Raw genomic sequence first — 55,547 nt, 5'->3', positions numbered from 1 at the left:
CGCCCGACTTCTTCGCGACCGCGTAGTCGACGAAGTAGCCGATGTGCTCGTCCCAGAGCGCCTGGAACGCGGCGCCCTGCTCCTCGCCCGCGAGCGAGCCCACGGCGGCGGCCAGGTCGGCGGTGTTCGCGTCGAGGGTCGCCTTCGCGGCGGTGAACTCGGCGGAGTCGGCGCCCGCGGTGTAGGCCGTGGCGACGCCGATGCCGGTCAGGTAGACGTGCTCCTGCAGCAGGGCCGTCAGGTTCGCGCGCAGGGTGGCGGCGTCGGAGTCGACCTCGCCCGCGGTGTCCGTGGCGGCGGCCAGGCCGGTCGCCAGGGTGAGGGCGGTCTCCGGCATGTGCTGCGCGGCCGTGCGGGCGTCGGCGAACGGGTCGCCGGTGCTGATGGGCTCGACCGCGGCGGTCGAGTCGCCGCCCATGTCCATGTCCATCGTGGCGGACATCGAGGGTGCCGAGCCGGAGGTGTCGTCGCTGCTGCACGCGGTCAGGGTCAGACCCAGCGTGAGGCCGGTGGCCATGATCGCTACTGCGTAGGTGCTTCGGGTGCGTCGCATCATCGCTTCTCTCGCCCGTCGGGATCGGTGTACGCCCAGAGTTCGGAGCGGCAGGAGGGGCGGATGGGTGAAGTGCGCCCACCCACGCAGGACCGAGGTCCCGCAAAGTGCGTAGGCACAGGTCAGAAGAGTCCTGCGCGGGAATCTCCCACCCGTGCCGACGGCGGCGCGGGAACCCGCTCACGGAAGCGCAGGACATGAAGACGCACATCACGACACGCCGGACCCGTGCTGCTCTCGCGAGCGTCGCGGCCGTCGCGATCTCCGGCGTCGGGCTCGCGCCCGCTGCCGTCGCCACCGTCCCGGACGACCACGAGGCTCTCGTCATCACCGCGGTCGACGACTGCGAGGAGGGCGAGGACTGCGACGGCGAGGTCGACCCTGGCGACCCGACGGACCCGGTCGACCCTGAGGCTGACCCGACGGACCCGGTCGACCCGACGGACCCGGTCGACCCGGAGACGGAGCCGGTCGACCCGGAGACGGACCCGACGGACCCGGTCGACCCGGAGACCGACCCGGTCGATCCGACGGAGCCGGAGGTGGACCCGGCGGACCCGGTCGACCCGACGGAGCCGGAGGTGGACCCGGCGGACCCGGTCGACCCGACGGAGCCGGAGGTGGACCCGACGGACCCGGTCGACCCGACGGAGCCGAAGGTGGACCCGACCGATCCGGTCGACCCGACGGGCCCCGAGGTGGACCCGACCGACCCGGTCGACCCGACGGGCCCCGAGGTGGACCCGACCGATCCGGTCGACCCGACGGGCCCCGAGGTGGACCCGACCGACCCGGTCGACCCGACGGACCCCGAGGTGGACCCGACGGAGCCGACGGACCCGGTGGTCGTCGCCCCCGACATCTCCATCGCCGAGGACCCGTCCTGGACGGCGTTCTTCTCGCAGGTCACCTTCCGCTTCGCGGCGGACCAGGATGCCGTCGCCTGGTCGTACCAGCTCGACGGCGTCGACCTCGAGGGCGAGTCCGGCGCCTCGGTGACGCTGCGTGACCTCACGACCGGCGAGCACACGCTGCTGGTGACGGCCGGGAACGAGGCGGGCTCCACGACGCGGCAGGTGACGTTCGAGGTGCACACCCTCGAGGACGTGCTCGCTGCCCTGCCGTCGCTGGCCGTGCGTCCTGGTGACACCGTCCGGATGTACAACAAGGAGACCGGGGCCCTCGGCGCCGGATCGACGGTCCGCGCCTTCGTCCAGGTCGACGGCGCCGAGCGGCTCCTCACCTCGGGGACCGCGGACAGCGCCGGCGACGCGATGCTCGACGTCATGGTGCCCGAGCTCGCCACGGGCGCGTACATGGTCGAGCTCCGCTCCGAGAACGGGACCAGCCTGTTCGCGCGCTGGGACGTGAGCGCGGCGAACCCCGCCCCGGACGGGATCCAGGACCTCGGTGCGGTCGACGGTGACGCCGCTGCCCGCGCCGCCGCCGGTGGGAGTGGTTCGGGTGCGGGCGGTGACCTGGCCCAGACCGGTGCCAACCCCTGGCTGATCGGTAGCGGCGCGCTGGGCGCGCTCGTCGCTGGCGGCGGCCTGCTGTGGGTGCGTCGCGTGCGTGGTGCGCAGATCTCGCCGGCGGACGTGCCGCTGGTCTGACACCCGACGAGAAGCCTCGCCGCTCGGGATCGTCCGGGCGGCGAGGCTTTCTCGTGCGTCCGGCGCCGCGGGGACGTCGCGCGCGTGCCGGTTCGCGCCCGGCCGCCGAGCGAGTACCGGAGGCACCGGCCGACGAGGTCGCGGGCGGTGCGGGATCCGGTGGCGTCAGGCCGCGCTGTGGGCGGCGGCGGCGAGCGCGGCCGCATCCGGACGGAGGACGTGCACGGGTGCGGGTCCCCCGACGAAGCAGCGGCAGGGGCCGTCGCGGTGCTCGAGCCCGGAGTGCGGGCGGGCGACGCACGGCTGCGGGCCGACGACGGCGCTGAGCTCCGCGGCAGGGTCGGCGGTGGTCGTGGTGGTCATGCTCGGCGCCTCCTCGGGGCGGCCGTGGGGCGACCGCCCGGTGCGGCACCGCTCTGGGGGCAGACCGGTGTCGCGGTGGGCCACGTGGCGCGTTCACGCCGACGTGGTCTCGTGTCCATCGGACGGTCGCACACGAACCTGCGGAATCCGCCACCCGGGAGCGGGTGAAATCCGTCCGTGTGGTCGGTATCACGCGCTCCCGGTCGGGCTCACGACGCCAGCCGCACCGACCGCCGGGCCGCCTGCGCGGCCGGGTCGGGCACGGGCGCGGCGTTCAGCAGCCGACGCGTGTAGTCGTGCTCGGGGGCGCCGAGGACGCGGCTGCGCTCCCCGACCTCGACGAGCCGGCCCCGGTGCATGACGGCGACCCGGTCGGCGAGCTCGTCCACCACGGCGAGGTCGTGGCTGATGAACAGGCACGCGAACCGCAGGCGCTGCTGCACGGACCGGAACAGCTCCAGCACCGTGGCCTGGACGGAGACGTCGAGCGCGGACGTCGGCTCGTCGGCGATCAGCAGGTCGGGGTCGAGCGAGACGGCACGGGCGATGGAGACACGCTGCCGCTGCCCGCCGGACAGCTCGTGCGGGTACCGGGACGCCCACGCGGCGGGCAGCTCGACGGCGTCCAGCAGCTCGGCGACGCGGGTCCGCAGGGCGTCGCCGCGCAGGCCGGCGTGCACGCGCAGCGGCTCGGCCACGGACTCGCCGATGGTGTAGCGGGGGTTGAGCGACGCGGCGGGGTTCTGGAACACGACCCCGATGCGGGTGCGGGCGGCCCGCACGGCGCGCGGGGTGTCCCGGCCGAGGCGGGTGCCGACGACCTCGACGGTGCCGGAGGTGAGCGGGGCGAGGCCGAGGGCGCAGCGGCCGAGCGTGGACTTGCCGGAGCCGGACTCCCCGACCAGGGCGACCATCTCGCCGGGCTGGACGCGCAGGGTGACGTCGTCCACGGCCCGCACGACGCGGCCGCGGCGGTCCTTGTACTCGACCACCAGGTGCTCGACGTTGAGGGCCGGGCGCTCGCGGGTGTCGGCAGCCGAGGGCCGCTCCGGGGTGCCGATGCGCGGGACCGCGGCGAGCAGGGTGCGGGTGTACTCCGCGGCGGGCGCCGCGAACAGGTCGTGCACCGGCGCGGTCTCGACCACCTCGCCGTGCCGCATGACGACGACGCGGTCCGCGAGGTCCGCGACCACGCCCATGTCGTGCGTGATGAGGACGACGGCCGCGGACGTGCGCTCACGCAGGCGGCGCAACACGTCCAGCACCTCCTGCTGCACGGTGACGTCGAGGGCGGTGGTGGGCTCGTCGGCGACCAGCACCTCGGGGTCGCAGGCCAGGGCCATGGCGATCATGACGCGCTGCGCCTGCCCGCCGGAGAGCTGGTGCGGGAAGAACTTCAGGCGCTGCTCCGGGTCGGGCAGCTCGACCATGCGCAGCAGCTCGACCGCCCGCTCCCGGGCCTCGGCGCGGGACAGCCCGGGCAGGTGCCGGCGCAGCGTCTCGCGCAGCTGGTAGCCGATGGTGAACACCGGGTCCAGGGCGTTGGAGGGGTCCTGGAAGATCATCGCGACGCGGCGGCCGCGGACGTCCGACAGCGCGCGGTCGTCGAGGCCGATCAGCTCGAGGTCGCCGAGCCGGGCGCTGCCGGTGACGGTCGCGGTCCCGGGCAGCAGCCCCAGCAGGGCCATGGTGGACACGCTCTTGCCGGACCCGGACTCCCCGACGACGGCCAGCACCTCCCCGGCGGCGAGGTCGAAGGAGAGCCCGCGGACGGCGGGCACGTCGGGAGCCCGCCCGCCGTCGACGCGGAAGGTGACGGCCAGGTCGCGCACACGCAGGACGGGCGCGGGGGTGGTGTCGGTGGTCACGGTTCTCCTGTCGTCGCCCCCGCGTCGCGGTAGGCCTCCCAGTCGGTGAGCATCTTGCGGTGGTACCCCGCGAGCCACTCCATGTAGTTGCGGGCGTTGCGCAGCCGGCGGTGCGGCCCCTGCGTGGGGTCGCCCGAGGCGGCCAGACCCTCGTCCAGCACCCGCTGCAGCCGGGGCAGGTAGGCCCGCTCGCTCTCCAGCCAGCGGCCCCAGATGTCGTCCTCGACGCGGAAGTAGTGGTTCCGGTCGCCCGGCACCGGGTGCCGCTGGATGAACCCGACCTCGACGAGACGCCGGGTGGCGGAGGACACGGCGCCCGCGCTCGCGCTCAGCAGCGCGGCGATCTGCTGGGAGGACAGGAACGGCCGGTCGACGATCATCAGCAGCCCGACCACGCGACCCTCCATGCGCGGGCTGTGCGAGCCCTCCCAGGTCAGCGCGAACTGCTCGATCCAGTGCAGCTGGTCGGGGCTCAGCGCCAGGTCGGTCGCGGGGGCGTCGTCGCTCATGCCGGTCAGCCTAGGGACGACGGGACCGGTGCACCGGCCTCCCGGCGCCGCGTCATCCCGCTGCGCCGGCGCCGGAACTCCGCGAGCGGCCACGAGGTCATGCCGTGGCGCACGGCGGCGATCGCGTCGTCGGCGTCGCGCTCGACGAGCACGTCCTCGCCGGCGGACCCGAACCCGGGCTCGCGGGTCGTGCCGAGCCGGTCGCGGCCGAGGACGTGCAGCTCGTCGTAGGCGGCGGTCGGGTCGGGGGCGGCGGGGTGCAGCAGCAGCAGGCGGCCGCCGAGCTCGGCGATGTCGGTCAGCCCCCACAGCGCGCCGAACCGGCCGGTGTACCCGGCGAGCGGGCGGGCGTCCGCGGCGGGCGCGGGCACGTCGGCGGGCGGGTTCAGGGCGAGGTCGATGAGCTTGATCAGCCCGACCGCGATCGGGTCGGCGGGTCCGTCGATCGCGTTGGTGAGGACGCTGACCACCAGGCGGGCCCGCGGGTCGATGTAGGTGCGCGTGATGTGGCCGGGGTAGCCGCCGGAGTGCCCGACGATCTCGCGGTCACCGATGGTGTGCAGGTCGAGGCCGATGCCGTAGCGGCCGACCTCCTTGCCGTGCACGGTGACCACGGACTCCTGGCGGTGCAGCAGCCGCTTGCCCGCGTCGGACAGCAGCGTCTCGTCGCCGTGGAAGTGCGCGGCGCCGAACGTGGTCATGTCGCGGGCGGTGGAGTAGAAGCCGGTGGCTGCGGCCAGCGCCCGGGTGTCGACGTGCTCGATGGTCTCGCGGGAGTCGTCGGCGTCGAGCAGGGCGGTGTGGCCCCCGGCGTACCGGTCGGCGAGAGCCGGGTCGTACTCGGCGCCGGTGTCGGCCATGCCCAGCGGGTCGAGGACGGCCGCGCGCAGGTGGTCGGCGAACGACTGCCCGGTCACCGACTCCACGACCAGGCCGAGGATGCCGTAGCCGTAGTTCGAGTACTTGAAGTGCTCGTTGGCGCCGTAGACCTCGCCGGCGTCGCGGAGCTCGGCGAGCAGGGTCGGCTCGTCGGGGAACGGGCCGTCCAGCTGCCAGAAGTCGCCCCGCTCGCCGTCGCGGATGACGCCGGCCTGGTGGCCGAGCAGCTCGCGGACGGTGCGGGACCCGAGCGCGGTGCCCGCGAGCCCGGCGACGTGCGTGCCCACGGTGTCGTCGAGGCGCAGCCGACCCGCCTCGACCAGGCGCATCACGGCGGTCGCGGTGAACGACTTGGAGTGCGAGGCGATCCGGAACAGGTGGTCCGTCCGCAGCGGCTCGCCGGTGGTCACGTCGGCGGTGCCCCACGCGTGCTCCAGGACCACCTCGTCGCCGGAGCGGATCGCCACCTGGATGCCGACCGCCCGCCGGAACGCGCCCTGGAGGTCGATCCAGGAGGCGAGGTAGGGCGCTGCGGCGCGGATCGTGGCGGCGGTGGTGCTGTCGGACATGCGGCGGGCCTCTCGGGACGGGGTGCGGTGCGGGTGCGGGGCGCGGCTCAGCCGCGGCCCTTGGGGTCGAGGACGTCGCGCAGGACGTCGCCGAGCGTGATCATCGCCAGGACGGTGATCGTCAGGAAGATCGAGGGGAACAGCAGCATGTGCGGGGACGTCTGGAAGTACGTCTGCGCGCTGGACAGCTGCAGGCCCCACGAGATCGACGGGGCGCGCAGGCCCAGGCCGAGGAACGTCAGGGTGGACTCGGACACGATGACCCCGCCGACCATGGTGGTCGCCACCGCCAGGACGGGGCCGATGGAGTTCGGCAGCACGTAGCGGGCGATGATCCGCCGGTCGCGCAGGCCCATCGCGCGGGCGGCCTCGACGTACGGGGCGTCCCGCACGGCGCGCACCGACCCGCGGACCAGCCGCGCCATCGTGGGCCAGGAGAACAGGGCGAGCACCAGGGCGACGGTCACGGCGGACCGGCTGCCGATCGAGGTGAGCACGACCACCGCGCCGAGCAGGAACGGGAAGCCGAGGAACACGTCGGTGAGCCGCGCGATCAACCGGTCGGCGACCCCGCCGTAGAACCCGGCGAGGGTCCCGACGACCAGGGCGACGGCCAGCGCGACGGCGGTCGCCAGCACCCCGACGGTCAGCGACGCGCGGGCGCCGTGGATGACGTTCGCGTAGACGTCGCAGCCCTGGACGTCGGTGCCGAAGACGTGCGCACCGCCGGGCGGCTGCGCGCTGTCCGCGAGGTCGCAGGCCCGTGGGTCGGGCTGCCCGAACCAGCCGGCGAACGCCGACGGCACGAGGGCGACGAGCAGCAGCAGGCCCAGGACCGTCGCGCACACCCAGAACAGCGGGCGGCGGCGGAGCGTGCGCCAGAGGCCGCGGGGTGCGGCGGGTGCGGCGCCGTCGACCTCGGACACGGCGGTGGCGGCGAGGGTGTCACTCATGGCGGATCCTCGGGTCGAGCACCGACGACAGCAGGTCCACGACCAGGTTCGTCAGCAGGAAGATGATGATCAGGGCGGTGGAGACGCCGACGACCGTCGGCCCCTCGTGCGCGCGGATCGCCTGGAACAGCAGCTGGCCGACCCCGGGCAGGTTGAAGACGCCCTCGACCACGACCGTGCCGCCGAGCAGGAAGCCGAGGTCGATCGCCAGGAACGTCAGGACGGGGATCGCCGAGTTGCGCAGCACGTGCACGCCGACGACCTGCCGCTGCCGCAGGCCCTTGGCCCGCAGGGTGCGCACGAAGTCGGACTGCAGCGTGTCGACGACGGAGCCGCGCATGAGGCGGGTGACCGAGGCGAGGCCGAACACCGCGATGACGGTGGCGGGCAGCAGGTAGGACGTGGGCCAGCCCTCGGACGTCCCGGCGACCGGGAACCAGCCGAGGCGGACGCCGAGCACGAGCTGGGCGGTGACCGCGACCACGAACACCGGGATGCTCGTGGCGAGGATCGTCCCCGCCAGGACGAGGCGGTCGCCGGCACGACCGCGGCGCAGGCCCGCGAACAGGCCCAGCAGCACGCCGAGGACGACCTCGATGCCCCACGCCGTGAGCGCGAGCGTGATGGTCACGGGCCAGCGGGACTCCATGCGCGACGCCACGGACTGGCCGCTGAAGTTGGTCCCGAGGTCGCCGGTGAACAGCCCGCCGAGGTACCGCAGGTACTGCTGCAGCACGGGCTCGTCCAGGTGGTAGCGGGCGCGCAGCTCGGCGACCACGTTGTCCGGCAGCGGGCGGTCCCCGCCCAGCGACCGGATGGGGTCGCCGGGCAGGGCGAACACCATGAGGTAGATGACCAGGGTGACGCCGAGGAAGACGACGACGAGCTCGACGGCCCGGCGCACCGCGTACCGGGTCATGCGGCGCCGCCCGGCGCCCGCTGCGCGAGCACGCGGGACATCGCGAGCGTGGCGCCGTACTGCACGCCGACCAGCCGCTCGACCGGCAGCACGGTGAGGCCCGTCAGACCGTCCGCCTCCGCGGCCCAGCCGTCGTAGACCTCGCGCGCCCGGTCGGCGACCCGCCGGACCCGGGCGGTGGCGATGCCGGCCCGCACCTCGGCGTCCAGGGCACGCAGGAGCATGCCGCCGAACCGCAGCCGGAAGCACCGGACCACGTCCTCGTTGCTGAACACCTCGGCCGCGGTGGCGGGCCGGTGCAGCTCGGGTCGGTCGGCGCGCAGCAGCTCGGACCGCCCGCCCTCGCCCATCATCGGCACGAACGCCTCGGAGGCGCGCAGGAACGGCGTGCGCACCGTGAGGTCGTCCCGGGCCTCGTCGAGCAGCCCGGTGAGGGTGCTGCCCAGGGCCACGAGCTGCTCGCCCTTGGTGCGCACGACATCGGCGTAGTCCGCCGTGGTGGGGGTCGTGTCGTCGGCGAGCGGGTGCGACCAGTACGGCAGCTCCGCGACGAGGGAGACGGTGCCGTGCCGGGCGGCGTACGCGCTCGACGAGTCGCCGCCGACCATCGACGCCGCGTCCATGCCGAGCGAGGCGAGGTAGTCGTACTCCTCGCGGGTGCTGGACATGTGGAACACCGCGGGCGCGATCGACCGGATCGCCGGGGACTCCGGCTCGCCGACGTCCAGGGGCAGGCCGAGCGTGCGCGGCACGGCGTGCAGCGCCTCGACCGCACCGGGGACGTCCTGCGAGAGGTAGTAGTAGACGCCGCCGAGCTCCGCGTTGTGCAGGCTGACCATGAGCTCCGGGCGCACGTCGTCGATCACGCGCATCAGCGCCTGGGTCTCGGGGATGACGTCGTCGAAGTACGCGTCCTTGTACGCGAACGGGAACGACCACTCGACCTGCTCGGCGGGTGCCGGGCGGTAGAACCGGCGGGAGTAGGCGGTGCGGTCGGACGGGTCGGCGAACCAGGACTCGTTGAGCCGGGTGCCGTCCGGGTCGATGCACGGGACGAGGTGCCACGTCGCCCCGGACCGCGCGAGCAGGTCCGGGTCCGCGACCAGCTCCGACGCGAGGTGCTGCAGGGTGCGGAACCCGATCGGCTCGTTGGGGTGCACGCCGGCGAACAGCAGGTGCGGGCGCGGCCCGGAGCCGATCGTGAACATCGGGATCGGCTCGCCCAGGCGGGAGGTGCCGATCCGGCGCTCCCGCACGAGCGCGGGGTGGTCGGCGGCCAGCGTGCCGAACCACGCCAGCAGCTCGTCGACCGGGGGGAAGCCGGACATCGGGGGGACCCGGCGGGCCCGCTCGAGGACGTCCTCGAGCGAGCCCGCGGGCAGGGTGCCCTGGCTCATGCGCCCTCGGTGAGGACGACCTGGGTGTACGTCGGGTTGCCGACCGCCGAGGTCGGCAGCTCGGCGACGCGCTCGGAGACCACGAAGGAGTAGGTCTCGAAGAACAGCGGCGGGGCCGGGAAGTCCTCGAGGATCCGCTCCTGGACCGCGGCGTACGCCTCGGCCGCGGCGTCCGGGTCGACCTCGGCGTCCGCCGCCGCGATCAGCGACGCGACCTCGGGCTCGTAGTACGGGATGCAGTTGGGGCAGCCGCCGCCGTCGACGTAGAACGCCCGGAGGGTGTTCTGCTGGCTCGGGTACAGGGCACCCCAGCGCGAGAAGAACGGGCCGGAGATGGTGCCCGCCATGCGGTTGTCGGCGAACTCCGCCCAGTCGGTGCTCGGGGACGCGACGGCCTCGACACCCAGGTTCTGCCGGAGGTTGTTGGCGATGGCCGTGTACAGCTCGTCCATGCCGGCGCCGCCGGGGTAGTAGATCTCGATGGTGCCGTCGAACCCGCCGGCCTCGTCGAGCAGGGCCTTCGCGGCCTCGGGGTCGTACTCGCAGAGCTCGCCGCAGATGCCCTCGGGCGTGCCCGCCTCGACAGCGGGGGTCAGGGCGGTCGCCGGGGTGAACAGGCCGCCGTAGATGACCTCGTCGATGGTCTCGCGGTCGATGGCCATCGAGATCGCCTGGCGGACGCGGACGTCCGAGTAGCGCTCGTCCCACAGCGGCAGGCCGAGGTAGGAGATGCCCGCGGCCTCGAAGGAGTAGAGCCGGTCGCCGAAGTCGGCGGCGGCCTGGGTCTGCCGGGCGACCGGCACGCCGGCGACGTCGAGGTTGCCGGCCTGCACGTCGGTGTAGGCGGTGGTGTCGTCGGTGTACGGGACGAAGGTGATCTCGTCGACCGTCGGCTCGAGGCCCGGGTAGTCCTCGTACGCCGTGACGGTCATCTCCTCGTTCTCGGCGTAGTCGGTCGCGACCTCGAACGGCCCGTTGCCCACGGGGTGCGTGTTGTACGCGTCGAAGTCGTCGAACGCGGACTCCGGCATCGGGTAGAACGCGGTCTGCGCCTGCGACAGCTGCATCGGGAACTGGCCGTCGGGCCCGGTGAGGGTGACCGTGAACGTCGTGTCGTCCACGACCTGCAGGCCGGACATCTCGGTGGCGGGCTCGCCCTCGGCGACGTTGAGGTCGGCGTAGCCGACGATGTTGGCGAGCTGGCCCGAGTTCTCCCAGGCGTTCGGCCCGTAGGCCACCGCGTTCCACGCGTCCACGTAGGACTGCGCGGTCACGGGGGTCCCGTCGTGGAAGGTCCAGCCGTCCCGGAGCGTGATCGTCCAGGTGGTGCCGTCCTCGGACTCGACCGACTCGGCCGCGACGTACGACAGCTCGCCGTCGTCGCTGATCCAGGTCAGCGGCGCCCACACGGCCATGTTGAAGTCGAACGCGATAGTCTGGCGGCCGGGGATGAGCTGCACCGGGTCGGTCACGGCGACGCGGATCGCGCCACCGCCGCCGGTCGCGCCGCCGTCGGCGGAGTCGCCGTCACCGCCGCCGCTGCACGCGGTCAGGGCGAGCGCCAGCACGAGGGCGCCGGCGGCCAGCCGGGTCCGGGTCGTTCTCATGGTTCCTCCACTGCGGGGGAGCGGCGGCAGGGGCCGCCGGGGTCGGGGGAGTGCGGAACGGGGTCGGCGTCGCTGCCGTCGGGGGCGCGGTGCCGAGGGTGCGGCGGGCGCTGGGCGCGGGACCGGGTGGGTCCTGCGGGGTGGGCGTCAGTCAACCCCGACCACCAGGTCGGGCGTCAATAGCCGAGATACTGAGAGTTCAGCAGGAAATGAAAGTTTTACGTGCAGGACACAGAGCACGGGTGCCGCCGCCCCACCTCGCGGTGGTTCGATGGGCGGCGTGATCCACACGACCGACTACGTCCTGACCGACGAGGTGCGCGTCCGGGACCTGGTGCGCGAGCACGGCTGGGCCAGCCTGGTCTCGGTCACCGACGACGGGCCCGTGGTCTCGCACCTGCCCGTGCTGCTCGCCGACGACGTCCGCCTGCCCTCCGGCGCCGGACCCGCGGGCCCGGCCGCGGCGCCCCGGCCCGCGCGCGACGCCCGGGGGCTGCCGGACCGCTTCGCGACCCCCGCGGCACCGCTCACCCTGCTCAGCCACCTCGGACGCCCCGACGAGCTGCTGCACCAGGTCGACGGCACCCGCGAGCACCTGCTCGTCGTCGAGGGGCCCTACGGGTACGTCTCACCCGGCTGGTACGGCTACAGCCCCGCCGTCCCCACGTGGAACTACGTCGCCGTGCACCTGTACGGCACCGTCGAGCTGCTCGACGCCGAGGACTCCTACGCCGTCATGGGCGCCACCGTCGACCGGTACGAGGCGCCCATGCCCGAGCCGGTGACGATGCCGGACGTCGAGGGCTACGCCCGGCGCATCGCCCCGGGCGCCGTCGGCATCCGGATGCACGTCACCCGCTACCAGGCCAAGGCGAAGCTCAGTCAGGACAAGCCCCGTGAGGTCGCCGAGCGCGTCGCCGTGGCCCTGGAGCACGACCCGCACTACGCCCACCCCGGCCTGGCCGCCGCGATGCGGGCCGAGCTCGCCCGCCGCCCCACCGACGGCTGACACCCCGCCCCGCACGACCCCGCCGAACGACAAGGACCCGCGACCCGTGAGCACCACCCCCCTCGTCCTGCTCGGCGCGCGCCTGCTCGGCGCGCCCCGCACCGTCGACGTCCTGCTGCGCGACGGTCGGATCCAGGCCGTCGGCCCCGACCTCGCGCGCACCGCCGGGTCCGGGGTCGAGCAGGTCGACGCCGGCGGGCGCACCGTCCTGCCCGGCCTGTGGGACGCCCACACCCACATGACGCAGTGGGCGCTCGCCCGGCAGCGGCTCGACGTGTCCGCCGCGACCTCCGCGGCCCACGCCGTGCGGATCGTGCTCGACCGGCTCGCCGCCGGGCCACTCACCCCGGGGACGGCTCTCGTCGGCTACGGGTTCCGCGACGGGCTGTGGCCCGACGAGCCGACCGCCGCGCTGCTCGACGCCGCCGTCGGCGACACCCCCGTGATCCTCGTGTCCGGGGACCTGCACTGCGCCTGGTTCAGCACCGCCGGTCTGCGGTACGCCGGGGTCGCCGCGCACCCCACCGGCCTGCTGCGCGAGACCGAGTGGCTGCCGCTCGCGTCGGTCGTGGACCACGTGCCCGACGACCTCGCCGACCGGTGGGTCGCCGAGGCCGCCCAGGCCGCCGCCGCGCGGGGCGTCGTCGGCGTGGTCGAGCTCGAGATCACCGAGAACCTCGGGCCCTGGCGGCGACGCATCGCCGCGGGCACCGACACCCTGCGCGTGCGGGCGGGGGTCTGGGAGTCCTACCTCGACAAGGTCCTCGCCGAGGACCTGCGCAGCGGCGACGTCGTCGTCGGCACCGGCGGGCTGCTGGAGCAGGGGCCGCTCAAGGTGGTCACCGACGGCTCGCTGAACACCCGCACCGCCTTCTGCCACGACCCGTACCCCGACCTCACCGGCGACGACCGGTTCGGCATCCTGTCCGTCCCGCCCGAGCACCTGGTGCCCCTGATGGCGCACGCGCACCGCAAGGGCCTCACCTGCGCGATCCACGCCATCGGCGACCACGCCAACACCCTCGCCCTGGACGCGTTCGCCGCGTCCGGCGCCACCGGCTCCGTCGAGCACGCCCAGCTGCTCGTCGCCGAGGACGTCGCCCGGTTCGTGGAGCTCGGCGTCACCGCGTCCGTGCAGCCCGAGCACGCCATGGACGACCGCGACGTCGCCGACCGGCACTGGGCCGGGCGCACCGACCGGGCGTTCGCGCTCGCCTCGCTCGCCGCCGCCGGCGTCCGGCTGGCCATGGGCTCCGACGCGCCCGTGGCCCCGCTCGACCCCTGGCAGGCCGTCGCCGCCGCCGTCGAGCGCACCCGCGACGGGCGGGAGCCCTGGCACCCCGAGCAGCGGCTCGACCTGCTCACCGCGCTGCGGTCCTCGACCGACGGGCAGCCGCTGGAGCTCGCCGTGGGCGCGCCCGCCGACCTCGTGCTGCTCGACGCCGACCCGCTGGTCGCCGGGACGCCGCTGCGGGAGATGCCCGTCGCCGCCACGCTGCTGGGCGGGCGGTGGACGCACCGGACGTTCTGAGACCGGCTACGCCGACGCGACCAGGTCCGCCGTCGCGACGACCCGGGCGAAGCCGCCGCCGTGCAGGTTGACCGCCGTCGCGCGCGCCAGGTCGGCGGCGGCGAGCACGGTCCCGTCCGGGCCCGCGAGGTCGAAGGTGTGGCAGGCGTCGAGCGGCACCAGCACGTCGTAGCCGAGGTTGCCCGCCATGCGCGCCGTCGTCTCGACGCACTGGTTCGTCTGGATCCCGCAGAGCACGACCTGCCGGATGCCGGCGGCGTCGAGCCACGCCCGCAGGTCCGGGGTGCCGTAGAACGCCGAGTTCACGGACTTGCGCACCAGCAGCGCCGGGTCGACGTCGGCGACGACGTCCTGGAACGCGTAGCCGGGGGTGCCGTCGAACAGCGGCGGCGAGCTCCGGGACGCGTGCTGCACCAGCACCACCGGCCGGCCGGAGCCCTGCCACGCGGCGACGAGCGCGGCGACGTTCGCCTCCGCGGCGGGGTTGTCGCGGGGGCCCCAGAAGTCGAGGTCGAGGAAGCCCTGCTGCACGTCGATGACGACCAGGGCGGCGTCGGGGGAGAGGTCCATGGGCGTCATCGTGACGACGCGGGCCGCCCTGCCGCGAGGGCCGTACCTGCCGTCCGGCGTCGACATCCCGCCGGGCGCGCCCGTCCGGGGGGTGGACGGAGCGGTCTCGTCCCCCGAACGGGTGGCGGGGCGTGGAGGCCTGGGTGCTACCACCCCGGCCCCACCTGACGTCCTGCGTACCGGGTCGTAACGTCGGAGAGCCATGCATCCTGACCTGCGCGTCCTCGCCCCCCACGGCTTCGCCGGACGGACCGCCCTCGGCTTCCACCCCCGCGACGGCCGGCCCGTCGCGTGCTGGGTGGTGCACCCCACGTCCGCCGACGCCGGTGCCCTCGCCCGCCTCGACCACTTCTCCGCCGCGCTCGGCCTCGGCCCGCACACGGGGGAGCGGCTGGCCGAGATCTCGGACTACCGGGCGTCGCTGACCGCCGCGGGCGGCTGGGCGACCCTGTGGGTCGGCGACGAGACCGAGCTGGTCGCGGAGCACGACGACGACTGGCTCGACGCGCTGCTCGACCGCGGGTGGGCGATGGTCGTCGTCGGCTACACCGTCGACCTCGCGCGCGCCGACAACCGCACGGTGATGGCCTACCTCACCAGCGGCCAGGACGCGTACGTCGGGGTCGTCCGCGCCGCCTGACGGGCGCGCGCACCGAGCACCCGTCCGCGGTCGGTAGGCTGTGATCCACCCCACCGCCGCGAACCAGGGAGCCAACCCGTGGGACGAGTCGTCGTCGATGTGATGCCCAAGCCGGAGATCCTCGACCCGCAGGGCAAGGCCGTCGCCGGGGCGCTGCCGCGGCTCGGCTTCGGCCAGTTCACCAGCGTCCGCCAGGGCAAGCGGTTCGAGCTCGATGTCGACGGGCCGGTCACCCCCGAGGTGCTGGCCGCCGCCGCGGCCGCCGCCGAGCAGGTGCTGTCCAACCCCGTCATCGAGGACGTCGTCCGCGTCGCCGACGCCGAGGCGGACGCCGCGGCCACGGTCGCCTCCGAGGGCCTCGCCTGATGACGCGCATCGGCGTCGTCACCTTCCCGGGCACCCTGGACGACCGCGACGCCGCGCGCGCCGTGCGCCTCGCCGGTGCCGAGCCCGTCGCCCTGTGGCACGCGGACGCGGACCTGCGCGGCGTCGACGCCGTCGTCCTGCCCGGCGGGTTCTCCTACGGCGACTACCTGCGCGCCGGGGCGATCAGCCGGTTCGCGCCCGTCATGGGCGAGGTCGTCGAGGCCGCCGGCAAGGGGATGCCCGTCCTGGGCATCTGCAACGGCTTCCAGGTCCTCACCGAGGCGCACCTGCTGCCCGGGTCGATGATCAAGAACGACCACCTGCACTTCGTCTGCCGCGAGCAGGTGCTCTCCGTCGAGTCCACCCGCACGGCGTGGACCGGGGACTACCAGCAGGGCGAGCACATCACCATCCCGCTGAAGAACCAGGACGGCCAGTACGTCGCCGACGAGCGCACGCTGGACGAGCTGGAGGGCGAGGGTCGCGTGGTGTTCCGCTACGAGGGCTGGAACCCCAACGGGTCGCGCCGCGGCATCGCCGGGATCACCAACGAGCGGGGCAACGTCGTCGGCCTCATGCCGCACCCCGAGCACGCGGTCGAGGCCGGGTTCGGCCCCGACGGCGGGCAGGGTCCCCGCTCCGGCACCGACGGGCTGCGGTTCTTCACCTCGGTGATGCGCGCGCTGGTCTCCTGACCGTGGGGCAGATGCCCGCCGTCGCGGAGGTCCCCTGGGACGACGCCGCGGCGGCAGCGCTGCGCGCCGCCCAGGAGCGGGAGATCGCGGACCGGTACGGCGACGAGGACACCGAGCCGATCACCGGCGACGGGATGCTCACGACCCTGGTGGTGCACCACGACGGCACGCCGGTCGGGTGCGTCTCGCTGCGGGACGCCGCGCCCGGGCACGGTGCCGGCACCGGGGAGGTCAAGCGGCTCTACGTCGCCCCCGGCGCGCGCGGCCGGGGGCTCGGTCGCGCACTGGTCCTCGCCGTCGAGGCCCGTGCCGCCGCCCTCGGGCTGACCCGGCTGGTGCTGGAGTCCGGCGTGCGGCAGCCGGAGTCCGTCGCGCTCTACCGCTCGCTCGGGTGGGACGCCATCACGCCGTACGGGCCGTGGGCCGACCACCCGGAGACGCTGTGCTTCGGGAAGGCACTGTAGGGCGACACCCTCGCCCGGGATGTGGACACCCCGTGGTGCCGGTCCGGGTCGCGCGGTTAAGGTCCTCGCGTGTTCCTGAGCCGGGTGTGTTGTCGCTGAGCTGACGACCTCGCGCGCCCGCGGCCGGACGGCCCTCGCGTGCACCCCGCCTCACGCCCGAGGACACCCCATGGCTCAGCCCGTGCTGGACCGCGTCGCCGCGTCCGCCGCCCACCCGTCGTCCCTGCTCCCCGCCGCCCGCGCTCGCGCCGCGCTGCGTCGGCACCCCGCACCGCCCACGGACCTCGAGGCCCCGGTCCTGCCGCGCGCCGCTGCGCCGGTCGCCGTCGTCCCGGCCCTGGCTGTGCCCGTGACCGTCGAGGTCGGTGAGCCCGCCTACGGCGTCCGCACCGTCGAGGCGCGGCCCGGCTCCGAGTCCGCCATCGACGTGGCCGCGCGCACCGCGGACGTCATCCGGCTCGCGTTCTCGGTCGCCGTGCCGTCGGTCGGCGCGCTGGCCCGGGTCGTCGCGCTGGTCGAGGACGCCGTCGCCGCCGCTGGCCGGGACCGCGCCGAGGTGCGGGTGCTGCTGGATCTGGACGTCGTGCTCGCGGCCGACGACCGGGTGGCGCGCCGCAAGCGGTCGCAGCTCGAGTACCTGGACGCCCTCGCCGGGCTCACCTGGTCCCCGGCGGACACCCGCGTGGTCACGACCCCGGACCGCCTGCGAGCGGAGGTCGAGGAGCTCGCCCGCCGCGCCAGGGTCGACGGCGTCGTCCTGCACCCGCTGGGGAGCGGTGCGGCCCTCTCCGGGCGCGCGCGGCTTCAGTCCGTGGGCCTCATGCTCCCAGTCGACGCGCCTGCGTGACGTGTCTTGCTCGGCCTCGAACTGCTATGAAGTCAGGTGTCGCGAACGCTGACCAGCACCCACGTCGGCTCCTGCCCGCTGGGTGTCGAGGGCGCGCTGCTGCGGGCGAAGGGCGCAGAGAGGTAGGGAACCTTGCCCGTCCCCGTGCGGTCGGCGATCTCTACCGTGCAGCCGTACCAGTGTCCGATCATCCGGTGGGAGTTCGTCCACAGCTGCGCGGGGAAGTTCTCGCCCAGGCGGAGCTCGCCGGCGGTGTAGAAGACGACTGCTGAGGACTTGCGCACGTCTTCGTAGTTGACATGCGAGAAAGCGCCGCTCTCGAGGTGGATTCCGTTGGCGCCGTTGTCGTCGCAGGTCGCGCCGGGGGCGTCGGGCCAGGGTTCGACCACGTAAAGCGCGCTGAACCCGTCGCTGGGGGCGACGACCTGGGTGCTTCCGCGTTGCGTGAGGCCGGCGATCAGCAGCACCAGGTCGCCCTGCAGGTCGAAGGTGACGTCGCCGTCGAACACCAAGCCTGTGGGGCAGGTTGTACGTGTGTCGATGCGGGTCCCGGTGGTGACCGTGAAGACCAGTTCACCGGACAGCACGCAAGAATCGGAGAGGGTTCCGGACGAAGCCGCCTCCAGAGCAGTGTCCCAGTCCATGTCCTGGAGTTCGTCACCACCTCGGAGGTGGGGTGCGTCGGCGCGCCAACGCATGAGGCTCGGGTCCAGGAGCTCTGCCGGGAACTCAGGCGCGACAGGGCCGGTGGAGAGCGCCGCCTCCTTACCCACCCCAACCGTGAGATCGAACTTGTCGTCGGCTTCGGCTTCCGCCTGCCAGGCGTCCGCCCAGGTCCCCCTCAGCTGCCCGCCGACCACGACAGACAAGCTCGAGTCGCTCGGTATGGCGATTGCCTTGTCCGTATACCGGTCGCGGGACGAGCGCGCATTGACGACGAGATCGCCTCCGACGACGTATCTCACAGAGGTGCTCTCGGTCACCCCGTAGAAATTATCAAGAATGAGGTCGCCGTCGACGATGACGGTACTGCTGAAACCCGTCGAGAGAGCCCGAGGGTGGTTCGCGCGCAGGGAGCCGTCAACCCACACAAGCTTCCGGAAAAGCCGAAATTCGCTGTCCAAGTTGAGGTCGCCCCCGATGCGCATCGCCGAAGCGCTTACCAGGCTGCTGCCGCCGCTTACCGGACCGCATTGGTCCCCGTGTGTGGAGGGTAATTCGTCGACGGTCATGTCGCCCAGGACGTAGGTGTGCGAGTTGCCGTAGGCCCCGGTGGCGCTCGGGTATCCGCAAGTGAAGTCGCCGCCCACCAAGATGCGTGTCTCAAGATCGATCGTCGGGTTAAAGTTCGACTCAGAGTTTGGCATTCTGGTCATGTCCCGCTCGGAGTACACGGAGAACGGGTACCCCTGGTAATCGACCCATCCTGGTGGAGCGGGGTATTGCGCATCCACGACCGCTTGCATGGTGCGGGTGTCGCCCGAGGAGTTCCCGACTCCCGGGGTGCTGGCGTGCCCGGTCGCCACGATGGTCACCGACTCGGTGTAGAGCGCGCCCGAGGTGGTCGGACACGCGGCCGTGGTCGGTTCGGTGAGGGATCCAGCCGCCTTCGGTCGGATCTCGACCTCGTAGGCCAGCGGTTCACCGGTGGGGGTGACCGTCGACGTGAGCGTGCCGCCCGGAGCGCGTGACCAGCAGTCCCCCGAGGCGAGCACGGCCCGGGCCTCGGCGATGCCGGCCTCTGCCGCGGCGCTCGCCTGGATCGCCGCACGCTGTGCGGTCGACCACCCGATGGACATCGTGGTGGCGGCGAGCAGCATCGGCAGGATCAGCAGCAGCACCGACATCATCCCGATCACCGACGCCAGCACGTAGCCGGAATCGCCCCGCGCACTCCTGACCCGCGTTGTGAGGCGATGTCTCCAGGTTGCCACTCAGGGCCTCCGTCAGTCGGGCGCTGCGGCAGCAGCGGGGATCGGCACGAACGAACAACGCCGACGACACCAGCACGCCGTCTGAATGAGTGGGACGTTCGGCCCTGAGTAGGTCCGAGCGCTGCGGGCTGGGACGTGCGTGCTCGCGCTCCATGGCGCCTGCTCCGAGCTCGCGCGCGTTCAGCCGTCGGGACTCGGCACTCGGCGGTCGCGGTCGCGACCTGACGCCTGACGCGGCGCACACCGGCGCCCCGTGATCCGGCCGGGCACCCGGCGAGGTCGAGGGTTTCCCGCCCAGGCTCGGCGTGTCGGCCCGGCGTGTCGCGGGAAACCCTCGACCTCGCGCCCCGGGGCTACGGGGTGAGCGCTGCCAGGGCCTGGGCGAGGTCGTCGCGGAGGTCGCGCACGTCCTCCAGGCCGACCGAGAGGCGGACCGTGGACTCGGCGATGCCGACCGCCGCGCGCCCGGCGGGGCCGAGCTTGCGGTGGGTCGTGGTCGCCGGGTGCGTGACCAGGGACTTCGCGTCGCCGAGGTTGTTCGAGATGTCGACCACGCGCAGCGCGTCCAGCACCCCGAAGGTCGCCTTCTTCGCGACGTCCGGCGTCGCGCTCGCGGGCACCCGCAGGTCGAACGTCACCACGGTGCCGCCGCCGTCCTGCTGCGCGAGCGCCAGCGCGTGCTGCGGGTGCGACGGCAGGTAGGGGTACCGGACCTGCGCGACGGCGGGGTGCTGCTCCAGCCAGGTCGCGAGCGTCAGCGCGGACGCCGTCTGGTGCCGCACCCGCAGGGACAGCGTCTCCAGGCCCTTGAGCAGCACCCACGCGTTGAACGGGCTCAGCGAGGGGCCGGTGTTCCGGATGAGGGTCTGCACGGGCCCGTGCACGAACGCGTCCGAGCCGAGGATCGCTCCGCCGAGCACCCGGCCCTGGCCGTCGATGTGCTTGGTCGCCGAGTACACGACGACGTCCGCGCCGAGCGGCAGCGGCCGGGACAGCACCGGCGTCGCGAACACGTTGTCCACGACGACGACCGCCCCGGCGGCGTGCGCGAGCCGGCTGACGGTCGCGATGTCCACGAGGTCCTGCATCGGGTTGGACGGCGTCTCGAAGAACACGACGTCCGCGGGGGTGGCGAGCGCGGCCTCCCACTGCTCGGGCACGTGGCCGTCGACGTAGTCGGTGCGCACGCCCCAGGACGCGAGGATCTCGTCGAAGATCACGACGGACGACCCGAACAGCGCCCGCGCCGCCACGACCCGCGACCCGGAGCGGACCAGCGCCGCCAGGGCCGTGAACACCGCCGACATGCCGGACGCGGTGGCGTAGCAGGCCTCGGCGCCCTCGAGCAGGCGCAGCCGCTCCTCGAACGACGACACCGTGGGGTTGCCGTACCGGGAGTACAGGAACCGGTCGGCCTCCCCGGCGAACGCCGCCTCGGCGTCCGCGGCGCGCTCGTACACGTAGCCCTGGGTGAGGAACAGGGCCTCGGACGTCTCCTGGAACTCGGAGCGCACCGTCCCGCCGCGGACGGCGAGCGTGTCCGGGCGCAGCGTGGCGCGCGGCAGCCGCCCGTCGCGCCAGTCCGCCGGGCCCGGGGCCCCGGTCACGCCTCCCGCCAGGGCAGGCCCTCGGCGCGCCAGCCCCAGTGGCCGCGCTGCCCGTCCGGGCCGACGTCGCCCTCGAACCCGCTGATCACGTTGTACGCGGGTCCGAGCCCGGCGGCGGTCGCGGTCGTCGCGGCCGCGACCGAGCGCACGCCGGACCGGCAGAGGAACACCACGGGGCGCGGCTCGTCCGCGGTGAGCCCCACCGCCGCGAGGTCGTTGAGGAACGCCGGGTTCGGCCGCCCGAACGCGTCGGTCCACTGCACGAACGCCGTGCGCTCGTCGGCGTCGTCCCCCACGAGGTCCGCGGTGTCGGGCACGCCGATGGTGCGCCACTCGCCGTCGGTGCGGACGTCCACGAGCAGGGCGCGCGGGTCGGTCGCCAGCAGGTCCCACGCCTCGCGCGGGGTCAGGTCGCCCGCGTACGGGGTCGGCAGCGCGGCGCTCACAGCGGCCGCACCGGGGTCGTGCCGGTGGTGCCGGCGGGCAGGACGACGGCCTGCGCGACGATCACGCGCTCCCCGTCGTGGGTCGCGGCGGGGCCGCCGTGCAGCACGTAGCCCTCGTCCAGCGCGGCGCTGACCCGCTCGCAGAACGAGCGGTCGTCGGGTCCCGTCAGCAGCCGGTAGCGCAGGCGGTCGTCGGTCATGGGTGTCCCTCTCCTCCATCGGACCTGGCGGAAGCACCCTCGGCCGGTCCGGGCCCACCGGTGGGGGTGGGGTCCGCGGACCGCGGGTTGCTGCGGCGTCGACGAGCCAGATCTCTCGGCCGCTCTGGATGGTGCGGCGATGCTACGCCATCGTCGGGAGCGGGGTGGGCGCCTGTCCAGCCGGGGTTCACCCCGGCCGCGTGCTGGACACCGGTTGACAGGCCGCGGGCGCCCGACCCATCCTCGAACCAGGTCATGAGCGCCAGCGCGAAGCCCCGGCTCGCTGGCCGGCAACCCTCCCTCCGCGGCGGGGTGCCCCGGGTGACGACCTGGCCGTCCGCCGTCCGGCGTCCGGCAAGCGCGGGGTGACCCGGCCGTACCCGGGCCCCCACCGATCCGTCGGGGGTAGTCCCATGTCCTTCCCGGCCACCACGTCCTGCGCCACCACCGCCGACCGGGCGCTGCTCCCGGTCGTCGGCGCCGACACCCTGGTCCCGCTCGTCGACGGCCGCCAGGTGCCGTACGCGAACCTCGACTACGCGGCGTCCGCGCCCGCGCTGGAGGCGGTCGCCGCCCGCGTCGTGGAGGTGCTGCCGCTGTACGCGTCCGTGCACCGCGGCGCCGGGTACCTGTCGCAGCTGTCCACCGCGCTCTACGAGTCGGCGCGGGCCACGGTCGCCCGGTTCGCCGGGGCTCGAGACGACGACGTCGCCGTCATCACCCGCAACACCACGGACGCGCTCAACCTGCTCGCGGGCTGCGTCCCCGACGGCGGCCGGGTGCTGGTGCTCGACATCGAGCACCACGCGAACCTGCTGCCCTGGGTGCGGTCGGTGCGCGGCTCGGGCCGCACGGCCACCGTGGTGCCGGCCGCGCCGACGGTCGCGGGGACGCTCACGGCGCTGCGCGACGAGCTCGCGCGGCAGCCGTACGCGCTGGTCACGCTCACCGGGGCGTCCAACGTCACCGGCGAGGCCCTGCCGATCACCTCGGTCGTCGCCCTGGCCCAGGAGGCCGGGGCACGGGTCGCCGTCGACGGCGCCCAGCTGCTGCCGCACCGGGCGTTCTCGCTCGCGGACTCGGGTGTCGACTACGTGGCGTTCTCCGGGCACAAGACCTACGCCCCGTTCGGCGCGGGCGCGCTCGTCGGCCGCCGCGACTGGCTCGACGCGGGGACGCCGTACCTCGCGGGCGGCGGCGCCGTGCGCGACGTGCGCACCGACCGGGCCCTGTGGCAGCCCGCACCCGCCCGGCACGAGGGCGGCTCGCCCAACGTGCTCGGCGCCGTCGCGCTCGCCCAGGCCTGCGACACCCTCGCCGCGCTCCCGACCGGGGCGCTCGCCGCGCACGAGGACGCGCTGCGCACGCGACTGCTGGACGGCCTCGCGGACATCCCGGGCGTGCGGGTGCTGCGGCTGTGGTCGGACTCCGCCGACCCGGTGGGCGTCGTGTCGTTCACCGTCGGCGAGCACGACTCCGGCCTCGTCGCCGCGTACCTGTCCGCCGAGCACGGCATCGGCGTCCGGGACGGCCGGTTCTGCGCCCACCCGCTGCTCGCGCGCGTCGGCGTGCCCGGCGGGGCGATCCGCGCGTCCGTCGGCGTCGGGACCACCACCGAGGCCGTGGACCGACTGGTCGCGGGGCTGCGCGCCTACGTCACCGACGGGCCGCGCGCGGCCTACGAGGTCGTGGACGGCTGCTGGGCCGTCGCGGGGGACACCCGGCCGCGGCCGGCCGTGACCGGCATCGACGCGATCGCCGCCACGGCGGCCGCGGCCTGCGGGCCGGCCGTCGAGGACTGACGCCGGTGCCCTGGCGACGCGCAGCCGCACGGGGGCCGCGCAGGGGGTGACCCCCGTGCGGCGACCCGGCAGGATCAGCGCACGACCACCCCGAGCTGGTCCGCCAGCGCGTCCGCCAGGTCCAGCAGCTGCTCGCGGCTGATCACCGCGCCCCGCAGCCCCGCGGTGCCGTCCAGCCCGGACAGGTCGGCCCCGCGCAGGTCGACCTCCCGCAGCTGCGCCCGCGTCACGTCGAGCCGCCCCACCCGGCAGTCCTCCAGCGTGACCCGCAGCGCCCGCGCCCCCGCGAGGTCGAGGTCACCGATCGTGCACCCCACCAGCCGCACGTCCTGCAGGCGCGCGTCCCGGAGGTTCAGGTAGTCGACCTTGCCGCCCTCGACGGTCACCCGGTCCCACGAGCTGCCGTACACCTCCAGCGCGCCGAGGCGGCAGCCCGACAGCGTCACGTCGCGCCACGACCCGGACCGGGCGCGCAGGGTCCCGGCCCGGCACTCGGCCAGCGTCGTGTCCACGACGTGCGCGTGGTCGAGGACCGCGCCGTCCAGGTCGCAGCCCCGCAGCAGGCACTCGATGACCCGGGCGCTCTCCGCGTCCGCCCCCGCCAGGTCCAGGCCCGCGAGCAGCAGCCGGTCGTAGTCGCCCTCGGGGTCGAGCGTGCCGGTGAACGGGTCGAGGACGTCCTCGTGCGGGGTGGCCATGCCCCCAGCGTCGCACCCGGCGGGGACACGCCGGAGCCGCCCTGTTCCACTGAGCGGACGCTACCCCAGCGGCCGCACCCGGGTGCGCAGGTGCAGCCGTCCCCGGCGGGCGTCCCACGCGGTGACGTCCCACCCGTCGTCGGCGGGTGCGACCCGCACGACGGGGGTCGAGGGCAGCAGCACGGGCGCCGCGAAGTCCACGTCCCACGCGTAGGTGTCGCCGCGCCGGGCGCCGACGTCGGCGAGCGCCCGCGCGGCGGTGTACATCCCGTGCGCGATGGCGCGCGGGAACCCGAGGGCGCGCGCGGACAGCGGGTGCAGGTGGATGGGGTTGGCGTCCCCGGACACCGCCGCGTACCGGCGTCCGACCCCGGCGTCGAGCGCCCAGCGCCCGGTCGGTAAGGGTGCCTCGAACCGCTCGCGCGCGGGTCGGGCGGTGTCCCCGGCCTGGTCGCCGAGTCGCACCCCGCGCGCGAGGTACGTGGACACGCCGTGCCATGCCGCCGGCGAGCCGGAAGCGGCGCCGTGCCGGCGCACCTCGGCGACCAGATCGACCTGGGTCCCGGTGGGGTGCGGCCGGAGGTCCTGGGCCCACGCCCGGATGTCGAGGCGGTCGCCGAGCCGTACCGGCTCGCGGAGCTCCACCCGGTTGCTGAGGTGCACCATCCCGAGCGCGGGCAGCGGGAAGTCGGGCCGGACGAGCAGGGCGGTGGTCAGGGGGAACGCGAGGACGTGCAGGTACCCGGCGGGCAGGGCGTCGGCGGCGGGCTCGCCGAGCAGGTGCTGGTAGGCGGTGAGGTGCGCGGGGTCGGGCCGGAGGTCGTCGAGCCGGAGGGTGCGGACGGGCAGGTCCGCCGGCTCGTCGCCGGTGCCGCCGAGCACCCGGCGGACGGGGGCGGTGACGGCGTCGCGCGCGGCGGCGAGCCCGGCGCGGGCGTAGAGCCCGCCGAGCGCGGGCGAGGTGGCGAGCCGCTCCTCGGACCTGGCGGGGTCGGGGGCGCTCACCGGCCGACCATGTTCTGCCCGCAGACGCGCAGCACCTGCCCGACGACGCCCCCGGCGGGCGGGGACGCGAGGAACGCGACGGCCTCGGCGACGTCCACCGGCAGCCCGCCCTGCTGCAGGGAGGACAGCCGCCGGGCGACCTGCCGGGTGAGGGTGGGCATCCGGGCGGTCATGTCCGTCTCGATGAACCCCGGGGCGACGGCGTTCGCCGTGCCGCCGAACGGGGCGAGCAGCGGCGCGGTCGCCTGGACCATGCCGATGACGCCGCCCTTGGAGGCGGCGTAGTTGCTCTGCCCGCGGTTGCCCGCGATGCCGGAGGTGGACGCGAGCGCGACGATGCGCGGGGCGTCGGTGAGGTCCCCCGAGGTGAGCAGGGCCTCGTTGATCCGCAGCTGCGCGGCGATGTTGACCGCGAGGACGGCCTCCCACCGGTCGGGGGTCATGTTGGCGAGCAGCTTGTCGCGGGTGATCCCGGCGTTGTGCACGACCACGTCGAGGCGGCCGTGCCGGGTGAGCGCGTGCTCCAGGAGGCGCGCCCCGGCGTCCTCGGCGGTGACGTCGAGCTGCAGGGCGGTGCCGTGCACGCGGTTGGCGACGGCGGCCAGGGCCTCGCCCGCGGCGGGGACGTCGACCGCGACGACGGTGGCGCCGTCGCGGGCCAGGGTCTCGGCGATGGCGGCTCCGATGCCGCGGGCGGCGCCGGTGACCACGGCGACCCGGCCGTCGAGCGGGCGGTCCCAGTCGGCGGGCAGCGACCCGGCGGCGGAGTCGACGGCGAGCAGCTGGCCGTCGACGTAGGCGGAGCGCGCGGACAGCAGGAACCGCAGGGCGCCGAGCACGCCGGGTGCGGTGACGGGGACGTCGTCGGCGACCACGACGCCGTTGGCGGTGCTGCCCGCGCGCAGCTCCTTCGCGACGGAGCGCACGGTCCCGTCGACGCCCTGCCGGGCGGCGGCGAGCGCGGGCGCGTGGTCGGGGCGCGCGGGCCGGGAGACGCTGACGACCCGCCCGCCCGGGGCGAGCGTCTTCAGCACCGGGCCGAGCGCGAGCAGGGGCGCGGCGAGGTCGCCCGGGTGCTGCACCTCGCTGAGCGCGAGGACGACGGCGGCGAACCGGGTGCCCTCGGCGGCGTGCCGCCGGACGTCCAGGTCCCAGCCCTTGCGGTCGGGCGAGGTCCCGGACAGCAGCTGGGCGAGCGCGTCGGCGTCGGGCCCGTCGCCGAGGACGAGCACGGGGCCGTCGACCAGCGGGGCGCCGGGTCGCCGGTCGGCGGCGCGCCGCAGCCGGGCCGGGCGGGGCAGGCCGAGCTGCTTCGCGATCTTCTGCGTGACGCCGGAGTTGACGAGGTCGAGGTACCGGTCGGTGCTGGTCATCACGCCGCCTCCAGGATCGCGGCGACGCCGAGGCCCCCGGCGGCGCAGACGGACACCAGGGCCCGCACGGGTCGGTCCTCCCCGGCGGCGAGCAGCTCGGCGCGGCGGCGGTGCAGCGCGGTCGCGACGGTGGCGACGATCCGGCCGCCGGTGGCGGCGAACGGGTGCCCGGCCGCGAGCGAGGAGCCGTGCACGTTGAGCCGGTCGCGGTCGACGGTGCCGAGGGCGTCGTCCAGGCCGAGGCGGGTCACGCAGAACTCCTTGTCCTCCCACGCGGCGAGCGTGGTGAGCACGGTGGACGCGAACGCCTCGTGGATCTCGACGTAGTCCAGGTCCTCCAGGGTGAGGCCCTGGCGGGCGAGCAGCCGGGGGACGGCGAACACCGGGGCCATGAGCAGCCCGTCCTCGCCGTGCACGAAGTCCACGGCCGCGGTCTCCGCGTCCACGACGGCGGCGAGCGGCGTGAGGCCGTGCGCCTGCGCCCAGTCGTCGGACGCCAGCAGCACGGTGGACGCCCCGTCGGTGAGCGGCGTCGAGTTGCCCGCCGTCATCGTCGCGGGGGTGTCGAGGCGGGTGCCGAACGCGGGCTTGAGCTTCGCGAGCTTCTCCAGCGACGTGTCCGCGCGCAGGTTCTGGTCCCGGACCAGCCCGCGGTACGGGGTGACGAGGTCGTCGAAGAACCCGGCGTCGTAGGCGGCGGCGAGCCGCTGGTGGCTGGTGAGCGCGATCTCGTCCTGCGCCTCGCGGGTGATGCCCCACTGCGCGGTGGTGAGCGCCTGGTGCTCGCCCATGGACAGCCCGGTGCGGGGCTCGTCGGTGCGGGGCGTGGCGGGCTTGAGGTCGCCGGGGCGCAGCGCGGCTGCGGCCTTGAGGCGCTGCGGCACGGTCTTCGCGCGGGCCAGGGTCAGCAGGGTGCGGCGCAGGCCCTCGCTGACGGCGATCGGGACGTCGGACGCGGAGTCGACGCCCCCGGCGACGCCGGACTCGACCTGGCCGAGCCGGATCTTGTTGGCGACGGACACCACGGCCTCCAGGCCGGTCGCGCACGCCTGCTGCAGGTCGTACGCGGGGGTGCGGGCGGACAGGGGGGAGCCGAGGACGGCCTCCCGGGTCATGTTGAAGTCGCGGCTGTGCTTGAGCACGGCGCCCGCGACGACCTCGCCCAGCACCTCGTCCTGCAGCCCGAACCGGGCCACGAGGCCGTCGAGCGCGGCGGTGAGCATGTCGAGGTTGCTCACCCGGGCGTAGGCCCCGCCGGCGCGGGCGAACGGGATCCGGTTGCCGCCGACGACCACGGCGCGCCGGGTCGTGGGCGTCTCGGGGCCGTGCGGCCCGGAGGTGGTGGGTGCCATGTGGGGGTCCTCCCGCATCGTCGTCGATGTCGTCGGTGGTGCATGGTCGCTCGTGGCGTGGGACCTCGGTCCCTTGTCTCACTGCCCGAAACTCACAGTACCTGATACCGTCGGTTCTGTGACCCCGATCACCCAGGACCCGTCGACGGCGACGGAGGACGGCCGCTCCACGCGGTGGGACGACCACCGCGAGGCCCGCCGCGCCGAGCTGGTGCGCGTCGCCCGCAAGCTCGTGCACCACGGCGGTCCGGGCGCGTCCATGGACGACATCGCCGCGGCGGCGGGGACGTCCAAGTCCATCGTCTACCGGTACTTCACCGACAAGGAGGGGTTGCAGCTCGCCGTCGCGGCCGCGGTCGTCGCCGACATCCGGGCCGCGCTGGACGAGGCCGCGACCGGCGCCGCCACCCCGCGCGACGCGCTGCGCGGGATGGTCGACACCTACCTCGCGATGATCGAGTCCTCGCCCCACGTGTACGCCTTCGTCACGCGGGGCGGCGCCGTCGGGGTGTTCCTCGACTCGGTCACCGAGCTCGTCGCCGACCCGTTCGTCCGCGCGCTCGGTGTGGACGACGACGGACCCGAGGCCGCGTGGGCGCGGCTGTGGGCCGCCGGTGCCGTCGGCTTCGTCCGCGGCGCGGGGGAGCGGTGGCTCGGGGGGGACGACACCACCGCGCGCGAGCCGCGCGCGGACGTCGCCGGGCGGGTGGCCGCCTGGCTGTGGGCCGGGCCGGTCGCCGTCCTGTCCCGCGAGCGCACCAGCACGACCAGCACGGGAACGACCAGCAGCACCTGACCCAGGACCGCGTCGACGAGGACGCACCGACCCCAGGGGAGCACGCATGACCACCACCGACGCCCGCCCCGCCGACGCCCCCACCGGGGCCGAGCGCCCGGCGGCCCCCGACCCCGTCACCGCCGCGAGCCCCGTCGCGACCGTCCGCCCGACCGGCGCCGGCCACGCCCGCGACCGCGCCGCTGATGAGCCGCGGGTCGCCGTGCCCGCGCTCACCGACGTCCTGCTCGGCCGGTACGCCGACCTGCGCCGCGGGGCGCGGGGCGTCGTCGCCGACCCCCGGTTCCAGCGCGTCGAGGGCCTGCCCGTGTCCGAGCACCGGGCGCGGGTGCTCGACCAGCTGCGGACCCTCGCGGCCGAGGGCGACGTGCTGCGGGCGTTCCCGACCCGCCTCGGGGGTGCCGACGACCACGGCGGCAGCCTCGCCCGGTTCGAGGAGCTGGTCGCCGCCGACCCGTCGTTGCAGATCAAGGCGGGCGTGCAGTGGGGGCTGTTCGCCTCGGCGATCCTGCACCTGGGCACCGAGCGGCACCACGACGCCTACCTTCCCGACGCGATGTCGGTGGCCGTCCCCGGCGCGTTCGCGATGACGGAGACCGGACACGGCTCGGACGTCGCGAGCATCGCCACCACCGCCACCTACGACGCGGCGTCGGGCGAGTTCGTCGTGCACACCCCGTACCGGGCGGCGTGGAAGGACTACCTGGGCAACGCGGGCCAGCACGGCACCGCCGCGGTGGTGTTCGCGCAGCTCGTCGCCCAGGGGCCGGACGACCCGCGCCCGGTGAACCACGGCGTGCACGCGTTCTACGTACCGATCCGCGACGCCGCGACGGGGGAGTTCCTGCCCGGCGTCGGCGGCGAGGACGACGGCCTCAAGGGCGGGCTGAACGGCATCGACAACGGCCGGCTGTGGTTCGACCACGTGCGCGTCCCGCGCACCGACCTGCTCGACCGGTACGGCGCGGTGGCCGAGGACGGCACCTACTCCTCCCCGATCGCCAGCCCGGGTCGCCGGTTCTTCACCATGCTCGGCACCCTCGTGCAGGGACGGGTGTCCCTGGACGGCGCCGCCGTGAACGCCGCGAAGCTCGGTCTGGTCATCGCCGTGACGTACGGCAACCAGCGCCGCCAGTTCGCGGGGTCGTCCCCGACCGACGAGGTGGTGCTGCTCGACTACGGCGAGCACCGCCGCCGCCTGCTCCCGCTGCTCGCCGAGACGTACGCGGCGACGTTCGCGCACGAGCACCTGCTCGCCGCCTTCGACGACGTGTTCTCCGGCCGGGACGACACCCCGGACTCCCGCGAGGAGCTCGAGACGCTGGCCGCCGCGCTGAAGCCGACCTCCACGTGGCACGCGCTGCGCACGCTGCAGACCTGCCGGGAGGCGTGCGGCGGCGCCGGGTTCCTCACCGCGAACCGGCTGACGTCCCTGCGCGCCGACCTGGATGTCTACGTGACGTTCGAGGGCGACAACACCGTGCTCTACCAGCTCGTCGGCAAGCGGCTGCTCACCCGGTACGCCCAGCAGGTCGGCGGGGACCCCGCCGACATCGCGCGGCTCGTCGCCGGGCAGGTCGCTGACGCCGCGCTGCACCGGATGCCGCTCGCCCGGGCGGTGCAGACGCTGGTCGACGCCGGGGACGCGCGCCGCTCCGCCGGGCAGCTCCGCGACCCGGAGACCCAGCGCGACCTGCTCGCCGACCGGGTGTCCACGATGGTCGCCGAGCTCGCGCAGGCCTTGCGCCCCGCCCGCAAGGCATCGCCCGAGGTCGCCGCGTCGCTGTTCGACGCCCACCAGCACGAGCTCGTCCAGGCCGCCCGCGCGCACGCCGAGCTGCTGCAGTGGGAGGCGTTCACCCGGGCCCTCGACACCGTCCCGGACGCGGGGACGAAGCAGGTGCTGACCTGGTTGCGCGACCTGTTCGGGCTGACGCTGATCGAGCGGGACCTCGCGTGGTTCCTCGTCAACGGGCGGCTGTCCGCCGGGCGGGCCCGCACGGTCACGTCGTACATCGAGCGCCTGCTGCTCCGGCTGCGCCCGCACGCCCAGGACCTCGTCGACGCGTTCGGCTACGGGCCCGAGCACGTGCGCGCGGAGATCGCCTCCGGGGCCGAGGCGGGCCGGCAGGCGGAGGCGCGCGAGGCCCAGCGGGCCGCCCGGGCGTCGGGGACGGAGCCGGTCCCGGAGCCGAAGCCGCGCCGCTGAGCAGCAGCGTCGACCAGCGGCCCCGTACCGTCGTACCCATGACGACGGCGACGCAGCGGGTGCACGAGCGGGTGGGGCGGGGCGGCGAGGTCGGCGCGGAGGGCGTACCCGCCCCCGTGCTGACGCTCGCGGAGTTCTTCGACGGCAACGACGACACCGGGTCGATCCTGTGCAACGTCGTCCTCACCGGTGCCGGCGAGGACGAGGACGACGCGCCGACGCCGCAGCAGGTGCGCGCGGTGCTGGAGTCCGTCCGCGACCGCCCCGAGGTGGCGGACGTGCGGGTCGTCGTCCTGGAGGCGGAGGACCCGGACTTCTGGCCGTTCTCCGAGGAGGTCGTCGTCGTGACCACCGCGGACCCGGAGACCGTGCGGTCGTGGTTCCCGGAGGACTACGCGCCCGACGACGTCCGGGAGCGCGGCCCGAAGCGCGACCTGGAGCCGTTCGACGTCCCGGACGGGTACGCGGCGCTGCTCTGCTGGTGGGACTGAGGCCCGGTCACCCGACCGGCAGCTGCGGCACCGCCGCGAGCAGCCGCCGCGTGTAGGCGTCCTGCGGGTCGGCGAGCACCGACGCCGTCGGGCCCTCCTCGACCACGCGGCCGTGGTGCAGCACGACGGTGCGCTCGCACAGCCGCCCGACGATGGCGATGTCGTGCGACACCAGCACCAGCGTCAGCCCCTGGGTGGCCGCGAGGCCGTGCAGCAGGTCCACGACCTGCCCCCGCACGGACACGTCGAGCGCGGACACGGGCTCGTCGGCGACCAGCACGGACGGCGACGGCGCGAGGGCCCGCGCGATGGCGATGCGCTGCCGCTGCCCGCCGGAGAACTGCGCGGGGTAGCGGGACGCGACCTCGGGGTCGAGGCCGACGGAGGCCAGCACCTCCACGACCCGGGCGCGGTGGTCCCCGGGGACCTTCAGCGACCGCAGGGGCTCGGCGACGACCGCACCGATCCGCATGCGGGGGTCCAGCGAGGACCGCGGGTCCTGGAACACCGGCTGCACGTCGGCGCGCAGGCGCCGCAGCAGCCCGCGGTCCCGGCGGTCGAGGCGCTGCCCGCGGAACCGGACCTCGCCCGCCGTCGGCGAGTCGAGGGCGAGCAGCTGGCGCAGCAGCGTCGACTTTCCGGAGCCGGACTCGCCGACGATGCCGATGCTGCGGCCGGGCTCGACCCGGACGGAGACGCCGTCGAGCGCCCGGGTGCTGCCGAACGTCCGGGCGACGTCGACGGCCTCCAGCACGGGGGTGCGCGCGGGGGTGGGGGTGCTCATCGGGCGTCCTCCGGGGCGGTGCGGGTCGGCGTCGGGAGGCCGGTGACGGCGCGCGCCGCCGCGACGAGGTCCCGGGTGTAGGCGGCCTCGCCCCCGGCCAGGGCGTCCGCGACGGTGGTGCGCTCGACGACGCGGCCGTCGCGCATGACGACGAGGTCACGGGCGACGCGGGCGACCACCGGCAGGTCGTGCGACACGAACGCGAGCGCGACACCGGTGCGGTCGACCAGGTCGTCCAGCAGGTCCAGCACCTCGGCCTGCACCGTGACGTCGAGGGCGGTCGTCGGCTCGTCGGCGAGCAGCACGCGCGGCTCGCAGGCCAGCGCCATCGCCAGGGCGACGCGCTGGCGCTGCCCGCCGGACAGCTGCCACGGGTAGGACCGCAGGATCCGCTCGGTGTCCGTGAGGTGCACGAGCCGGGCGAGTCGCGCGGCCTCGTCCCGGGCCGCAGACCCGCGCAGCCCGCGGTGCAGCCGCAGCGGGCCGGTGATCTGCCGACCGACGGTCATCAGCGGGTCGAGCGCGGTCAGCGGCTCCTGGAACACCATCGCGACCTGCGCGCCCCGGACGCGGCCGAGCGCCCGCGGCGGCAGGGTCAGCAGGTCGGTGCCGTCGAGCAGCACCCGCCCGGTGGCGCGCATCCCCTCGGGCAGCAGCCCGAGCACCGCCAGGGCGGTCAGCGACTTGCCGGACCCGGACTCGCCGACGATCCCGAGGCGGCCCCCGGCGTCCAGCGACCAGGACACGCCGTCCAGCAGGGTGCGGCCGGTGGACGTCTCGACCCGCAGGTCGTCGACGGAGAGCAGCGCGGTCACCGGTCACCTCGCAGGTTCGGGTCGGTGCGCTCGCGGATCCCGTCGCCCAGCAGGTTCAGGCCGAGGACGGTGACCACGATGGCGACGCCGGGCAGGATCGCGCCCCACGGCTGCACGAGCATCGTGGACTGCGCCTCCTGCAGCAGCCGCCCCCAGGACGCCTGCGGCGGCGGGGCGCCGAGCCCCAGGTAGGACAGGGACGCCTCGGCGAGGACGGCGCCGCCGCCGAGCAGCATGAGCTGCACCAGCAGCGTCGGCCACACGTTCGGGACGACGTGCCGCGTGACGGTGCCCCACCAGCCGGTGCCGGCGGCGTGCGCGGCGGTGACGTAGTCCTCGCGCAGCACGCGGGCGACGTTCACCCGGGTCACCCGGGCGATCACCGCCGACCCGGAGATGCCGATGGCCCACACCGCGGACCACAGCGACGCGCCGCGGACCGTGACGATCAGCATGGCGAGCAGCAGCGTCGGGAACGCGATGAGCAGGTCGACTGCGGACAGCAGGGTGACGTCCACCCACCGGCGGGTCGCACCGGCGAGCACGCCGACGGTCACGCCGAGCACCCCGGCGACGACCATCGACGCGACGGCGACGACCAGCGCGTTCCCGGCGCCGGCCATCAGCTGGCTGAGCAGGTCGCGCCCGAGGCGGTCGGTCCCGCCCCAGTGCGCGGCGCTCGGCCCCGCCAGGCGGGCGCCGTCGCCGGTGTCGTCCAGCGCGTACGGCGTCCAGACCAGCGACACCAGGCCGACCAGCGCGACGAGGCCCACGAGCACGGCCCCGACGACGAGCGACGGGGGCAGCCGGCGGGCGCGTCGGCGCGGCCTCGGCTCCGCGGCACCCGTCGCGGCGGGCACGGCGGTGGTGAGGTCGGTCATGCCGCCACCTCCTTCGACAGGCGCAGGCGCGGGTCGATCGCCCGCTGCGCGAGGTCCACCAGGGCGTTCGTCACCAGCACCACGGCGGTCAGCCCCAGCACGAGCGCCTGGACGACGGGCAGGTCCCGGGCCTTCACGGAGTCGAGCAGCAGCGTGCCCAGGCCGGGCAGCGCGAACACGTTCTCGATGACGACGGCGCCGAGCAGCGAGGTCGCGAGCTCGATGCCGAGGATCGACACCACCGGCACCGCCGCGCCGCGCAGGCCGTGCCGGGCCAGCGCGTGCCAGCGGCCGTAGCCGAGCGACCGGGCGGTGCGCAGGTGGTCCTGGTCCAGCACGTCGAGGGTCGCGGACCGCACGTACCGCACCATGACCGCGGACATGGCGATGGCGACCGTGACCACGGGCAGCACCAGCGACCGCACCGCGGCGGCGGGGTCGTCCCAGCCGGTGCGCGGGAACCCGCCGGCGGGCAGCAGCCGCGCCTGCAGCGCGAGCACCAGCACCAGCAGCACACCGACCCAGAACACCGGGACGGCGACACCCAGCTGCGAGACCGCCGACACCGCCACCCCGACCGGCCCGCGCCGGTGCACCGCGGCGAACACGCCGAGGGGCACCGACACGAGCGCGGCCATGACGAACGCGGCCAGGCTGAGCGGGACCGTGATCGGGAGCTTCTGCGTGATCAGGTCGGCCACGGGGAGGCGCGACACGAAGGACGTGCCGAGGTCCCCGCGGACCACCTGGCCGAGCCACTGCACGTACTGCGTCACCACCGGCTGGTCGGTGCCCAGCTCGGAGCGCAGCTGCTCCAGCTGGTCGGCGGTGGTGCCCACGCCCAGCGAGGTGCCCGCGCTGTCGCCCGGTAGCAGCCGGAGCACGACGAACACGACCACGCTCGCCAGGACGAGGGAGATCAGCAGGGTGCCGATCCGCAGCAGTGCGGCACGCACGGGGTCAGGACCCCCGGACGATGTCGGCGACGTAGAACGACTCGGTCACCTGGTCCACCGGGAAGCCGGAGATGTCGGACCGGGCGACGCGGATCTGCGGGTCCAGGTACAGCCAGGCGGACGCCGCCTCCTCGCCGATCGTCTCGTTGACCTGCGTCAGCAGCTCGACCTGCTCGGCCTCGGTGCTCGCCTGGTCGGCGGCGGTGACCCACTCCTGCACCTGCGGGTTGTCGTAGCCCCAGTAGAAGTCGGGGTTCGCGTACCAGAGCACGTCGCGCGGGTTCACGTGGCCCATCAGCGTCGTGGAGAAGTCGTGGTCCGTGTAGACCTTCTGGTACCAGGTGGCGTCGTCGATCGGGTTCGGCGTGAGGGTCACGCCGACGGCCGCGAGGTCCTTGGTGAGCAGCGCGAGGATCGCGTCGGTCGTGCCGTCCGGGATGTAGTCCACGGAGATCGAGAGGTCGGAGACGCCGGCCTCGGCCAGGAGCGCCTCGGCGGCGTCCGGGTCGTAGCCGTGCACGTCGGCCTGGTCGACGTACCAGGGGTCCGTCGGCGGGACCATCGAGCCGATGACCTGGCCGTAGCCGTCCCACACCGCCGACAGGATCGCCTCGCGGTCGATCGCCTTGTACAGCGCCTGCCGCACGCGCACGTCGCTGAACGGCGCCTCGCGGTCGTTGAACGCCCAGATCTGCTTGGTGGTCGAGGTGCCCTCGGTGATCGTGAAGTCCGGGTTGTCCTCGAACTGCACGAGCTGGTCGGGGGAGTCCTCCGCGATGACCAGGTCGAGGTCACCGGTCAGCAGCGCGTTGTTCAGCGCGGTGGTGTCCTGGAAGAACCGGAACGTCACGCCGCCGTTCTGCGCGGGCTCGCCCCAGTAGCCGTCGTACGGCTCGATGGTGAGGTGGTCGCCCTGCACCCACTCGACGAACCGGTACGGACCGGTGCCGTTGTCGCTGGTCAGCTCGGTGTCGCCGTCGCGGACGACCGTCACCGACGCCAGGTAGAACGTCAGGCCCTGCGACGGGCGCGACAGGTCGAGCTGCACGGTCGCGTCGTCCACGGCCGTGGCCTGCTGGATCACCAGCAGGTCGCTCTTGCGGGCGGACTTCGACTCCGGGCCGATGGCCTCGGTGATGCTCCACACCACGTCGGCCGCGGTCAGCGGGCTGCCGTCGTGGAAGGTCACGTCCGGCTGCAGGTGGAACGTGTACGTCAGGCCGTCCTCGGACACGTCCCAGGACTCGGCCAGCGTCGGGATGACCGTCCCGTCGACGTCCACCGAGGTCAGGCCCTCGTAGACGTTGCGGGTCATGGTCTGCGAGACGCCGGACGACCCGCCGACGTTCCGGACCAGACCGGTCGGCTCGTTGGTCGAGCCGATGACGATCTCGGCGGACGCGTCGGTCGCGCCGGTGCTGCCGGAGCCGTCGGCGGAGGAGGTACCCCCGGTGCCGCAGGCGGCCAGCGCCAGGGCGGCGACGGCGACGAGGGCGGCTCCGAGGGGAGCGCGGGATCGGCGGGAGCTCACGGGGTGGTGTCCTTCCGGGAGGGTGCGCGGCGGCGGGGCCGGGGCGCGGCACGGGGGTGGAGCAGGAGGGTGCGGCCGGTCGACGAGGTCGGCCGTCCCGGTTCCAGGAGGCGGAACCGGACCATGCGGTCGGGAATTCCCGGACCGGGCGGGCACCGGAGGGTGACCGCGAGGGCGGGAGGAGGCCGGGCCGGGGTGCGCGGGACGGGCCGGCAGGTGCCGGGGTCCGCGACCGAGGGTCGGGCGGGGGGACGGTGCTCCCGGGGCGGCGGGTCCCCTCAGGGACCGGACGCGGGCGCCGGGGTCGTCAGCGCGTCAGCGACGCAGCGCGCTCAGCGACGACAACAGCACGCGGCGGTCGACAGGGGTCGACAGGCGCGGGTGCGTGCGGCGGGAGTCGTGTGGCGCATGATGGGTCGACTGTAGCAACAACCATCCGGTTGCCGGGACGCGCGTCCGAGGCGTGGGCGTCCCGGCCCCCTACCGGACCGGTCCGGGCTCCCGTAGGCTGGTCCCGGAGCCAGCCCATCGCGGTGGTGCTGGAAGTGGGCCTCGGGAGATCCCGCCGGATGGTGGGGCCCGGGGCCCGCGTCATGCCGGGACCTCGACCAGGTCCACCCGGTCACGCAGGACGTCGAGGTGCGACGCCGACCCGGTCCGCGCCGCCACGACGGCGCCGCACACGACGTCGGCCACCCAGAGCGCCGGGTCCTGCGGTCTGCCTCGGGTGCTACGACGGGTTGCACCGCGCCGCCAGCGTGTCCAGCAGCCCGACGTCCGGCCGCCACGGCTCCAGGTTCCAGCTCGCCTTGTCCGGCGCCCCGATGACGTGGCAGGTCAGCTGGTCGCGCACCCCCTGCGTCGCGGCCTCCGGCTCCTGCGCGGCCAGCCGCGCCCACAGCAGCTCCTCCGCGGCGAGCGACCCCGTGCGGGCCCACGTCGTCGGCACGACCGCGAGGCTCCGTCCGCCCTCGTCGTCCAGGTCCCGCCACGTCGCGGACCCGAGCGCGCTCGCGGACAGGATCCCGCCGACGGAGGCGGCGGGAACCGGTGCGGCGGCGACGGTGACGCGCCAGGTGACGGCGTCGGCGGCGTCCTGCACGACCTCGACGCGGGCGCCCGCGGTGCGCGCGGCGTCGTCCAGCACAGGCGCGCCGACGCCCGCCACCACCGTCCCGGCACCGTCGCGGACGACGACGGAGTCGTCCCCCAGCACCTCCACCGTGGTGCCCGGGGCGCCGGCGAGGTCGAGCACCGGCACGGCGGTCGCGTCCTCGGCCGCCGGCGTCGTCGCGGACAGCTGCAGGTCCTCGTCCTGCGCGGGGGCGGTCGACGGCGTCCCGCCGAGGTCGCGCACCCACAGGTCGACGTCGCCGAGGCGGACGACGGTGCCCTCGGCCCGGACCTGGTCGCCGCCGGGCGCCGTCGCCGGGGAGGTGGCCTCGGCGGGCGTGCTCGGCGTCGGCGCGGGGTCGCTCGGGCCGGTGCACGCGGCGAGCAGCGACACGGCGACGACGGCCCCCGCGAAGGGTGCGCGGGCGGGGCGGCGGGAGCGGGTCACGGGCACCAGTGTGACCGGACGTCAGCCACCCATCGGGTCCCAGGGGTACCCCGCAGCCCGGAACGCCTCCGCGAGGGCGGCGGCGCCGATGCCGGTCTTCTCCCGGGTCAGCTCGGTGCCGTCGTGCGCGAGGAGCACGAGCCAGCCCCGGTCGCGCAGCGCCTCGCGCACGTCCTGGCGCAGGTAGGTGCGGCGGCTCTTGCCGTGGACGACCACCACGCGGTCGGGGGACACCTCGAACCGCGGCTCCTTGTCGACCTCGGTCGACGCGAGCAGCGCCCCCAGCAGGGCGCCCGCGGCCACCAGCGCGACCGCACCCCAGGCGCCCCAGCCGTCCACGACCCGGTCGACGGTCTCGACCGCCCCGCGCCACGGCAGGAAGTCCAGGTCGAGCAGCCGGTCGCGCAGCAGGTGCAGCACGAGGCCGAGTGTCGCCCCGCCCCCGGCGAGCAGACCGTACGTCCAGGCCACGTCGCTGCGGGGGTAGGTGAGCACCGTGGTGCCGGACGGGCCGCGATCGGTCATCCGGCCAGGCTAGGAGGCCCGGACGTGCCAGCGCGTCCTCCTTCGTGCGGAGGCGGCTTCCTCCTCGCACCGGCGCCCGGCGCGGGTCAGAGGCGCTGCGCCGCTCGCCAGGCGGCGACGAGTCCGACCGCCACCTGCGCGATGAACAGCATGCCCATGGAGGCGTCAGCGGGTGCACCCAGCGCCATCGCGAGGAACGCGGCCATCGTCAGCGGCAGCGCCCACGCACCGAGCAGGGCGAAGGTCCGGGCGGCGACGGCGCGGTCTCGCTCGTCGCCACGGCCGACGAACAGCCGGTCGCCGCTGGTCGCGCGGTCGGGGCGACGCAGCGCGCGCCAGATCGCGAACCCGGCGAGCGCGCTCCCGACGACGGCGCCGACGGCGAACCCGCGCCCGATGTTGCCCGGGCCCCAGCGGTCGAGCGCGATCGCCGTCAGCACCAGCGTGGCGGCCACCACGGCGACGACGGCGCCGGCGAGCAGCAGGCGTCCGGGGGTGGGGCGGGCCGGCGCCTGGTCAGTCGTCGACATGGAAGACCTCCTCGATGGTGCGCCCGAACAGCCGGGCGATGCGGAACGCGAGCGGGAGCGACGGGTCGTAGCGGCCGCGCTCGATGGAGATGACGGTCTGCCGCGAGACCTCGAGACGCTGCGCGAGCTCGGACTGGGTGAGTCCGGCGGCGGCGCGCAGCTCGGGGACGCTGTTGCGCACCCGGACCTCCCTCCTTGTGTCAAGGAACCTGTACATCGACCCTGGCGTTCGGTCGGGCGGATGTCAAGGGTCCTTGACCTGAGTGGCGCGTGTCACGACGCCGTCCCGGGCGCCGGTAACCTGGGTCACGTCTGACGACGCCCGCCCCGCCCGCCGCGCCGACCGGTCCCCCGACCGCGCGCGACCGGCCTCCAGCCCGAGGGACTCGATGACCAGCGCGACCACCGCCTCGCAGCAGCCCGCCGACCACCCCACCGCCGGGCACGTGTCCGACACGGTGGACGCCGCCGCGGCCACGCCCGACCAGGAGCAGCCGTTCGCGGAGCTCGGCCTGAAGCCGGACGAGTACCAGCGGATCCGGGACATCCTCGGCCGCCGCCCGACGGCCGCCGAGCTCGCCATGTACTCCGTGATGTGGTCGGAGCACTGCTCGTACAAGTCGAGCAAGAACCACCTGCGCAAGTTCGGCGAGCGCGTCACCCCGGAGATGACCGAGCACCTGCTGGTCGGCATCGGCGAGAACGCGGGCGTGGTCGACATCGGCGACGGCTGGGCGGTGACCTTCAAGGTCGAGTCGCACAACCACCCGTCGTACGTCGAGCCGTACCAGGGCGCCGCGACCGGCGTCGGCGGCATCGTCCGGGACATCATCTCGATGGGCGCGCGCCCCGTGGCGGTCATGGACCAGCTGCGGTTCGGCGCCGTCGACCACCCGGACACCGCCCGGGTCGTGCACGGCGTCGTGTCGGGCGTCGGCGGCTACGGCAACTCCCTCGGCCTGCCGAACATCGGCGGCGAGCTCGTGTTCGACGCGTCCTACCAGGGCAACCCGCTGGTCAACGCCCTGTGCCTGGGCGTGCTGCGCCACGAGGACATCCACCTGGCCAACGCCTCGGGCGTCGGCAACAAGGTCGTGCTGTTCGGTGCGCGCACCGGCGGCGACGGCATCGGCGGCGCGTCGATCCTGGCGTCCGAGACCTTCGACGACACGAAGCCGTCCAAGCGGCCGAGCGTCCAGGTCGGCGACCCGTTCATGGAGAAGGTGCTCATCGAGTGCTGCCTGGAGCTCTACGCGGCCCGCGTGGTCGAGGGCATCCAGGACCTCGGCGCGGCCGGCATCTCCTGCGCGACCAGCGAGCTCGCGTCCAACGGCGACGGCGGCATGCACGTCGACCTGGAGAACGTGCTGCTGCGCGACCCCACGCTGACCGCCGGCGAGATCCTCATGTCGGAGTCGCAGGAGCGGATGATGGCGGTCGTCACGCCGGAGAAGCTCGACGAGTTCCTCGCGATCACCTCCCGGTGGGACGTCGAGACCGCCGTCATCGGCGAGGTGACCGGCACGGGTCGGCTCACGATCGACCACCACGGGCAGCGCATCGTGGACGTCGACCCGAAGACGGTCGCGCACGAGGGCCCGGTGTACGACCGGCCGTACTCGCGGCCCGAGTGGCAGGACGGCCTGGTCGCCGACTCCGTCAGCACCCCCGAGGGCGCCACCCGCTACGCCCGCCCCGCGTCGGGCGCGGAGCTCCGCGAGACCGTGCTCCGCCTGGTCGCGTCACCGAACCTCGCGTCGAAGTCGTGGGTCACGGACCAGTACGACCGGTTCGTGCAGGGCAACACCGCCCTCGCGCAGCCCGACGACGCGGGCGTGGTCCGCGTGGACGAGTCCACGAACCTGGGTGTGGCGCTCGCGACCGACGCCAATGGCCGGTACGCGAAGCTCGACCCGTACACCGGCGCGCAGCTCGCGCTGGCCGAGGCGTACCGCAACGTCGCCGCGTCCGGCGCCCGTCCGCTGGCCGTGACGGACTGCCTGAACTTCGGCAGCCCGGAGGACCCGGCGTCGATGTGGCAGCTCGTGCAGGCCATCGAGGGCCTGGCCGACGCGTGCGCGACCCTGACGGTCCCGGTCACCGGCGGCAACGTCTCGCTCTACAACGGCACCGGCGAGCCCGGCAAGATCGACTCCGCGATCCACCCGACGCCGGTGGTCGGCGTGCTCGGCGTGATCGACGACGTCACCGCGGCGACCCCCTCCGGGTGGACTACCGCGGGCCAGACCGTCTATCTGCTCGGCACCACGCGCGGCGAGCTCGACGGCTCCGCGTGGGCCGACGTCGTGCACGACCACCTCGGTGGCGTGCCGCCGCAGGTCGACCTGGAGGCCGAGCGCCGCCTCGCGACCGTGCTGGTCCGCGCGTCCCGCGACGACCTGGTCGACGCCGCGCACGACCTGTCCGAGGGTGGGCTCGCGCAGGCGCTGGTCGAGGCGTCGCTCCGCTACGGCGTGGGCGTGCAGGTCGACCTCGACGGTCTCGTGGCCCGCGACGGCGTGACGCCGTTCGAGGCGCTGCTGTCCGAGTCGACCGCCCGCGCCGTCGTCGCCGTGCCCCGCTCGGAGGAGGTCCGGTTCGAGGACCTGTGCACCGCGCAGGGCGTCCCGGCGCTGAAGATCGGCGTCACCGCGGAGACCTGCACGCCCGGTGCCGGTGCCCCCACGGACCAGCTGCCCGAGGACCACGTGCACGCCCCGGCGGTCGAGGTCCGCGGCCTGTTCACCCTCCCGCTGGCGGAGGCCCGCGAGGCCTCGGAGCGCACGCTCCCGCACTACTTCGGCTGACGGCCCGCCGCGAGGTCGAGGCTTTCGCGCGAGGTCGAGGGTTCCGCCCGCCCGCTGGGTGGCAGACCCTCGACCTCGCGGAAATCCGTCGACCGGGGGCGGGTGGGGTGCCTAGCGTCGGCGTGTGGAGATCGCCGGGCGGGTGGTGCGCGTCGACCGTGGCGCGGTGCTCGTGCTGCCCGCCGACGGGGCGGTGCCGGTGCGCGTCGCGGTGGCCCGGGACGGGGTCGTGCCGCTGCTCGACGCGGCCGGCGACCCGGTCGAGGACGTGCCGCCGGCCGTCGGCGACCACGTCCTGCTCGACCACCCCGCCGGCACCGACCCGGCGCTGCGGGCCGTGCTGCCGCGCCGCACCGCGGTCGTGCGCGACGGCGCGGACCGGACGTCGCGCGCCCAGGTGCTCGCCGCGAACGTCGACGTGGTGCTCGTGGTCGAGCACCTCGACCCCGACCCCAGCCCGGGACGGGTGGAGCGGCTGCTGACGCTCGCGTGGCGGTCCGGGGCGACGCCCGTCGTCGTGCTGACGAAGGCCGACCTGGTGCCCGACCCCGAGGGCATGGCCGACGAGGTCCGGGCCGTCGCGATCGGCGCCGAGGTGCACGCCGTGAGCGTCGCCGCCGGGACGGGGCTCGACCCGCTGCGGGCGTTGCTCGGGCCGGACCGGACGCTCGTCGTCGTGGGGCCGTCGGGTGCGGGGAAGTCGACGCTGGTCAACGCGCTCGCGGGCACCGACGTCATGGCGACGGGGGAGCGCCGCGCCGACGGCCGCGGGCGGCACACCACCGCGCACCGGGAGCTCGTGCCGCTCGCGGGCGGAGCCTGCCTGATCGACACCCCCGGGCTGCGGGGCGTGGGGCTGGTCGCCGACGCCGAGGCGCTGGACGCCACGTTCGCGGACGTCGCCGACCTGGCAACCCGGTGCCGGTTCGCGGACTGCGCACACCGCACCGAGCCCGGCTGCGCGGTGCTCGCGGCCGTCGAGGACGGCGACCTGCCCGCGCGCCGCCTGGACTCGTGGCGGCGCCTCGCCCGGGAGGCCGCCTGGCAGGAGGAGCGTTCCGACGCGCGCCTCGCCGCCGCCCACCGGGCCCGCGACCGGCAGACCACCGCCGCCTACCACCGCCTGCTGCGGGGCCGTCCGGCCCGCTGAGCCACGTCGCCCGCCCGCACGGGCGAGAATGGCGGCATGCCTCCTCGTCGCCGTACCGATCCCGCGGTCGGCCGGGCCGCCGTCGCCGCGTGGCGCGCGGACCCGACCGACACCGCCGCCCGCCGCACCGCCGTGCGGTTCACGCTGGAGGAGCTCGCGGACATCGCCCCCGGGCACACCGTCGAGGTGCGGGTGCCGCCGGACGGGGCCGTGCAGGCGGTCGAGGGTCCCCGGCACACGCGCGGCACCCCGCCGAACGTGGTCGAGACGGACCCGGCGACCTGGCTGGCCCTGGTCACGGGCGCGCAGACCTGGGACGAGGCGCTGGCGTCCGGGAAGGTCGCCGCGTCGGGGGAGCGCGCCGACCTGGCCCGCTGGCTGCCGCTCCAGGCGACCCGCACCCGCTGAGCGCGCAGCCGCCTCACGCACGTGACGGCGGACGGCACCGGCACGCGGGCCGGGTCCCGGTAGGCGGGGCGGCGCACGTCGCGACATGACGTGTCCCCGACCCACCCGCGAGGGGCGCGCTCAGCGCGACAGGACCTCCGTCGCGCCGCGGACGGCGGCGAGGACACCGGAGGTGGCCGCCGCCACCGCGGCGTCGAGCGCGTCGAGGTGCGCGGGCGGGACCAGCAGCGTGAACGTCGCCGCGGCCGCGTAGGTCACGTCCACCACCGCGGCCTCGTGCGCGTCCGTCCAGTCGCGCAGCACGCCGTGCAGCCGCCCGGCGTCGGCGTGCGGGGCCTCGACGGTGACGCGCGTGGCGGCGCTGCGGCGCACCTCGACGGCGCGGTCCAGCGCCTCGGAGGTCGCGGTCGAGTACGCCCGCACCAGGCCGCCCGCCCCGAGCAGCACGCCGCCGAAGTACCGGGTGACGACGACCACGAGATCGGTGAGGTCTCGGCGGCGCAGCACCTCCAGCATGGGGACGCCCGCGGTGCCGGACGGCTCGCCGTCGTCGGAGGAGCGCTGCTGCTCGGCGCGGTGCCCCACCACGAGGGCGACGCAGTGGTGGCGTGCGTCCCAGTACCGCTTGCGGACCGCGGCGACGACGGCGTCGGCCTCGGCGACGGTGGCCACGGGCTCGACACGGGTGAGGAACCGGGACTTCTTCACGACGAGCTCGTGCTCGACGACCGCGGCGACGGTGGAGGGGTACCGCGGCACGAGGTCGGGTCGCGGGTCCACCCGCCGACCCTACGCGCTGCGGGCCGCGCGGCCCGGAGCAGTCCGCGGGGTCGGGGGAACGTGCCGAGGTCGGGGGATCCGATGTGCCGACCTCGTGCGGTTGTCCCGACCTCGTGGCCCGGGCGGTGGCCGGCCGTCGTGCCGCCGCGACCTAGGATCGTCGGGTGGCCGACCCGACTGACCCGCGACCCGACGACGAGCCGACGCCGGACGCACCGGACGCACCGAAGGCAGCGCCCGCACCCGCGTCCGTGCCCGACGAGGACGAGCTCGCCCGCGTCGCCGAGCCCGCGCGCGTGCGCCGGGCCCCGAAGGTCGGCGCGTTCATCGGCGCGGGGACGGTGCTGGGCATCGTGGTCGGGCTGGTGCTCGCGCTGGTGACCTCGGCGGGCAGCGACGTGCAGGCGGACGGGACGGCGTTCATCAGCGTGCTGGAGGGCCAGGGCAGCGTCCGGTTCCTGTCGGCGCTGGCGGGCGGCGTCGTCGGTGCGCTGGCCGGGGCGGGCGCGGCGCTGCTGGCGGACCGCCGGAGCCTGCGCGGCCGCAAGGGCGACGCCCGCCCCTGAGCGACCGGGGAGGGGACCGAGGTCCCACCCCGGAATCGGTGCACGGCGTGGTGTGTGTCACCATGGAGCCGTGGCCCCCCGCGGAGACGGACTGCTCAACCACGACCTCTTGCCGAACGAGAAGGGCCCCCAGGACGCATGCGGCGTCTTCGGGGTCTGGGCTCCCGGCGAGGAGGTCGCCAAGCTCACCTACTTCGGGCTCTACGCCCTGCAGCACCGCGGGCAGGAGTCCGCGGGCATCGCGACGTCGAACGGCGAGCAGCTGCTCGTCTACAAGGACATGGGACTGGTCTCCCAGGTTTTCGACGAGACCGCGCTGAACGCCCTGCACGGGCACATCGCCGTCGGGCACGCCCGGTACTCGACCACGGGCGGCAGCACGTGGGAGAACGCGCAGCCGACGCTCGGCGCGACGGCGGGCGGCACGGTCGCCCTGGCGCACAACGGCAACCTCACCAACACGGCCGAGCTGGTGGACCTGGTGGCGGAGCGGTACGGCGCGCAGCGGCGCGGCGAGCTCGCCCGGGGCAACACCACGGACACGGCCCTGGTGACGGCGCTGTTCGCGGGCGACCCGGACCACACGCTCGAGGCCACCGCGATGGAGGTGCTGCCGCGGCTGCGGGGCGCGTTCAGCCTGGTGTGGATGGACGAGCACACGCTGTACGCGGCCCGCGACCCGCAGGGCGTGCGCCCGCTGGTGCTGGGCCGCCTGGAGCGCGGCTGGGTGGTCGCGTCCGAGACGCCGGCGCTGGACATCGTGGGCGCGTCGTACGTCCGGGAGATCGAGCCGGGTGAGCTCGTCGCGATCGACGCCGACGGCCTGCGCACCCAGCGGTTCACCGAGAAGCAGCAGCGCGCCGGGTGCGTGTTCGAGTACGTGTACCTGGCCCGCCCGGACACCACGATCTCCGGCCGCTCCGTGCACGCGGCGCGCGTCGAGATGGGTCGTCGCCTGGCGCAGGAGCACCCCGTCGAGGCCGACCTCGTCATCCCCGTCCCGGAGTCCGGCACGCCCGCCGCGATCGGCTACGCGCAGGCGTCGGGCATCCCGTTCGGGCAGGGCCTGACCAAGAACTCCTACGTGGGCCGGACGTTCATCCAGCCGTCGCAGACGCTGCGCCAGCTCGGCATCCGGCTGAAGCTCAACCCGCTGCGCGAGGTCATCCGCGGCAAGCGGCTCGTGGTCGTGGACGACTCGATCGTGCGCGGCAACACCCAGCGCGCGCTGATCCGGATGCTGCGGGAGGCCGGAGCCGCCGAGGTGCACGTGCGGATCAGCAGCCCGCCGGTGAAGTGGCCGTGCTTCTACGGCATCGACTTCGCGTCCCGCGCGGAGCTCATCGCGAACGGCCTGGCCGTGGAGGAGATCGGGTCCTCGCTGGGCGCCGACTCGCTCGGCTACATCTCGATGGACGGCATGATCGCCGCGACGGAGCAGCCCGCGGCGCAGCTGTGCACCGCGTGCTTCACGGGCAAGTACCCCATCGAGCTGCCGTCGCAGGACCGGCTCGGCAAGCACCTGCTGGAGCAGAACGAACTGCCGCTCGGCAACCCGGAGGACGGCCTCGTCGCCATCATCCCCGGGGCCGGTGGCGCGACCGCCCTGGAGCACCCGTGAGCACCCCCGCCGTCACCTACGCCGCCGCCGGAGTCGACACCGAGGCCGGCGACAAGGCCGTCGAGCTGATGAAGGACGCCGTGCGCGCGACGCACGGCCCGCAGGTGCTGGGCGGGGTCGGCGGGTTCGCCGGGCTGTTCGACGCCTCGGCGCTGGTCGGCTACCGCAAGCCGCTGCTCGCGACCTCGACCGACGGCGTGGGCACGAAGGTCGCCATCGCGCAGGCGATGGACGTGCACGACACCATCGGGTTCGACCTGGTGGGCATGGTCGTGGACGACATCGTCGTGGTGGGCGCGAAGCCGCTGTTCATGACGGACTACATCGCGTGCGGCCGGGTCGTCCCGGAGCGGATCGCCGACGTCGTGCGGGGCATCGCCGCCGCGTGCTCGGTCGCCGGGACCGCCCTCGTCGGCGGGGAGACCGCCGAGCACCCCGGGCTGCTGGGCCCGGACGAGTACGACGTCGCCGGTGCGGCGACGGGCGTCGTGGAGGCCGACGGGCTGCTGGGCTCGGAGCGGGTGCGCGCCGGGGACGTGCTCGTCGCCCTCGGGTCGAGCGGCCTGCACTCCAACGGGTACTCGCTGGTGCGCCGCGTGGTCGAGGTCGCCGGGTGGTCGCTGGACCGCGACGTCCCGGAGCTCGGCCGGACCCTCGGCGCCGAGCTGCTGGAGCCCACCCGCGTGTACGCGTCGGACTGCCTCGCGCTGGTCGAGCGCGCCGCGGGCGGGGTGCACGCGTTCAGCCACGTGACCGGTGGTGGCCTGGCGGCGAACGTCGCGCGCGTGCTCCCGGGCGGACTGGTCGCGGACGTGCCGCGCGGGTCGTGGACGCTGCCGCCGGTGTTCTCGCTGGTGCAGGCCGCGGGCTCGGTGCCGTGGTCGGACCTGGAGCGGACGCTGAATCTCGGCGTCGGCATGGTCGCGATCGTCGCCCCGGAGGCCGCGGACGGCGTGCTCCGGCACGCGACCGAGCTCGGGATGCCGGCGTGGCACCTCGGCGAGGTGCGCGACCTCGTCGACAGCGACGCCGCCGCCGGGCCGGACCTGGTCGCGGGTACGAAGGGCGTGCAGGGCGGCGCGGTCCGGATGAGCGGGACCTACCGCACGGCGTGACGACGCGTCCGGTCGGGTGCGGGTCGCGTACCCGACCTGCGGTTGGGTGCGGCGAGCCCGTGCGGGGTCATGCCGCCCCGGGACGGTCCTCGCCGGACGTGGCCAGGGCGTCCGTGGACGCGACCGACCTCGGGAGGTGCCACGGGGTGGTCCGGACCGCCCGGACCCGGTGCACGTCCTCGTCGGGAGGTGCGGGGGTCCGGGGCGTCCGGTGTCACGCGCCGCTCGGGGGCGGCGGGGTCGGCGTCACGTGTCGCCGACCCGGTGATTCAGCGCTCGTCCGCCCAGCGAGGGGGGTAGTCGTCACCCTCGTCGTCGGACTCCTGGCGGCTGTCGGTGACGAGGTCGTTCCCGTGCCCGGTGAGCTCCTGCTCCAAGGCCCGGTAGTTGGTGTCCGGGCTGAAGTACTTCAGCTCCCGGGCGACCTTCGTCTGCTTAGCCTTCTGACGGCCGCGCCCCATGGCATCGACCCCCTCTAACGTGGAAGCGGGGCGGCTCCGTGCTCACACGTGCGGCCCCGGGGTGCTGAATAGTCTGTTCGAGACGCAACGGTACATGGTCCTGACGGGATCCGACCACTCGCCGGACGGGTGGTCCACGCGGTGGCGGGGTGCCGCGACCAGCGGATGTGATCTCCGCCACTCTTCACCCGGCGGGTGCGTGCGCGCGACGGCGGCGGGTCGGCGGGCGCGGCGCGGGACCTCGGGGCGAACGGCGAGGTGGGTGGGGCGCGCGGGGCGGGTGTGACAGGGGCTCGCCCCCCGTTCGGGTGAGCGACGCCCCCTGTTCGGCCCACGCTCTCGACGCGCGGTCATGTCCACTACGACCTAGAGTGTCCCAATAGTTACCGGTTGTCCGGAGATGGGACGTTGGTACTAGTTGTCTGGAGTTCGATCGTGACAGAGTGGTCACGATGGGGGCGCAAGGGGGGTAAAGCGCATGAGGTCACCATCGACATCCCGGCGGGACCGAGGTCCGGCCACGGTGATGATGGCGGCTGTGTTCCTGACATCTCGCACGGCCGTCGGCAGCGCCGGTCGTCGCCACGAGGACATCACCCCGGAGGTCTGACGTGTCCGCCCCGCACACCGAGAACGAGATCCTGCTCACCCCGTCCGAGGTCGCGACGCTGTTCCGCGTCGACCCGAAGACCGTGACCCGGTGGGCCAAGTCCGGCAAGCTCTCGTCGATCCGCACGCTCGGCGGCCACCGCCGCTACCGCGAGACCGAGGTCCGCGAGCTGCTCGGGGGCATCCCCGGCCAGCGCGGCGACGACGTCTGAGCCCAGACCCGCCGAGCGCGTCCCGCGGGCAGCACGCCCGCCGTGCACGCGCCGCACGACACCCGGGGCCGGGTGCTGCCCACCCGGACGGCACCCGGCTCCCGTCGTCCCCGGAACGGCCGTGTCCGATGCCCGCCAGAACCCGCGCCGCACGGCGCGCATGATGGAGCCATGACCCTGGCACCCGAGACCGCGACGACCGGCCCGCTGCTCGCCCTCACGCTGCCCAGCCCCGCCGGCCCGCTGGCCGTCCTGCTCACCGACGACGGCGTCGTCCGCGCCGCCGGGTTCGCCCCCGTGGGGACCATGGCCGCGCGGCTGCCCGACGACCTCGCCCGGCGCGGGGTCGTGGACGCCCCCGCCGACCACCCCGGGGCCGCCGCCGTCACCGACGCCGTCGCCCGGTACTCCGCCGGCGACGTCACCGCCCTCGCGGACGTCCCCGTGGCGCAGCCCGGCGGGCCGTTCCAGCAGCGGGCGTGGACGGCGATGCGCGCCATCGACGCCGGCGCGACCGCCACCTACGGCGAGCTCGCGACCGCCGCCGGGAGCCCGACGGCGGTCCGCGCGGCCGGCTCGGCCTGCGCGCGCAACCTCATCGCCCCGTTCGTGCCCTGCCACCGCGTGCTGCGCACCGGCGGGACCCTCGGCGGGTACTACTACGGGCTCGACGTGAAGCGCGCGCTCCTCGCGCACGAGGAGCGCGCGGCGGGCTGACGCGTCAGCGGCGGACGATCAGCACGACCGCCAGGGCGACGACACCGACGCCCGCGGCGAGCACGACGCGCGCGCGACCCCGGTTCTCGGGGTCGGCGGCCGGGTCCGTGCTCACGGCGTCCCGCCACAGCTTGCTCGCGCCGCGCTTCACCTCGGCGACCTGGTGCTGCGGGCTCAGCCGCGCCGCGAGGGCGTCGGCCGTCCCCGCGAGCTCCGCGCGGGTGAGCAGCACCTCGGCCTCGAGCTGCGGGATGGTGGGGGCGGGAGTCTCGGTCTCGCTCATCGGTGCAGCCCCTCCGTGACGGACCGCTGGACGGTCGCGACGTCCTCCTTCAGCCCCGCGACGGCCTTCTCCGGCGTCGGCGGGACCCCCTTCTGCAGGCTCTTCACGCCCAGCAGGGCGAGCACGGCCGTCAGGGCGGTCATCACCACCAGCACGATCAGCGCGGCCAGCCAGGCCGGCACCGCCTCCGCGAGGGCCAGCACGATCGTCGTCAGCAGCAGCGCGAACGTGAAGAACCCGAGGAACGCCGCCCCGGCCAGCAGGCCGAGGCCGATGCCCGCGGCCTTGGCCTTCTGCGTGAGCTCGGCCTTCGCGAGGTCGATCTCGGCGCGGACCAGGCGCGCCGACTGCTCGGCGAGGCGGCTGATGAGCTGGCCGATCGACAGGTGGTCCGTGGCGGACCCGCTGCCCGGTGTCGTCGTCATCCGGTGCTCCTTCGTGGACGGGAGGCGATCTGCCCCCAGTCTGTCCCTTTCGCGGCGCCCGCGCAGGTGGGACGCGCCAGCCGGGTGCCGCCGCGGCCGTCGTGCGGGTCGTCCGGGTGCCAGCGGCGGGCGTCGGTGGCGCGGGAACGGCCCGCGATGGGGTTGGATGGCACCCGGACCGGCAGCCGCACCGGACCTCCCGCCTCCCCTCCGGAGCCCACGACGCCCACGACCCCCGCTGCCCTCCCGGGCGCCGCCCACCCCGCGCACCAGCGCGCGTCGCTCGCCCTGCTCGTCCTCGCCGGCGGTGCCGTCGGGTCGCTCGGCCGCTACGGGCTGACGCTCGCCCTGCCGCAGCGGCACGGGTGGCCGGTGGGGACGCTCGTCGCGAACCTGGTCGGGGCGTTCCTGCTCGGCGTGCTGCTCGAGATGATCGGGCGCCGCGGGCCCGAGACGGCCGCCGCCACGCGGGTGCGGCTGACCCTGGGCACCGGGGTCCTGGGCGGGTTCACCACGTTCAGCGCGCTGGCGCTGGAGACCGAGCGGCTGCTCGCCCAGGGCGGCGCGGCGATCGGGACGGCGTTCGCGTACGCGGGCGTCAGCCTGGTCGGCGGCGTGCTCGCCGCGGCGGCGGGGGTCGCGCTCGGCGGCGTGCTGGCCGGGCGCCGGGGCGGTGCCGCGTGACCGGGGCGCTGCTGGTGGCCCTCGCGGGCGGCGTCGGGGCCGCGGCCCGGTTCTGGGTGGACGGGACCGTCCGGGCGCGTCGCCGGTCCGTGCTGCCGCTCGGGACCATGGTCGTGAACCTGACCGGGTCGCTGCTGATCGGCCTGGTCACCGGCGCGCGCCTGTACGCCGGCCTGCCCGCCACGGCGGCGTTGCTGCTGGCCACCGGGTTCTGCGGCGGGTACACGACGTTCTCGGCGGCGACGGTCGAGGCGGTGCGTCTGGCCCAGGTGGGGGAGCGCGGGCGGGCCGTCGCCTCCCTCGCGGGGACGCTCGTCGCGTGCGTCGCCGCGGTGGCGCTGGGGATCGCCGTCGTCGGGCTCGTGGCAGGGTGGGTCCGATGACCGAGCAGACGTTCCTGGCGCCCGGCGAGCCCGTCGACCTCGACAACTGCGCGCGCGAGCCCATCCACATCCCCGGCTCCGTGCAGCCGCGCGGGGTGCTGCTCGTCGTGCAGGAGGCCGGGTCGGTCGTCCTGCAGGCGTCCGCGAACGTCGAGACCGTCCTCGGGCGACCCGTGGACGTGGTCCTCGGCCGCACGCTCGGCGAGGTGCTGGGGGAGTCCCCGGCGCGGGTCGTCCTGGAGCAGCTCGCGGCGGTGCCCGACCACCGCACCCGCAACCCCGGGCTCGTGCACGTCGACGCCGGGGGTCGCACCGCCGTGCTCGACGTCGTCGTGCACCGGCCGCCGCCCGCGACGGCGGAGGACCCCGGGCCGGTGTTCGTCGTCGAGCTCGAGGTGGCGGACGGCCCGCGCCCGCTGACCTACGCCAGCACCTACGAGAGCGTCCGCGACGCCATCGCGGACCTGAACCGGGCCGGCGCGCTCACCGACCTGTACGACACCGCTGCGCGGCACGTGCGGCGGCTGACCGGGTTCGACCGCGTGATGATCTACCGGTTCGATGCCGAGTACAACGGCGAGGTCGTCGCCGAGGCGAAGCGCGCGGACCTCGAGCCGTTCCTCGGCCTGCACTACCCGGCGTCCGACATCCCGCCGCAGGCCCGCGCCCTGTACGAGAAGAGCTGGATCCGGCTGATCTCGGACGTCGACTACGTCCCGGTGCCGGTGCTGCCCACCGACGAGCCGCTGCGCGGCGCCCCGCTGGACCTCACGTACGCGACGCTGCGCTCCGTCTCGCCGATCCACTGCGAGTACCTGCGGAACATGGGCGTGCGCGCCTCGATGTCGATCTCGCTGCTGCGCGACGGGAAGCTCTGGGGCATGGTCGCTTGCCACCACTACGCGGGCCCGCACGCCCCGTCGTACGGCGTGCGCGCGGCCGCGGAGTTCCTGGGCGTGGCGCTGTCCGCCCGCCTGGTCGCGCAGGTGGAGGAGGACCTGCTCGCCGAGTCCCGCCGCGCGTCGGGCGTGCTGGCGCGCCTCGTCGCGGCGAGCCGGGACGAGGACGTGCGCCTCGCGCAGGCGGTGACCCGCACGGACGACCTGCTGTCGCTCGTCCCCGCGGACGGCGTCGTCGTGTGCGCGGGCGGTGATCTCGCGACGCGCGGCCGGGTGCCGGACGAGGCCGTGTGCCGGGCGCTCGCCTCCTGGGGCGCGGGCGTCGGCGACACCGTGCACGCCACCGACCACCTCGCCGCCGACCCCGGCGCGCCCGAGGCCGCGGCCGCGGCGGGCGTCGCGGGTGCGGTCGCCCTGGCGCTGCCCGACGGCGGTGCGGTGGTGTGGTTGCGCGAGGAGGTCGTGCGGACCGTCGACTGGGGCGGCGACCCGCACCACAAGGCCCTCGTCGTCCCGGACGGCGACGGGGTGCGGCTCAGCCCCCGGCAGTCGTTCGACCTGTGGCGCGAGCACGTGCGCGGCCGGTCGGCGCCGTGGGACGAGCGGCACGTCAGCAACGCGGGCGACCTGCGAGGGCACCTGGTCGAGGCGCTGTTCCGGCGCGGGCAGGCCGAGGTGTCGGCGGCCCGGGCCATCCAGCGCACCCTGCTGCCGACCAGCCTGCCGTCGGTCCCGGGCTGGGCCGTGGACGCCCGGTACGAACCCGCGGGCACCGGGCAGGTCGGCGGCGACTGGTACGACGTCGTCCCGCTGCCGGACGGCCGGATCGCGCTGGTCGTCGGCGACGTCACCGGGCACGGGCTCGCCACCGCCGCCGCGATGGGCCAGCTCCGCAACGCGACCCGGGCCTACCTCGTCGACGCGGCGCCGCCCGCGGTGGTGCTCGCGCGCGTCGGCGCGCTCGCGCGCTGGTCCCTGCCCGGCCAGATGGCCACGATGCTGGTCGCCGTCCTCGACCCCGCCACCGGGGACCTCGAGTACGCGAAGGCCGGGCACCTGCCGCCGCTGGTCGTGCGCGCGGACGGGGCCGCGGCGTGGGAGCCGGTGCGGGGGTCCGCGCTGATCGGCCTGCTGGACGGCGAGCCCGCCACCGCCCACGTGGCCCTCGGCCCCGGCGACGCGGTCCTGCTGCTCACCGACGGCGTCGTGGAGCGCCGCGGCGAGTCGCTGCGGGTCGGCCTCGACCGGGCGGCCGCCGACGTCGGCCGCCCGGCGGTGGGGCACCTGGACGCGCTGGTCGACCGGCTGCGGGACCCCGCCTCCGACGACGACGCGACGCTGGTGCTGCTCGCCCGCGACTGAGCGTCAGCCGCCGAGCAGGTCGGCGAAGCTCGGCGCCGCCGCGAACGGGTCCTGCGGGACCCGCTCGCCCCGGCCCGCGACCGTGGCCGCGAGCTCCGCGCCCGCCCGCTGGATGCGCGCCGGGAGCGGGCTCGGCTCGTCGGTGGTGCCGCCGGTCGCCCAGTCGTCCGTCGCCGCGAACACGCTGGTGGTCGCGACGTCGGCCCGCAGGTAGGTGAACAGCGGGCGGATCGAGTACTCCAGGGCCAGGGAGTGCCGGGCCGTGCCGCCGGTCGCGCCGAGCAGCACGGGCAGCCCCGCCAGGGCGTCCTTGTCGAGGATGTCGACGAAGGACTTGAACAGCCCGGAGTACGTCGTCGTGAACAGCGGCGTCACCGCGATCAGCGCGTCCGCGCCGGTGACGGCCTCGATCACCTCCGCCAGGGCGGGGCTGGGGACGCCGGTGAGCATCGCGTTCACGATGTCGTGGGCGTGGTCGCGCAGCTCGACCACCCGGACCTCGGGACGCTGCCCGCGGTCGGCGAGCTCGGTGGCGGTCGCCTCGGCGAGCCGGTCGGCGAGCAGGCGGGTGGAGGACGGCTGGCCGAGGCCGGCCGACAGCGCGACGATCCTGCGCTCGGTCATGTCAGGTGCTCCTTCGAGGGGTCGGCGGGTCAGCGGGTCACCGTGACGGCGTCGGCAGCCGCGGCGTCGTCCTCGGCGGTCTTCCCGGTCCAGTGGTCCGCGGCGGCGACCTGCTGCTCGTGGACCTGGCCGGCGGCGCGGGCCTTGGCGACGCGCTCGGCGTGGCTGGGCGGGTCGGACGGGACGTGCGCGGGGCGGTCGGACTCCATCTCCTTGCGGAGCACGGGGACGACCTCGCCGCCGAGGATGTCGAGCTGCTCCAGCACCGTCTTCAGCGGCAGGCCCGCGTGGTCGATGAGGAACATCTGCCGCTGGTAGTGGCCGACGTCGTGCCGCATGGCGGCGTACCGGTCGATGACCTGCTGCGGGGAGCCGACGGTCAGCGGCGTCTGGGCGGAGAACTCCTCCAGGCTGGGCCCGTGGCCGTACACCGGCGCGACGTCGAAGTACGGGCGGAACTCGTCCACCGCGGCCTGCGAGCTCTTCCGCATGAACACCTGGCCGCCGAGGCCCACGATCGCCTGGTCGGCGGAACCGTGGCCGTAGTGCTCGAAGCGCTGGCGGTAGAACTGCACCATCTGCTTCGTGTGGCTCATCGGCCAGAAGATGTTGTTGTGGAAGAAGCCGTCGCCGTAGTAGGCGGCCTGCTCCGCGATCTCGGGGCTGCGGATGGACCCGTGCCACACGAACGGCGGGACGCCGTCCAGCGGCCGCGGGGTGGAGGTGAAGCCCTGCAGCGGGGTGCGGAACTTGCCCTCCCAGTTCACGACGTCCTCCTCCCAGAGGCGGCGCAGCAGGGCGTAGTTCTCGATCGCCAGCGGGATGCCCTGGCGGATGTCCTGCCCGAACCACGGGTAGACCGGGCCGGTGTTGCCGCGCCCCATCATGAGGTCCATCCGGCCGTCGGAGATCACCTGGAGCATCGCGTACTCCTCGGCCAGGCGGACCGGGTCGTTGGTGGTGATCAGCGTGGTCGCGGTCGACAGCACGATGTCCTTCGTGCGCCCGGCGAGGTAGCCGAGCATCGTCGTCGGGGACGAGGCGACGAACGGCGGGTTGTGGTGCTCACCGGTCGCGAACACGTCCAGCCCGACCTCCTCGGCGTGCTGGGCGATCGTGAGGATCGACCGGACGCGCTCGGTGTCGTCGGGGGCCCGGCCGGTGTGCGGGTCCGGCGTGATGTCGCTGACCGTGAAGACTCCGAACTGCATCTCGCGCTCCTCAAGTCGATGCGTTTGCATGTACTTGCGCCCCAACGGTGGCCGGTGCGGATCTATTCCACGAGGCGTCGTCGGGCACGGTGGGCCGTCCGGGTGATCGGTGTCGTGTCAGCGACCGAGTGGCTCACCCGGGCCCGCGGGTGGACGATGGAGGTGGGTGAGGCCGCCCGGCGGCCCGCCTGAACCGGGGTCCGCGGCCCCGCGCACGCCCGCCCCGTCCGGGGAGGTCCCGCACCGGGACCGCACCACCCGCCGCCCGTCGGCACCCGGACCACGGGGCAGCACGCCACCACGACAGCGCCCCGCGCCGGAGACGGCCAGCGGGAGCGCCACCGCACCCGCCCGCACCGCCGAGCGCCGTCGCGCGCCCGGT

At 74.9% G+C, this 55,547-nt stretch carries 55 protein-coding genes, 1 pseudogene and 1 riboswitch (1 of these 57 running past the window's edge); of the genes and pseudogenes, 23 read left to right on the top strand and 33 right to left on the bottom strand.

The genetic code is table 11. The annotated features are described in order from the left end of the window. A protein-coding gene (locus tag EBM89_RS20980; protein ID WP_158609443.1) for a hypothetical protein crosses the window boundary here: on the bottom strand, window positions 1-553 show its start. It extends 737 nt beyond the left edge of the window; only the first 553 of its 1,290 coding nucleotides appear in the window; it begins with the start codon at window positions 551-553; its stop codon lies beyond the left edge, outside the window. 197 nt (window positions 554-750) lie between these two features. Here EBM89_RS20980 and EBM89_RS22405 point away from each other — a divergent pair, with 197 nt between their 5' ends. Then, on the top strand, window positions 751-2,166 hold the full coding sequence (locus EBM89_RS22405; protein WP_305038138.1) for a hypothetical protein: 1,416 nt from the start codon (window positions 751-753) through the stop codon (window positions 2,164-2,166). A gap of 165 nt (window positions 2,167-2,331) precedes the next feature. Here EBM89_RS22405 and EBM89_RS02420 read toward each other — a convergent pair whose 3' ends face one another. The 8 genes from EBM89_RS02420 to EBM89_RS02385 form a co-directional block, all read right to left on the bottom strand. After that, complete coding sequence (locus EBM89_RS02420) at window positions 2,332-2,529, bottom strand: hypothetical protein (protein ID WP_122147865.1); 198 nt, start codon at window positions 2,527-2,529, stop codon at window positions 2,332-2,334. 209 nt (window positions 2,530-2,738) lie between these two features. Further along, a complete protein-coding gene (locus EBM89_RS02415; protein ID WP_122147864.1) occupies window positions 2,739-4,397 on the bottom strand; it encodes a dipeptide ABC transporter ATP-binding protein in 1,659 nt (552 codons plus the stop codon). Beyond that, a complete protein-coding gene (locus tag EBM89_RS02410) occupies window positions 4,394-4,906 on the bottom strand; it encodes a GbsR/MarR family transcriptional regulator (protein WP_122147863.1) in 513 nt (170 codons plus the stop codon). The genes EBM89_RS02415 and EBM89_RS02410 overlap by 4 nt, the downstream gene beginning before the upstream one ends. Window positions 4,907-4,911: 5 nt before the next feature. After that, on the bottom strand, window positions 4,912-6,354 hold the full coding sequence (locus EBM89_RS02405; protein ID WP_122147862.1) for a serine hydrolase domain-containing protein: 1,443 nt from the start codon (window positions 6,352-6,354) through the stop codon (window positions 4,912-4,914). Between the two features lie 47 nt (window positions 6,355-6,401). After that, the gene (locus tag EBM89_RS02400; protein WP_122147861.1) at window positions 6,402-7,307 is read right to left on the bottom strand and encodes an ABC transporter permease; all 906 of its coding nucleotides are present in this window, start codon (window positions 7,305-7,307) and stop codon (window positions 6,402-6,404) included. After that, the gene (locus EBM89_RS02395; RefSeq protein ID WP_122147860.1) at window positions 7,300-8,226 is read right to left on the bottom strand and encodes an ABC transporter permease; all 927 of its coding nucleotides are present in this window, start codon (window positions 8,224-8,226) and stop codon (window positions 7,300-7,302) included. The genes EBM89_RS02400 and EBM89_RS02395 overlap by 8 nt, the downstream gene beginning before the upstream one ends. Beyond that, window positions 8,223-9,623, bottom strand: a complete 1,401-nt coding sequence (locus tag EBM89_RS02390; RefSeq protein WP_122147859.1) for a M14 family zinc carboxypeptidase — start codon at window positions 9,621-9,623, stop codon at window positions 8,223-8,225. Before EBM89_RS02390 ends, EBM89_RS02395 begins: the two co-directional genes overlap by 4 nt. Then, window positions 9,620-11,230: a peptide ABC transporter substrate-binding protein gene (locus tag EBM89_RS02385; RefSeq protein ID WP_122147858.1), complete on the bottom strand. Its 1,611-nt coding sequence runs from the start codon at window positions 11,228-11,230 to the stop codon at window positions 9,620-9,622. Before EBM89_RS02385 ends, EBM89_RS02390 begins: the two co-directional genes overlap by 4 nt. 280 nt (window positions 11,231-11,510) lie before the next feature. On the opposite strand from EBM89_RS02385, the gene EBM89_RS02380 reads away from it, so the two are divergent. Together EBM89_RS02380 and EBM89_RS02375 are read left to right on the top strand one after the other, a co-directional pair. Next, the gene (locus EBM89_RS02380; protein ID WP_233571488.1) at window positions 11,511-12,239 is read left to right on the top strand and encodes an FMN-binding negative transcriptional regulator; all 729 of its coding nucleotides are present in this window, start codon (window positions 11,511-11,513) and stop codon (window positions 12,237-12,239) included. Between the two features lie 46 nt (window positions 12,240-12,285). After that, a complete protein-coding gene (locus EBM89_RS02375; RefSeq protein WP_122147857.1) occupies window positions 12,286-13,770 on the top strand; it encodes an amidohydrolase in 1,485 nt (494 codons plus the stop codon). A 6-nt stretch (window positions 13,771-13,776) separates the two neighbouring features. Here the strand turns inward: EBM89_RS02375 and EBM89_RS02370 are convergent, their stop codons facing one another. Next, window positions 13,777-14,340 (bottom strand): cysteine hydrolase family protein, encoded by a 564-nt coding sequence (locus tag EBM89_RS02370; RefSeq protein WP_122147856.1) that lies wholly within the window; start codon window positions 14,338-14,340, stop codon window positions 13,777-13,779. A gap of 202 nt (window positions 14,341-14,542) precedes the next feature. On the opposite strand from EBM89_RS02370, the gene EBM89_RS02365 reads away from it, so the two are divergent. The 5 genes from EBM89_RS02365 (at window position 14,543) to EBM89_RS02345 (ending at window position 17,352) form a co-directional block, all read left to right on the top strand. Next, window positions 14,543-14,980 (top strand): hypothetical protein, encoded by a 438-nt coding sequence (locus EBM89_RS02365; protein WP_122147855.1) that lies wholly within the window; start codon window positions 14,543-14,545, stop codon window positions 14,978-14,980. 78 nt (window positions 14,981-15,058) lie between these two features. Beyond that, on the top strand, window positions 15,059-15,346 hold the full coding sequence (gene purS / locus EBM89_RS02360; RefSeq protein ID WP_122147854.1) for a phosphoribosylformylglycinamidine synthase subunit PurS: 288 nt from the start codon (window positions 15,059-15,061) through the stop codon (window positions 15,344-15,346). Further along, window positions 15,346-16,041: a phosphoribosylformylglycinamidine synthase subunit PurQ gene (purQ, locus tag EBM89_RS02355; protein WP_122147853.1), complete on the top strand. Its 696-nt coding sequence runs from the start codon at window positions 15,346-15,348 to the stop codon at window positions 16,039-16,041. The genes purS and purQ overlap by 1 nt, the downstream gene beginning before the upstream one ends. 11 nt (window positions 16,042-16,052) lie before the next feature. Beyond that, the gene (locus EBM89_RS02350; RefSeq protein WP_147463424.1) at window positions 16,053-16,505 is read left to right on the top strand and encodes a GNAT family N-acetyltransferase; all 453 of its coding nucleotides are present in this window, start codon (window positions 16,053-16,055) and stop codon (window positions 16,503-16,505) included. A gap of 169 nt (window positions 16,506-16,674) precedes the next feature. Further along, on the top strand, window positions 16,675-17,352 hold the full coding sequence (locus EBM89_RS02345) for an LLM class flavin-dependent oxidoreductase (RefSeq protein ID WP_122147851.1): 678 nt from the start codon (window positions 16,675-16,677) through the stop codon (window positions 17,350-17,352). A 32-nt stretch (window positions 17,353-17,384) separates the two neighbouring features. Here EBM89_RS02345 and EBM89_RS02340 read toward each other — a convergent pair whose 3' ends face one another. From EBM89_RS02340 to EBM89_RS02325, 4 genes and pseudogenes are all read right to left on the bottom strand, one after another. Beyond that, the gene (locus EBM89_RS02340) at window positions 17,385-19,193 is read right to left on the bottom strand and encodes a hypothetical protein (RefSeq protein WP_147463423.1); all 1,809 of its coding nucleotides are present in this window, start codon (window positions 19,191-19,193) and stop codon (window positions 17,385-17,387) included. 446 nt (window positions 19,194-19,639) lie between these two features. Then, window positions 19,640-20,893, bottom strand: a complete 1,254-nt coding sequence (locus tag EBM89_RS02335; RefSeq protein WP_122147849.1) for an O-succinylhomoserine sulfhydrylase — start codon at window positions 20,891-20,893, stop codon at window positions 19,640-19,642. Continuing rightward, a complete protein-coding gene (locus EBM89_RS02330) occupies window positions 20,890-21,339 on the bottom strand; it encodes a rhodanese-like domain-containing protein (protein ID WP_233571487.1) in 450 nt (149 codons plus the stop codon). The genes EBM89_RS02335 and EBM89_RS02330 overlap by 4 nt, the downstream gene beginning before the upstream one ends. Window positions 21,340-21,371: 32 nt before the next feature. Next, a pseudogene (locus tag EBM89_RS02325) lies at window positions 21,372-21,539 on the bottom strand (DUF1737 domain-containing protein); the annotation flags it as partial. Between the two features lie 251 nt (window positions 21,540-21,790). Continuing rightward, window positions 21,791-21,906, top strand: a riboswitch (SAM riboswitch). Between the two features lie 46 nt (window positions 21,907-21,952). Between EBM89_RS02325 and EBM89_RS02320 the strand changes: the two are divergent. Further along, on the top strand, window positions 21,953-23,341 hold the full coding sequence (locus EBM89_RS02320) for an aminotransferase class V-fold PLP-dependent enzyme (RefSeq protein WP_122147847.1): 1,389 nt from the start codon (window positions 21,953-21,955) through the stop codon (window positions 23,339-23,341). 74 nt (window positions 23,342-23,415) lie between these two features. On the opposite strand, the gene EBM89_RS02315 is transcribed toward EBM89_RS02320, so the two are convergent. The 4 genes from EBM89_RS02315 to EBM89_RS02300 are packed head-to-tail and all read right to left on the bottom strand — an operon-like array spanning window position 23,416 to window position 27,769. Next, complete coding sequence (locus EBM89_RS02315) at window positions 23,416-24,039, bottom strand: pentapeptide repeat-containing protein (protein ID WP_122147846.1); 624 nt, start codon at window positions 24,037-24,039, stop codon at window positions 23,416-23,418. 60 nt (window positions 24,040-24,099) lie between these two features. Beyond that, window positions 24,100-25,044 (bottom strand): MaoC family dehydratase, encoded by a 945-nt coding sequence (locus EBM89_RS02310; protein ID WP_122147845.1) that lies wholly within the window; start codon window positions 25,042-25,044, stop codon window positions 24,100-24,102. Next, window positions 25,041-26,417, bottom strand: a complete 1,377-nt coding sequence (locus EBM89_RS02305; protein WP_122147871.1) for a 3-oxoacyl-ACP reductase — start codon at window positions 26,415-26,417, stop codon at window positions 25,041-25,043. Before EBM89_RS02305 ends, EBM89_RS02310 begins: the two co-directional genes overlap by 4 nt. Then, the gene (locus EBM89_RS02300) at window positions 26,417-27,769 is read right to left on the bottom strand and encodes an acetyl-CoA C-acetyltransferase (RefSeq protein ID WP_233571486.1); all 1,353 of its coding nucleotides are present in this window, start codon (window positions 27,767-27,769) and stop codon (window positions 26,417-26,419) included. Before EBM89_RS02300 ends, EBM89_RS02305 begins: the two co-directional genes overlap by 1 nt. Window positions 27,770-27,887: 118 nt before the next feature. Here EBM89_RS02300 and EBM89_RS02295 point away from each other — a divergent pair, with 118 nt between their 5' ends. The 3 genes from EBM89_RS02295 to EBM89_RS21765 are packed head-to-tail and all read left to right on the top strand — an operon-like array spanning window position 27,888 to window position 31,265. Next, entirely contained in the window at window positions 27,888-28,565 is a 678-nt protein-coding gene (locus tag EBM89_RS02295) for a TetR/AcrR family transcriptional regulator (RefSeq protein WP_233571485.1), read from the top strand. A 46-nt stretch (window positions 28,566-28,611) separates the two neighbouring features. After that, complete coding sequence (locus tag EBM89_RS02290; RefSeq protein WP_122147843.1) at window positions 28,612-30,774, top strand: acyl-CoA dehydrogenase family protein; 2,163 nt, start codon at window positions 28,612-28,614, stop codon at window positions 30,772-30,774. Window positions 30,775-30,812: 38 nt separating this feature from the next. Next, window positions 30,813-31,265: a YfbO family protein gene (locus tag EBM89_RS21765; protein WP_199731944.1), complete on the top strand. Its 453-nt coding sequence runs from the start codon at window positions 30,813-30,815 to the stop codon at window positions 31,263-31,265. Window positions 31,266-31,272: 7 nt separating this feature from the next. On the opposite strand, the gene EBM89_RS02280 is transcribed toward EBM89_RS21765, so the two are convergent. The 9 genes from EBM89_RS02280 to EBM89_RS02240 form a co-directional block, all read right to left on the bottom strand. Next, entirely contained in the window at window positions 31,273-32,049 is a 777-nt protein-coding gene (locus tag EBM89_RS02280) for an ABC transporter ATP-binding protein (RefSeq protein ID WP_122147842.1), read from the bottom strand. Beyond that, window positions 32,046-32,864, bottom strand: a complete 819-nt coding sequence (locus EBM89_RS02275) for an ATP-binding cassette domain-containing protein (RefSeq protein WP_122147841.1) — start codon at window positions 32,862-32,864, stop codon at window positions 32,046-32,048. The genes EBM89_RS02280 and EBM89_RS02275 overlap by 4 nt, the downstream gene beginning before the upstream one ends. Beyond that, window positions 32,861-33,745 (bottom strand): ABC transporter permease, encoded by an 885-nt coding sequence (locus EBM89_RS02270; RefSeq protein WP_122147840.1) that lies wholly within the window; start codon window positions 33,743-33,745, stop codon window positions 32,861-32,863. Before EBM89_RS02270 ends, EBM89_RS02275 begins: the two co-directional genes overlap by 4 nt. After that, window positions 33,742-34,701 (bottom strand): ABC transporter permease, encoded by a 960-nt coding sequence (locus EBM89_RS02265; RefSeq protein ID WP_122147839.1) that lies wholly within the window; start codon window positions 34,699-34,701, stop codon window positions 33,742-33,744. The genes EBM89_RS02270 and EBM89_RS02265 overlap by 4 nt, the downstream gene beginning before the upstream one ends. A 4-nt stretch (window positions 34,702-34,705) precedes the next feature. After that, window positions 34,706-36,232 (bottom strand): ABC transporter substrate-binding protein, encoded by a 1,527-nt coding sequence (locus EBM89_RS02260; protein ID WP_122147838.1) that lies wholly within the window; start codon window positions 36,230-36,232, stop codon window positions 34,706-34,708. A 730-nt stretch (window positions 36,233-36,962) separates the two neighbouring features. Beyond that, window positions 36,963-37,793, bottom strand: a complete 831-nt coding sequence (locus tag EBM89_RS21760) for a DUF2599 domain-containing protein (RefSeq protein ID WP_199731943.1) — start codon at window positions 37,791-37,793, stop codon at window positions 36,963-36,965. Window positions 37,794-37,814: 21 nt separating this feature from the next. Continuing rightward, entirely contained in the window at window positions 37,815-38,318 is a 504-nt protein-coding gene (locus tag EBM89_RS02250; RefSeq protein ID WP_122147837.1) for a YqeB family protein, read from the bottom strand. An 86-nt stretch (window positions 38,319-38,404) separates the two neighbouring features. Beyond that, complete coding sequence (locus EBM89_RS02245; protein ID WP_122147836.1) at window positions 38,405-38,848, bottom strand: hypothetical protein; 444 nt, start codon at window positions 38,846-38,848, stop codon at window positions 38,405-38,407. Continuing rightward, window positions 38,835-39,029, bottom strand: coding sequence for a helix-turn-helix transcriptional regulator (locus EBM89_RS02240; RefSeq protein ID WP_122147835.1), 195 nt, complete (start codon window positions 39,027-39,029; stop codon window positions 38,835-38,837). The genes EBM89_RS02245 and EBM89_RS02240 overlap by 14 nt, the downstream gene beginning before the upstream one ends. Window positions 39,030-39,237: 208 nt before the next feature. Here EBM89_RS02240 and purL point away from each other — a divergent pair, with 208 nt between their 5' ends. The 3 genes from purL (at window position 39,238) to EBM89_RS02220 (ending at window position 43,213) form a co-directional block, all read left to right on the top strand. Then, entirely contained in the window at window positions 39,238-41,655 is a 2,418-nt protein-coding gene (purL, locus tag EBM89_RS02230; RefSeq protein ID WP_122147833.1) for a phosphoribosylformylglycinamidine synthase subunit PurL, read from the top strand. A gap of 124 nt (window positions 41,656-41,779) precedes the next feature. Next, window positions 41,780-42,805, top strand: a complete 1,026-nt coding sequence (gene rsgA, locus EBM89_RS02225; RefSeq protein ID WP_233571484.1) for a ribosome small subunit-dependent GTPase A — start codon at window positions 41,780-41,782, stop codon at window positions 42,803-42,805. A gap of 36 nt (window positions 42,806-42,841) precedes the next feature. Next, window positions 42,842-43,213 (top strand): sterol carrier family protein, encoded by a 372-nt coding sequence (locus tag EBM89_RS02220; protein ID WP_122147832.1) that lies wholly within the window; start codon window positions 42,842-42,844, stop codon window positions 43,211-43,213. A 120-nt stretch (window positions 43,214-43,333) separates the two neighbouring features. On the opposite strand, the gene EBM89_RS02215 is transcribed toward EBM89_RS02220, so the two are convergent. Next, window positions 43,334-43,993: an IMPACT family protein gene (locus tag EBM89_RS02215; protein ID WP_122147831.1), complete on the bottom strand. Its 660-nt coding sequence runs from the start codon at window positions 43,991-43,993 to the stop codon at window positions 43,334-43,336. Window positions 43,994-44,157: 164 nt separating this feature from the next. Between EBM89_RS02215 and EBM89_RS20975 the strand changes: the two genes are divergently transcribed. The 3 genes from EBM89_RS20975 to purM all read left to right on the top strand — a co-directional run bounded on the left by EBM89_RS20975 (window position 44,158) and on the right by purM (window position 47,295). After that, window positions 44,158-44,559 carry a histidine kinase gene (locus EBM89_RS20975; RefSeq protein ID WP_158609441.1) on the top strand — a complete coding sequence of 134 codons (402 nt, stop codon included), beginning with the start codon at window positions 44,158-44,160 and terminating at the stop codon, window positions 44,557-44,559. A 70-nt stretch (window positions 44,560-44,629) separates the two neighbouring features. Beyond that, window positions 44,630-46,180: an amidophosphoribosyltransferase gene (gene purF, locus EBM89_RS02205; RefSeq protein WP_122147829.1), complete on the top strand. Its 1,551-nt coding sequence runs from the start codon at window positions 44,630-44,632 to the stop codon at window positions 46,178-46,180. Then, a complete protein-coding gene (gene purM, locus EBM89_RS02200; RefSeq protein WP_122147828.1) occupies window positions 46,177-47,295 on the top strand; it encodes a phosphoribosylformylglycinamidine cyclo-ligase in 1,119 nt (372 codons plus the stop codon). Before purF ends, purM begins: the two co-directional genes overlap by 4 nt. 269 nt (window positions 47,296-47,564) lie before the next feature. On the opposite strand, the gene EBM89_RS02195 is transcribed toward purM, so the two are convergent. Then, window positions 47,565-47,756, bottom strand: a complete 192-nt coding sequence (locus EBM89_RS02195) for a DUF3073 domain-containing protein (RefSeq protein WP_122147827.1) — start codon at window positions 47,754-47,756, stop codon at window positions 47,565-47,567. Window positions 47,757-48,367: 611 nt separating this feature from the next. Here EBM89_RS02195 and EBM89_RS02190 point away from each other — a divergent pair. Then, complete coding sequence (locus tag EBM89_RS02190; RefSeq protein ID WP_122147826.1) at window positions 48,368-48,577, top strand: BldC family transcriptional regulator; 210 nt, start codon at window positions 48,368-48,370, stop codon at window positions 48,575-48,577. Between the two features lie 171 nt (window positions 48,578-48,748). Continuing rightward, window positions 48,749-49,294, top strand: a complete 546-nt coding sequence (locus EBM89_RS02185) for a methylated-DNA--[protein]-cysteine S-methyltransferase (protein ID WP_122147825.1) — start codon at window positions 48,749-48,751, stop codon at window positions 49,292-49,294. 4 nt (window positions 49,295-49,298) lie between these two features. Here the strand turns inward: EBM89_RS02185 and EBM89_RS02180 are convergent, their stop codons facing one another. Then, window positions 49,299-49,577: a DUF3618 domain-containing protein gene (locus EBM89_RS02180; protein ID WP_122147824.1), complete on the bottom strand. Its 279-nt coding sequence runs from the start codon at window positions 49,575-49,577 to the stop codon at window positions 49,299-49,301. Continuing rightward, window positions 49,574-50,002, bottom strand: coding sequence for a phage holin family protein (locus EBM89_RS02175; RefSeq protein WP_122147823.1), 429 nt, complete (start codon window positions 50,000-50,002; stop codon window positions 49,574-49,576). The genes EBM89_RS02180 and EBM89_RS02175 overlap by 4 nt, the downstream gene beginning before the upstream one ends. Before the next feature lie 156 nt (window positions 50,003-50,158). On the opposite strand from EBM89_RS02175, the gene EBM89_RS02170 reads away from it, so the two are divergent. The 3 genes from EBM89_RS02170 to EBM89_RS02160 are packed head-to-tail and all read left to right on the top strand — an operon-like array spanning window position 50,159 to window position 53,330. Beyond that, complete coding sequence (locus EBM89_RS02170) at window positions 50,159-50,686, top strand: fluoride efflux transporter FluC (RefSeq protein ID WP_122147822.1); 528 nt, start codon at window positions 50,159-50,161, stop codon at window positions 50,684-50,686. Then, entirely contained in the window at window positions 50,683-51,069 is a 387-nt protein-coding gene (crcB, locus tag EBM89_RS02165; RefSeq protein WP_122147821.1) for a fluoride efflux transporter CrcB, read from the top strand. The genes EBM89_RS02170 and crcB overlap by 4 nt, the downstream gene beginning before the upstream one ends. After that, window positions 51,066-53,330 carry a SpoIIE family protein phosphatase gene (locus tag EBM89_RS02160; RefSeq protein ID WP_122147820.1) on the top strand — a complete coding sequence of 755 codons (2,265 nt, stop codon included), beginning with the start codon at window positions 51,066-51,068 and terminating at the stop codon, window positions 53,328-53,330. Before crcB ends, EBM89_RS02160 begins: the two co-directional genes overlap by 4 nt. A 3-nt stretch (window positions 53,331-53,333) precedes the next feature. On the opposite strand, the gene EBM89_RS02155 is transcribed toward EBM89_RS02160, so the two are convergent. Both EBM89_RS02155 and EBM89_RS02150 read right to left on the bottom strand, forming a co-directional pair. Then, window positions 53,334-53,954, bottom strand: a complete 621-nt coding sequence (locus tag EBM89_RS02155) for an FMN reductase (RefSeq protein ID WP_122147819.1) — start codon at window positions 53,952-53,954, stop codon at window positions 53,334-53,336. 29 nt (window positions 53,955-53,983) lie between these two features. Continuing rightward, window positions 53,984-55,165 carry an LLM class flavin-dependent oxidoreductase gene (locus EBM89_RS02150; RefSeq protein ID WP_122147818.1) on the bottom strand — a complete coding sequence of 394 codons (1,182 nt, stop codon included), beginning with the start codon at window positions 55,163-55,165 and terminating at the stop codon, window positions 53,984-53,986. Window positions 55,166-55,547: the final 382 nt, after the last annotated feature.

The sequence above is a fragment of the Cellulomonas triticagri genome, assembly GCF_003696205.1.
Classification (GTDB): domain Bacteria; phylum Actinomycetota; class Actinomycetes; order Actinomycetales; family Cellulomonadaceae; genus Cellulomonas; species Cellulomonas triticagri.
Note: the sequence above shows the minus strand (reverse complement) of the source record. Positions and strands in the feature narration are given on the sequence as shown.

What these genes read in the sequence shown, in the direction of transcription:
- EBM89_RS02180 (WP_122147824.1), bottom strand. Translation starts at nt 49,577, where the DNA reads ATGAGCGAGACCGAGACTCCCGCCCCCACCATCCCGCAGCTCGAGGCC.
- EBM89_RS02365 (WP_122147855.1), top strand. Translation starts at nt 14,543, where the DNA reads ATGCATCCTGACCTGCGCGTCCTCGCCCCCCACGGCTTCGCCGGACGG.
- EBM89_RS02170 (WP_122147822.1), top strand. Translation starts at nt 50,159, where the DNA reads ATGGGGTTGGATGGCACCCGGACCGGCAGCCGCACCGGACCTCCCGCC.
- EBM89_RS02280 (WP_122147842.1), bottom strand. Translation starts at nt 32,049, where the DNA reads ATGAGCACCCCCACCCCCGCGCGCACCCCCGTGCTGGAGGCCGTCGAC.
- EBM89_RS02195 (WP_122147827.1), bottom strand. Translation starts at nt 47,756, where the DNA reads ATGGGGCGCGGCCGTCAGAAGGCTAAGCAGACGAAGGTCGCCCGGGAG.
- EBM89_RS21765 (WP_199731944.1), top strand. Translation starts at nt 30,813, where the DNA reads ATGACGACGGCGACGCAGCGGGTGCACGAGCGGGTGGGGCGGGGCGGC.
- EBM89_RS02160 (WP_122147820.1), top strand. Translation starts at nt 51,066, where the DNA reads ATGACCGAGCAGACGTTCCTGGCGCCCGGCGAGCCCGTCGACCTCGAC.
- EBM89_RS02305 (WP_122147871.1), bottom strand. Translation starts at nt 26,417, where the DNA reads ATGACCAGCACCGACCGGTACCTCGACCTCGTCAACTCCGGCGTCACG.
- purQ (WP_122147853.1), top strand. Translation starts at nt 15,346, where the DNA reads ATGACGCGCATCGGCGTCGTCACCTTCCCGGGCACCCTGGACGACCGC.
- EBM89_RS02385 (WP_122147858.1), bottom strand. Translation starts at nt 11,230, where the DNA reads ATGAGAACGACCCGGACCCGGCTGGCCGCCGGCGCCCTCGTGCTGGCG.
- EBM89_RS02395 (WP_122147860.1), bottom strand. Translation starts at nt 8,226, where the DNA reads ATGACCCGGTACGCGGTGCGCCGGGCCGTCGAGCTCGTCGTCGTCTTC.
- EBM89_RS02290 (WP_122147843.1), top strand. Translation starts at nt 28,612, where the DNA reads ATGACCACCACCGACGCCCGCCCCGCCGACGCCCCCACCGGGGCCGAG.
- EBM89_RS02320 (WP_122147847.1), top strand. Translation starts at nt 21,953, where the DNA reads ATGTCCTTCCCGGCCACCACGTCCTGCGCCACCACCGCCGACCGGGCG.
- EBM89_RS02300 (WP_233571486.1), bottom strand. Translation starts at nt 27,769, where the DNA reads ATGGCACCCACCACCTCCGGGCCGCACGGCCCCGAGACGCCCACGACC.
- purL (WP_122147833.1), top strand. Translation starts at nt 39,238, where the DNA reads ATGACCAGCGCGACCACCGCCTCGCAGCAGCCCGCCGACCACCCCACC.
- EBM89_RS02175 (WP_122147823.1), bottom strand. Translation starts at nt 50,002, where the DNA reads ATGACGACGACACCGGGCAGCGGGTCCGCCACGGACCACCTGTCGATC.
- EBM89_RS02245 (WP_122147836.1), bottom strand. Translation starts at nt 38,848, where the DNA reads ATGTCGACGACTGACCAGGCGCCGGCCCGCCCCACCCCCGGACGCCTG.
- EBM89_RS02315 (WP_122147846.1), bottom strand. Translation starts at nt 24,039, where the DNA reads ATGGCCACCCCGCACGAGGACGTCCTCGACCCGTTCACCGGCACGCTC.
- EBM89_RS02420 (WP_122147865.1), bottom strand. Translation starts at nt 2,529, where the DNA reads ATGACCACCACGACCACCGCCGACCCTGCCGCGGAGCTCAGCGCCGTC.
- EBM89_RS02410 (WP_122147863.1), bottom strand. Translation starts at nt 4,906, where the DNA reads ATGAGCGACGACGCCCCCGCGACCGACCTGGCGCTGAGCCCCGACCAG.
- EBM89_RS22405 (WP_305038138.1), top strand. Translation starts at nt 751, where the DNA reads ATGAAGACGCACATCACGACACGCCGGACCCGTGCTGCTCTCGCGAGC.
- EBM89_RS02405 (WP_122147862.1), bottom strand. Translation starts at nt 6,354, where the DNA reads ATGTCCGACAGCACCACCGCCGCCACGATCCGCGCCGCAGCGCCCTAC.
- EBM89_RS02390 (WP_122147859.1), bottom strand. Translation starts at nt 9,623, where the DNA reads ATGAGCCAGGGCACCCTGCCCGCGGGCTCGCTCGAGGACGTCCTCGAG.
- EBM89_RS02250 (WP_122147837.1), bottom strand. Translation starts at nt 38,318, where the DNA reads ATGACCGATCGCGGCCCGTCCGGCACCACGGTGCTCACCTACCCCCGC.
- EBM89_RS02345 (WP_122147851.1), top strand. Translation starts at nt 16,675, where the DNA reads ATGGCTCAGCCCGTGCTGGACCGCGTCGCCGCGTCCGCCGCCCACCCG.
- EBM89_RS02370 (WP_122147856.1), bottom strand. Translation starts at nt 14,340, where the DNA reads ATGGACCTCTCCCCCGACGCCGCCCTGGTCGTCATCGACGTGCAGCAG.
- EBM89_RS02155 (WP_122147819.1), bottom strand. Translation starts at nt 53,954, where the DNA reads ATGACCGAGCGCAGGATCGTCGCGCTGTCGGCCGGCCTCGGCCAGCCG.
- EBM89_RS02350 (WP_147463424.1), top strand. Translation starts at nt 16,053, where the DNA reads ATGCCCGCCGTCGCGGAGGTCCCCTGGGACGACGCCGCGGCGGCAGCG.
- EBM89_RS02150 (WP_122147818.1), bottom strand. Translation starts at nt 55,165, where the DNA reads ATGCAGTTCGGAGTCTTCACGGTCAGCGACATCACGCCGGACCCGCAC.
- EBM89_RS02400 (WP_122147861.1), bottom strand. Translation starts at nt 7,307, where the DNA reads ATGAGTGACACCCTCGCCGCCACCGCCGTGTCCGAGGTCGACGGCGCC.
- EBM89_RS02220 (WP_122147832.1), top strand. Translation starts at nt 42,842, where the DNA reads ATGCCTCCTCGTCGCCGTACCGATCCCGCGGTCGGCCGGGCCGCCGTC.
- EBM89_RS02270 (WP_122147840.1), bottom strand. Translation starts at nt 33,745, where the DNA reads ATGACCGACCTCACCACCGCCGTGCCCGCCGCGACGGGTGCCGCGGAG.
- EBM89_RS02185 (WP_122147825.1), top strand. Translation starts at nt 48,749, where the DNA reads ATGACCCTGGCACCCGAGACCGCGACGACCGGCCCGCTGCTCGCCCTC.